Origin of the sequence: Trebonia kvetii (assembly GCF_007827045.1) — a bacterium.
Classification (GTDB): Bacteria; Actinomycetota; Actinomycetes; order Streptosporangiales; family Streptosporangiaceae; genus Trebonia; species Trebonia kvetii.
Genome location: NZ_RPFW01000005.1, coordinates 75253 through 132251, shown reverse-complemented (window position 1 = coordinate 132251; position 56999 = coordinate 75253). Strand labels below are relative to the sequence as shown.

The 56999-nt window shown below is 69.3% G+C and carries 54 protein-coding genes and 2 pseudogenes (1 of these 56 running past the window's edge); 24 read left to right on the top strand and 32 right to left on the bottom strand.

Features of this window, described 5'->3' with window-relative positions; all coding sequences use genetic code 11:
* Positions 1–71: 71 nt before the first annotated feature.
* Positions 72–824 carry an SDR family NAD(P)-dependent oxidoreductase gene (locus tag EAS64_RS25610; RefSeq protein ID WP_222849603.1) on the bottom strand — a complete coding sequence of 251 codons (753 nt, stop codon included), beginning with the start codon at positions 822–824 and terminating at the stop codon, positions 72–74.
* A gap of 107 nt (positions 825–931) precedes the next feature.
* Positions 932–1675, bottom strand: a complete 744-nt coding sequence (locus EAS64_RS25605) for an IclR family transcriptional regulator (protein ID WP_222849602.1) — start codon at positions 1673–1675, stop codon at positions 932–934.
* Between the two features lie 192 nt (positions 1676–1867).
* Between EAS64_RS25605 and EAS64_RS25600 the strand changes: the two genes are divergently transcribed.
* The 3 genes from EAS64_RS25600 to EAS64_RS25590 all read left to right on the top strand — a co-directional run bounded on the left by EAS64_RS25600 (position 1868) and on the right by EAS64_RS25590 (position 5402).
* A complete protein-coding gene (locus EAS64_RS25600) occupies positions 1868–2512 on the top strand; it encodes a TetR/AcrR family transcriptional regulator (protein WP_246115893.1) in 645 nt (214 codons plus the stop codon).
* Positions 2509–3498 carry a LacI family DNA-binding transcriptional regulator gene (locus EAS64_RS25595; protein ID WP_145856989.1) on the top strand — a complete coding sequence of 330 codons (990 nt, stop codon included), beginning with the start codon at positions 2509–2511 and terminating at the stop codon, positions 3496–3498. Before EAS64_RS25600 ends, EAS64_RS25595 begins: the two co-directional genes overlap by 4 nt.
* A gap of 206 nt (positions 3499–3704) precedes the next feature.
* The gene (locus EAS64_RS25590; RefSeq protein ID WP_145856988.1) at positions 3705–5402 is read left to right on the top strand and encodes a 3-ketosteroid-delta-1-dehydrogenase; all 1698 of its coding nucleotides are present in this window, start codon (positions 3705–3707) and stop codon (positions 5400–5402) included.
* 75 nt (positions 5403–5477) lie between these two features.
* Here the strand turns inward: EAS64_RS25590 and EAS64_RS25585 are convergent, their stop codons facing one another.
* Positions 5478–6680: an NADH:flavin oxidoreductase gene (locus EAS64_RS25585; protein ID WP_145856986.1), complete on the bottom strand. Its 1203-nt coding sequence runs from the start codon at positions 6678–6680 to the stop codon at positions 5478–5480.
* Between the two features lie 255 nt (positions 6681–6935).
* Between EAS64_RS25585 and EAS64_RS25580 the strand changes: the two genes are divergently transcribed.
* Positions 6936–7742: an IclR family transcriptional regulator gene (locus EAS64_RS25580; RefSeq protein WP_145856984.1), complete on the top strand. Its 807-nt coding sequence runs from the start codon at positions 6936–6938 to the stop codon at positions 7740–7742.
* Between the two features lie 109 nt (positions 7743–7851).
* Here EAS64_RS25580 and EAS64_RS25575 read toward each other — a convergent pair whose 3' ends face one another.
* Positions 7852–8223, bottom strand: a complete 372-nt coding sequence (locus EAS64_RS25575; protein WP_145856981.1) for a nuclear transport factor 2 family protein — start codon at positions 8221–8223, stop codon at positions 7852–7854.
* 14 nt (positions 8224–8237) lie between these two features.
* Positions 8238–9767 (bottom strand): FAD-binding protein, encoded by a 1530-nt coding sequence (locus EAS64_RS25570; protein WP_145856979.1) that lies wholly within the window; start codon positions 9765–9767, stop codon positions 8238–8240.
* Positions 9768–9950: 183 nt separating this feature from the next.
* On the opposite strand from EAS64_RS25570, the gene EAS64_RS25565 reads away from it, so the two are divergent.
* Positions 9951–10886: an aldo/keto reductase gene (locus tag EAS64_RS25565; RefSeq protein ID WP_145856978.1), complete on the top strand. Its 936-nt coding sequence runs from the start codon at positions 9951–9953 to the stop codon at positions 10884–10886.
* Between the two features lie 60 nt (positions 10887–10946).
* Here EAS64_RS25565 and EAS64_RS25560 read toward each other — a convergent pair whose 3' ends face one another.
* The 5 genes from EAS64_RS25560 to EAS64_RS25540 all read right to left on the bottom strand — a co-directional run bounded on the left by EAS64_RS25560 (position 10947) and on the right by EAS64_RS25540 (position 15986).
* Positions 10947–11993: a ferredoxin--NADP reductase gene (locus tag EAS64_RS25560; RefSeq protein WP_145856976.1), complete on the bottom strand. Its 1047-nt coding sequence runs from the start codon at positions 11991–11993 to the stop codon at positions 10947–10949.
* Positions 11993–12220 carry a hypothetical protein gene (locus tag EAS64_RS25555; protein ID WP_145856973.1) on the bottom strand — a complete coding sequence of 76 codons (228 nt, stop codon included), beginning with the start codon at positions 12218–12220 and terminating at the stop codon, positions 11993–11995. The genes EAS64_RS25560 and EAS64_RS25555 overlap by 1 nt, the downstream gene beginning before the upstream one ends.
* Before the next feature lie 91 nt (positions 12221–12311).
* Complete coding sequence (locus EAS64_RS25550; protein ID WP_145856971.1) at positions 12312–13475, bottom strand: 3-ketosteroid-9-alpha-monooxygenase, oxygenase component; 1164 nt, start codon at positions 13473–13475, stop codon at positions 12312–12314.
* Between the two features lie 120 nt (positions 13476–13595).
* Positions 13596–15095, bottom strand: coding sequence for an MFS transporter (locus tag EAS64_RS25545; protein ID WP_145856968.1), 1500 nt, complete (start codon positions 15093–15095; stop codon positions 13596–13598).
* A gap of 309 nt (positions 15096–15404) precedes the next feature.
* Complete coding sequence (locus tag EAS64_RS25540; protein ID WP_145856966.1) at positions 15405–15986, bottom strand: flavin reductase family protein; 582 nt, start codon at positions 15984–15986, stop codon at positions 15405–15407.
* Positions 15987–16165: 179 nt separating this feature from the next.
* On the opposite strand from EAS64_RS25540, the gene EAS64_RS25535 reads away from it, so the two are divergent.
* The 8 genes from EAS64_RS25535 to EAS64_RS25500 all read left to right on the top strand — a co-directional run bounded on the left by EAS64_RS25535 (position 16166) and on the right by EAS64_RS25500 (position 23487).
* Entirely contained in the window at positions 16166–17035 is an 870-nt protein-coding gene (locus EAS64_RS25535; protein WP_145856964.1) for an alpha/beta fold hydrolase, read from the top strand.
* Entirely contained in the window at positions 17035–17853 is an 819-nt protein-coding gene (locus EAS64_RS25530) for a 2-keto-4-pentenoate hydratase (RefSeq protein WP_145856963.1), read from the top strand. Before EAS64_RS25535 ends, EAS64_RS25530 begins: the two co-directional genes overlap by 1 nt.
* 27 nt (positions 17854–17880) lie before the next feature.
* Entirely contained in the window at positions 17881–18780 is a 900-nt protein-coding gene (locus EAS64_RS25525; RefSeq protein WP_145856960.1) for an acetaldehyde dehydrogenase (acetylating), read from the top strand.
* Between the two features lie 21 nt (positions 18781–18801).
* The gene (gene dmpG / locus EAS64_RS25520) at positions 18802–19827 is read left to right on the top strand and encodes a 4-hydroxy-2-oxovalerate aldolase (RefSeq protein ID WP_145856958.1); all 1026 of its coding nucleotides are present in this window, start codon (positions 18802–18804) and stop codon (positions 19825–19827) included.
* A gap of 262 nt (positions 19828–20089) precedes the next feature.
* Positions 20090–21274 carry an acyl-CoA dehydrogenase family protein gene (locus EAS64_RS25515; RefSeq protein WP_145856956.1) on the top strand — a complete coding sequence of 395 codons (1185 nt, stop codon included), beginning with the start codon at positions 20090–20092 and terminating at the stop codon, positions 21272–21274.
* A 30-nt stretch (positions 21275–21304) separates the two neighbouring features.
* Complete coding sequence (locus EAS64_RS25510; protein WP_145856955.1) at positions 21305–22192, top strand: VOC family protein; 888 nt, start codon at positions 21305–21307, stop codon at positions 22190–22192.
* Positions 22193–22234: 42 nt separating this feature from the next.
* Positions 22235–22981: an SDR family NAD(P)-dependent oxidoreductase gene (locus EAS64_RS25505; RefSeq protein WP_145856953.1), complete on the top strand. Its 747-nt coding sequence runs from the start codon at positions 22235–22237 to the stop codon at positions 22979–22981.
* A gap of 44 nt (positions 22982–23025) precedes the next feature.
* Positions 23026–23487, top strand: coding sequence for a nuclear transport factor 2 family protein (locus tag EAS64_RS25500; protein WP_145856951.1), 462 nt, complete (start codon positions 23026–23028; stop codon positions 23485–23487).
* A gap of 53 nt (positions 23488–23540) precedes the next feature.
* On the opposite strand, the gene EAS64_RS25495 is transcribed toward EAS64_RS25500, so the two are convergent.
* Together EAS64_RS25495 and EAS64_RS25490 are read right to left on the bottom strand one after the other, a co-directional pair.
* Entirely contained in the window at positions 23541–24530 is a 990-nt protein-coding gene (locus tag EAS64_RS25495) for an alpha/beta hydrolase (protein ID WP_145856949.1), read from the bottom strand.
* 13 nt (positions 24531–24543) lie between these two features.
* On the bottom strand, positions 24544–26004 hold the full coding sequence (locus EAS64_RS25490; RefSeq protein WP_145856947.1) for an MFS transporter: 1461 nt from the start codon (positions 26002–26004) through the stop codon (positions 24544–24546).
* A gap of 192 nt (positions 26005–26196) precedes the next feature.
* Here EAS64_RS25490 and EAS64_RS25485 point away from each other — a divergent pair, with 192 nt between their 5' ends.
* Both EAS64_RS25485 and EAS64_RS25480 read left to right on the top strand, forming a co-directional pair.
* A complete protein-coding gene (locus EAS64_RS25485) occupies positions 26197–27243 on the top strand; it encodes a hypothetical protein (protein ID WP_145856945.1) in 1047 nt (348 codons plus the stop codon).
* A 104-nt stretch (positions 27244–27347) separates the two neighbouring features.
* A complete protein-coding gene (locus EAS64_RS25480; protein ID WP_145856943.1) occupies positions 27348–28838 on the top strand; it encodes an FAD-dependent oxidoreductase in 1491 nt (496 codons plus the stop codon).
* 77 nt (positions 28839–28915) lie between these two features.
* Here EAS64_RS25480 and EAS64_RS25475 read toward each other — a convergent pair whose 3' ends face one another.
* Positions 28916–29281 carry a 2,4'-dihydroxyacetophenone dioxygenase family protein gene (locus tag EAS64_RS25475; protein ID WP_145856941.1) on the bottom strand — a complete coding sequence of 122 codons (366 nt, stop codon included), beginning with the start codon at positions 29279–29281 and terminating at the stop codon, positions 28916–28918.
* A gap of 89 nt (positions 29282–29370) precedes the next feature.
* On the opposite strand from EAS64_RS25475, the gene EAS64_RS25470 reads away from it, so the two are divergent.
* Both EAS64_RS25470 and EAS64_RS47590 read left to right on the top strand, forming a co-directional pair.
* Positions 29371–29769, top strand: coding sequence for a helix-turn-helix domain-containing protein (locus tag EAS64_RS25470; RefSeq protein ID WP_145856939.1), 399 nt, complete (start codon positions 29371–29373; stop codon positions 29767–29769).
* 3 nt (positions 29770–29772) lie between these two features.
* Positions 29773–29841, top strand: a pseudogene (locus EAS64_RS47590) (AraC family transcriptional regulator); the annotation flags it as partial.
* A gap of 87 nt (positions 29842–29928) precedes the next feature.
* Here EAS64_RS47590 and EAS64_RS43820 read toward each other — a convergent pair.
* From EAS64_RS43820 to EAS64_RS45025, 3 genes are read right to left on the bottom strand one after another with little or no spacing between them, the layout of a single operon-like run.
* Positions 29929–30072, bottom strand: coding sequence for a hypothetical protein (locus EAS64_RS43820; protein ID WP_187366171.1), 144 nt, complete (start codon positions 30070–30072; stop codon positions 29929–29931).
* 24 nt (positions 30073–30096) lie between these two features.
* A complete protein-coding gene (locus tag EAS64_RS25465) occupies positions 30097–30927 on the bottom strand; it encodes a mycofactocin-coupled SDR family oxidoreductase (RefSeq protein WP_145856937.1) in 831 nt (276 codons plus the stop codon).
* A 31-nt stretch (positions 30928–30958) separates the two neighbouring features.
* The gene (locus EAS64_RS45025) at positions 30959–31492 is read right to left on the bottom strand and encodes a hypothetical protein (protein WP_222849600.1); all 534 of its coding nucleotides are present in this window, start codon (positions 31490–31492) and stop codon (positions 30959–30961) included.
* A 400-nt stretch (positions 31493–31892) separates the two neighbouring features.
* On the opposite strand from EAS64_RS45025, the gene EAS64_RS25455 reads away from it, so the two are divergent.
* The 5 genes from EAS64_RS25455 (at position 31893) to EAS64_RS25435 (ending at position 37774) form a co-directional block, all read left to right on the top strand.
* Positions 31893–33497, top strand: coding sequence for a flavin-containing monooxygenase (locus tag EAS64_RS25455; protein ID WP_145856935.1), 1605 nt, complete (start codon positions 31893–31895; stop codon positions 33495–33497).
* A gap of 14 nt (positions 33498–33511) precedes the next feature.
* Positions 33512–34348 carry a mycofactocin-coupled SDR family oxidoreductase gene (locus tag EAS64_RS25450; RefSeq protein WP_145856933.1) on the top strand — a complete coding sequence of 279 codons (837 nt, stop codon included), beginning with the start codon at positions 33512–33514 and terminating at the stop codon, positions 34346–34348.
* Positions 34349–34403: 55 nt separating this feature from the next.
* Positions 34404–35171 (top strand): hypothetical protein, encoded by a 768-nt coding sequence (locus tag EAS64_RS25445; RefSeq protein ID WP_145856931.1) that lies wholly within the window; start codon positions 34404–34406, stop codon positions 35169–35171.
* A gap of 2 nt (positions 35172–35173) precedes the next feature.
* Complete coding sequence (locus EAS64_RS25440; RefSeq protein WP_145856929.1) at positions 35174–35968, top strand: SDR family NAD(P)-dependent oxidoreductase; 795 nt, start codon at positions 35174–35176, stop codon at positions 35966–35968.
* Between the two features lie 111 nt (positions 35969–36079).
* Positions 36080–37774: an FAD-dependent oxidoreductase gene (locus tag EAS64_RS25435; protein ID WP_145856927.1), complete on the top strand. Its 1695-nt coding sequence runs from the start codon at positions 36080–36082 to the stop codon at positions 37772–37774.
* Between the two features lie 147 nt (positions 37775–37921).
* Here EAS64_RS25435 and EAS64_RS25430 read toward each other — a convergent pair whose 3' ends face one another.
* On the bottom strand, positions 37922–40036 hold the full coding sequence (locus EAS64_RS25430) for a glycoside hydrolase family 3 C-terminal domain-containing protein (RefSeq protein ID WP_246115862.1): 2115 nt from the start codon (positions 40034–40036) through the stop codon (positions 37922–37924).
* Positions 40037–40272: 236 nt separating this feature from the next.
* Here EAS64_RS25430 and EAS64_RS25425 point away from each other — a divergent pair, with 236 nt between their 5' ends.
* On the top strand, positions 40273–40869 hold the full coding sequence (locus EAS64_RS25425; RefSeq protein WP_222849599.1) for a TetR/AcrR family transcriptional regulator: 597 nt from the start codon (positions 40273–40275) through the stop codon (positions 40867–40869).
* Between the two features lie 28 nt (positions 40870–40897).
* Here EAS64_RS25425 and EAS64_RS25420 read toward each other — a convergent pair whose 3' ends face one another.
* From EAS64_RS25420 to EAS64_RS43815, 3 genes are all read right to left on the bottom strand, one after another.
* The gene (locus tag EAS64_RS25420; RefSeq protein WP_145856925.1) at positions 40898–42400 is read right to left on the bottom strand and encodes an MFS transporter; all 1503 of its coding nucleotides are present in this window, start codon (positions 42398–42400) and stop codon (positions 40898–40900) included.
* Positions 42401–42594: 194 nt separating this feature from the next.
* Positions 42595–43380, bottom strand: a complete 786-nt coding sequence (locus EAS64_RS25415; RefSeq protein ID WP_187366170.1) for an alpha/beta hydrolase — start codon at positions 43378–43380, stop codon at positions 42595–42597.
* Positions 43377–43514: a hypothetical protein gene (locus EAS64_RS43815; RefSeq protein ID WP_187366169.1), complete on the bottom strand. Its 138-nt coding sequence runs from the start codon at positions 43512–43514 to the stop codon at positions 43377–43379. The genes EAS64_RS25415 and EAS64_RS43815 overlap by 4 nt, the downstream gene beginning before the upstream one ends.
* A 135-nt stretch (positions 43515–43649) precedes the next feature.
* Here EAS64_RS43815 and EAS64_RS25410 point away from each other — a divergent pair, with 135 nt between their 5' ends.
* Entirely contained in the window at positions 43650–46436 is a 2787-nt protein-coding gene (locus EAS64_RS25410; protein ID WP_145856921.1) for an alpha-L-rhamnosidase, read from the top strand.
* Positions 46437–46566: 130 nt separating this feature from the next.
* Here EAS64_RS25410 and EAS64_RS25405 read toward each other — a convergent pair whose 3' ends face one another.
* The 12 genes and pseudogenes from EAS64_RS25405 to EAS64_RS25355 all read right to left on the bottom strand — a co-directional run.
* Complete coding sequence (locus tag EAS64_RS25405) at positions 46567–46779, bottom strand: hypothetical protein (RefSeq protein WP_222849598.1); 213 nt, start codon at positions 46777–46779, stop codon at positions 46567–46569.
* A gap of 17 nt (positions 46780–46796) precedes the next feature.
* Complete coding sequence (locus tag EAS64_RS25400) at positions 46797–47945, bottom strand: amidohydrolase family protein (protein WP_145856920.1); 1149 nt, start codon at positions 47943–47945, stop codon at positions 46797–46799.
* A gap of 2 nt (positions 47946–47947) precedes the next feature.
* On the bottom strand, positions 47948–48853 hold the full coding sequence (locus EAS64_RS25395) for an SDR family NAD(P)-dependent oxidoreductase (protein ID WP_145856918.1): 906 nt from the start codon (positions 48851–48853) through the stop codon (positions 47948–47950).
* On the bottom strand, positions 48850–49845 hold the full coding sequence (locus EAS64_RS25390; RefSeq protein WP_145856916.1) for an amidohydrolase family protein: 996 nt from the start codon (positions 49843–49845) through the stop codon (positions 48850–48852). The genes EAS64_RS25395 and EAS64_RS25390 overlap by 4 nt, the downstream gene beginning before the upstream one ends.
* The gene (locus EAS64_RS25385; RefSeq protein ID WP_145856914.1) at positions 49838–50728 is read right to left on the bottom strand and encodes an SDR family NAD(P)-dependent oxidoreductase; all 891 of its coding nucleotides are present in this window, start codon (positions 50726–50728) and stop codon (positions 49838–49840) included. The genes EAS64_RS25390 and EAS64_RS25385 overlap by 8 nt, the downstream gene beginning before the upstream one ends.
* A 51-nt stretch (positions 50729–50779) precedes the next feature.
* Positions 50780–51640: a class I adenylate-forming enzyme family protein gene (locus EAS64_RS47985; protein ID WP_222849597.1), complete on the bottom strand. Its 861-nt coding sequence runs from the start codon at positions 51638–51640 to the stop codon at positions 50780–50782.
* A pseudogene (locus tag EAS64_RS47980) lies at positions 51637–51861 on the bottom strand (AMP-binding protein); the annotation flags it as partial. The gene EAS64_RS47985 and the pseudogene EAS64_RS47980, both read right to left, overlap by 4 nt.
* Positions 51862–52061: 200 nt before the next feature.
* The gene (locus tag EAS64_RS25375; protein WP_145856913.1) at positions 52062–52547 is read right to left on the bottom strand and encodes a Zn-ribbon domain-containing OB-fold protein; all 486 of its coding nucleotides are present in this window, start codon (positions 52545–52547) and stop codon (positions 52062–52064) included.
* The gene (locus EAS64_RS25370) at positions 52544–53737 is read right to left on the bottom strand and encodes a thiolase family protein (RefSeq protein ID WP_145856911.1); all 1194 of its coding nucleotides are present in this window, start codon (positions 53735–53737) and stop codon (positions 52544–52546) included. Before EAS64_RS25370 ends, EAS64_RS25375 begins: the two co-directional genes overlap by 4 nt.
* Before the next feature lie 12 nt (positions 53738–53749).
* Entirely contained in the window at positions 53750–56134 is a 2385-nt protein-coding gene (locus tag EAS64_RS25365; protein WP_222849595.1) for a CaiB/BaiF CoA transferase family protein, read from the bottom strand.
* Positions 56135–56378: 244 nt separating this feature from the next.
* Positions 56379–56588, bottom strand: a complete 210-nt coding sequence (locus EAS64_RS25360; protein WP_145856909.1) for a hypothetical protein — start codon at positions 56586–56588, stop codon at positions 56379–56381.
* Between the two features lie 321 nt (positions 56589–56909).
* Positions 56910–56999, bottom strand: the final stretch of a protein-coding gene (locus EAS64_RS25355) for an NAD-dependent epimerase/dehydratase family protein (RefSeq protein WP_145856907.1). 1368 nt of this gene lie beyond the right edge of the window; only the last 90 of its 1458 coding nucleotides appear in the window; its start codon lies beyond the right edge, outside the window; its stop codon occupies positions 56910–56912.

Sequence of the window (56999 nt, the reverse complement as noted above, 5' to 3'; positions counted from 1 at the left end):
TGGGAACTTCCGTCGGCGCGCCGCTACGTCGGACGCCTGGGGGCCGACGCGACGGAGTGAGCCGGGATCCGTCACGTTGTGACGCTGCCGCCGTTGAGGTTGATCGTCTGCCCGGTCATCCATGATGCTTCGGCGGAAGCGAGGTAGACGACCGCTGCCCCGACGTCCTCGGGGGTGCCGAGCCTGCGCACCGCGATCCGGGACGCGACCTCGGCAGTGCCCGGGCCCGTGGCGCTGCTTTGCAATCCGAGCGCGAGCGTGTTGGCCGTGACGCCGAACGGCCCGAGTTCCTGGGAAAGGTGGCGGATGAACCCTTCCACGCCACTCTTGGCCGACCCGTACAGTGTGAGGCCGGCGTCCGAGCCCACCCTGGCCGAACCGGACGAGATCTGGATGATCCGTCCCCACTGGGCCGCGACCATGTTCTCCACGGTGGCCGCCACCAGGTTCATCGCTCCGAAGAGGTTGACTTCCGTCAGCCCTCGCCACTTTGTCGGATCGAGGCTGCGGAATTGCCCGTACGGCATCGGCGAAATGATTCCCGCGTTGTGCACCAGAATGTCAACCGGCTTGCCGAACTCCGCACGGATCCGACCGACCGCGCCCTGGACGGCATCCAGGTCGGTGACGTCGAAGGGAAACGCGGCGGCCACCCCGCCACGCGCCACGATCTCCCTGCTTGTTTCCTCGGCCCGCCCCTTCAGCAGGTCGTTGACCGCCACGGCGGCCCCCTGGCCGGCCAGCGCCCGGGCGATCCCGGCGCCTGCGTTCTGCCCGCCGCCCGTGACAAGCGCGACCTGTCCGGTGAGATCAAACATCAGCATGCCCCTCCCATTGGTATGCCTGCGGTCCGCACAGTGCTGGAGTCATGTCAGGCATGGCAGCTCCTCGTCCAGGGCAAGCCGAGCCCGGCCGCCCGGTGGCTAACGGCTCAGGCAGTGGTGGCCAAGGCGCGCTGCCCGCGCCGTCGAGGTACACCGGCGGCTGCCTGCCAGATGTTCATCGCGGCGGCATGCACCGCGGCCATTGCCTTGTCGGTCTGGACGGCGGGAGCGGGCCCGCACAGGGTCAGTGCCGCGTTGATCCCCGCGCCGGAAGGGCCGACCGGGGCCGCCACCGCGATTGTTCCCGGGACGCAGCCCTCGTTATCGATGGCGACGCCGCCGCGGTCACGCACCCGGTACAGTTCACGGCGCAGCGCCGTGGGACCGCAAATCGCTCGCGAGGTCGGAGGCTGCAGGACCGCCAGCTCCGGCCACAAAGCCTCGTCAAGCCGGGCGATCAGCGCCCGGCCGGCCGCGCAGTGCACGGCCGGCTGCCTGCCGCCCAGGTGCCAGCCTGCGGCGCGCTCGGGCCAGCCGCCGACCCGCTCGATGTGCAGGATGTCGGTGGACTGCAACACACTCAGGTAGGCGGTGAGCCCGGTCGACCGGTAGAGGGCATGCATGACGGGCAGCGCGGCCCCGTGCACTTGATCGCGATGGACGACCCGGACGCCGAGCTCAAACATGCGGATGCCCAGCGAGTAATTGAACCCGTGCCGCTCGACCCACCCGAGGTCGACGAGGCGCTGAAGAATGCGGTGGGCCGACGACCGGGGCACGCGCGTCTGCCGCGAGATCTGGGCGAGCGTGCAGTGATGTTGGCCGTCGAGGACCTGCAGGAGCGAGGCCACTCGGTCAATCATGGCGGTGGGCGTGTCCTGTGCTGGCGACATCACCATAGCGCACCTCCGACGTCAGCGTCAGTTGCACATTGTGCCAGGTTGGCACAAACTGACATCCGTGAGTATAACGACGGCCCACTATCGTGTAAATGAACTCTTTCTCGCTGGCACGCACGGCGGTGCCTTGGGAACCGGGAAGTGATGATGGCGGACCTGGCGGACACCGATACGGCGACCAAGCCGACCCGTCCCTCGCTAGTCCAGCGGCGCGCGCATGAGTTGCGGCTGGAGATCGCCCACAAGGCAGCCGAGATCTTCGTGGCCGACGGCGACACGTCCGCCACGGTCGAGCGCATCGCCGGCTCCGTCGGCATCTCAACGAGAACGTTCTACCGGCACTTTCCCGCTAAGGAAGACGTGGTCCGTCCCCTGTTCCGTGAGAGCGCGGACCTAATCATCGCCGAGCTCCAGGACAGGGCGCAGGGAGGTGGCGACCTGATCGAGGATCTCGTCCAGGCATGGTCCCCGCAACTGCACGACGGCGCGTTGACCGACTTCGAACTGCGCCTTATGCGGCTGATCGCGGACAACGCGGAGTACCGCCTGCGCTGGCTTGAGGTGGACGACGAGCTCGCCGGCCGCGTGCAGAAGTTCCTGTCCGAGCGGATTGTGACCGGCGATCACCCGGCGCTCCAGACGCTCCCGGCCGTCCTCGTCGTCCAGGCAACCAGGCACGTCTTCGACGGCTGGATCAGGGCCGGCGCCGAGGGCGACGTCAGGGAACTCCTGCGTCGCGCCTTGCGCGCGGTACTCGCCGGGTTCGAGGCGAGAGCCTCAGAGCCGTGACAGCGACAGAGCGGCCGAGGATCACGGCGGCGGATATCGCGCGCGCGGCGGGCGTGTCGCGAGCCACGGTCGGGTTCGTTCTGAACAACACACCTGGCCAGACCATCTCCGAGGCCACCAGGGAGCGCGTTCTCCAGGAAGCGGCCAGGCGCGGGTACCGGCCGAACAGCGCGGCACAGGCGCTGGCCAGCGGGCGCAGCCGCATTGTCCTGTTTGTCCTGCCAGACTGGCCGGCCGACTACGCCATGCATCTGTACCTGGGCGAGGCGGCGCACGTCCTCGGCATGGCCGGCTACTCACTGATCACCTATACGCGTTACCCGTCGGACCAGGCACGACCGCTCTGGGAGACGCTGGACCCCGAGGTCGTCGTCGGCATGTTCCCGTTCAGCGACGAGGAGATGGCGGCCTTGCGCGCGAGCGGCATCGCCAAGGTATATCCCGGTCCCGGGCAGCCGCCGCCCGACGAGCAGCCCCTGGTGACGGCCGGAACGAGGATGCAGGTCCAGTACCTGGCGGGGCTCGGCCACCGCAAGCTCGCATTCGCCTCGCCCTCAGACCCACGGCTCACGGTGATCGCGGGACCGCGTCTGCGGGCGGCGCAGCGAACGGCATCTAGTCTCGGCATCGCTTGCCTTGACGCACGCGAGCTTGACTCCCGGGACGAGTCCGCGCGGAAGGCGGCGCTGGCGTGGCATGCCGCGGGGGTTACCGGCGTCATCGCCTACAACGATGAGACTGCCGCCGTCTTCGCCGGCGGGGCACTGCGCGCGGGGCTGTCGGTCCCGGGGGATCTGGCTGTCGTCGGTCATGACGACAGCCCGATCTCGGCAGCGTTCGTCCCTGGGCTGTCGAGCGTGCGCGTCGACTACGCGGGGATGGGCAGGTACGTCGCCTGGCAGGCCGTGCACCTGGCCGACGGCCGGCCATTGCCTGGCATGAGCCCCGGCGTGACCGCTACCGTGGTCGCCCGCGAGTCAGCCTGAGGCCCGGCTGAGCCCGGGGAAGCAGCCGCGCCCGGGAAGAGTAATAGGTGCCCGCTGGGCGGGAACCGCTGGATTCGGCCGCGGATGGCCGGAAATCCATTGTTCGCGCGACCTAAACGTCCTAATGAGCTGGACTAGCGCGCGCTAGTATTGCACTGGAGGCTGCTGGGCTCAGCAGCTGGTTACAGCGGGAGGGACAAGTAATCATGGCGAAGATCGCCGCGCCGCCGGCCGTGCGGGCAGAGAACACGACCGTCGACCTGCTGATCATCGGTTCAGGGACAGGCATGGCAGCCGCGCTCGCCGCGAACGAGTTCGGACTGCGGACCCTTGTGGTCGAGAAGACGCAGTACGTGGGCGGCTCGACGGCCCGGTCGGGCGGAGCTTTCTGGATTCCGGCCAACCCGGCACTGCTGGAAGCAGGCTCGGGCGACACACTGGAGCGAGGAGCGGAGTACCTGAAGGCACTGGTAGGCGAGTCCTCCCCCGCCGAGCGGTGGCAAAGTTTCGTGGAGAACGGCCCCGCCGCGGTGGCCATGATGCAGCGCACCACCCCCATGAAGTTCCAGTGGGACCGCGGCTACTCCGACTACCACGCGGAGAACCCGGGCGGTTCCGCGGCAGGGCGCAGCTGCGAGGCTCGCCCGTTCAACGCCTCGATCCTCGGTGAGAGCAGGACGGTCCTGCGTCCCGCGGCGCTGGCCGGGCCGGTCCCGATGCCGATCACCGGTGCCGACTACAAGTGGATGAACCTGATGGCCCGAGTTCCGGCGAAGGCCGTCCCGAGGGTCCTTTTCCGTGTGGCTCAGGGTATCGGCGGGCTGGCGCTGGGCCGGGAGTACCTGGCGGGAGGCCAGGCCCTGGCGGCGGGCCTGTTCGCGGGAGTCCTGAAGGCAGGCATCCCGGTGTGGACGAGCACCTCGCTGGTCAGGCTGGTCACCGACGGTAAGCGAGTCACCGGGGCGGTGCTCGAGCGGGACGGCCGCGAGGTGACCGTGACCGCCACCCGCGGGGTGGTGCTCTCGGCTGGCGGGTTCGACCACGACATGGCCATGCGGCACAAGTTCCAGTCCGAGTCCCTCGAGGACTGGAGCCTGGGCAGCGAGGGCAACACGGGCGACGCGATCAAGCTCGCCCAGGACGTGGGCGCGGACACCGCCCTGATGGACCAGGCATGGTGGTTCCCTTCGGTCGCGCCGCTCTCCCCCGGCGGCGCCGTGCAGGTTCTCCTCGCCGAGCGGTCCCTGCCCGGCTCCTTCATGATCAACGCGTCGGGACGCCGGTTCACCAACGAGTCCTCGGACTACATGAGCTTCGGCCAGCGGGTGCTTGAGCTCGAACGGTCGGGCGACCCGGTGCGGAAGATGTGGCTGGTCTTCGATCAGCGCTACCGCAACAGCTACGTCTTCGCGGGCGCCGTCTTCCCCCGGATGGCATTCCCGAAGGCCTGGTATGACGCCGGGGTCGCGCACCGGGCGGGCAGCCCGCAGGAGCTGGCCCGCGCGATCGGCGCGGACGAGTCCGCCTTCGCCGAGACGTTCCGCAGGTTCAACCTGCTCGCGTCGTCCGGCATCGACGACGACTTCCACCGTGGGAGGGGTGCTTATGACCGCTATTACGGCGATCCGACGGTCACTCCGAACCCGAACCTGCGGCCGCTGAGCGGGACACTCTACGCGGTGCAGGTGGTGCTAAGCGACCTGGGCACCTGCGGCGGCATCCGGGCGGACGGCTCGGGCCGTGCGCTGCGCGCGGACGGGTCGGTGATCGGCGGCCTCTACGCGACCGGCAACGCGGCGGCCAACGCCTTCGGCACTTTCTATCCCGGCGCCGGAGCGACGATCGGGCAGGGGATCGTGTACGGCTACATCGTCGCACGGCACGCCGCCGGCCAGGCCGGGTAGCCGCGGCATAGCGGTTTACCGATCACCGCCGCTTTCTCCAGGCGTCGCGGCCAGAGCCGCTGGCTTGCCCGGACGCTATGAGGTGTGTTCCGGCACGAGCACGCAGCGGGTGCCGTTCGCGAAGATCGTGGTCATGCACTTGTTGCAGTGGATGCACAGGGAACTGGTCCCCGGCTCCTTCTGCATCCGGTTGATCAAGTCGGGCTCGCGCAGCAGGGCGCGCCCCATGGCGACGAACTGGAACCCCTGCGCCATCGCCTCGTCGATCACCGCGCGGCTGGTTACCCCACCGAGCAGGACCATGGGCAGGCTGACCGCCGCGCGGATCTGCCGTGCGTCACGCAAGAAGTAGCCGTCCGAGTACGGGTAGGTTTTCAGGAACCGACCGCCGAACAGCCTTGTTCCGGTCTTGACGGGCTCGGGCACGTACTTGGCGAAGTCCTCGATCGGAGCGTCGCCCTTGAACAGGTACATGGGGTTAAGCAGCGAACTGCCCTCGGTCATCTCCAGCGCGTCGACACTCCCCGCCCGCTCCAGCCACTGGGCGACCGCGATGGCCTCGTCAAGCCAGAATCCGCCGGGAACCCCGTCGTCCATGTTCAGCTTGGCGAGGATGGCGATGCGGTCGCCGACCGCGTCGCGCACCGCCTGGGTGACGGCGAGCGCGAGCCGGGCGCGGTTCTCCAGGCTGCCGCCGTACTCGTCCTTACGCTTGTTCAGCCTGGGGCTGAGGAAGGAACTAGCCAGGTAGTTGTGCCCCAGATGGACCTCCACGGCGTCGAAGCCCGCGTCCGCCGCCATGACCGCAGCCTGACCGTGCTGCCGGATGATCCGCTTGAGGTCTTCACGGGTGGCCGGGGTAGTGGCGCGCAGGTTCTGCGGGTTGAAGAACCGGCTCGGCGACAGCGCCGGCCCCCCAGTCTGCTTCGGGTTACCGACCGGGCCGGAGTGCCCGATCTGGGCGGAAACGGCGGCGCCAGCAGCGTGCACGGCATCCGTCAGCCGACGGAGACCGGGCATCGCCTCGGGACGCCAGTAGATCTGGCGCCCGTCGGTCCTGCCCTCTTTGGAGACGGAGCAGTACGCGACCGTGGTCATGCCCACCCCGCCCGCAGCGTGGGCGACGTGGAAGTTGATGAGCGCGTCGGTGACCAGGCCGTCCCTGGCCATGTTCTCATAGGTGGCCGATTTGATCGTTCGGTTGCGCAGGGTGACGGGCCCGAGCGTGGCCGGCGCGAACGGATCCGGCATGTCCCCCTGGACGAGCGGCTGTGGCATCGATGCGCCTCCTCGATAGATCACCGGCTCAGTAGGTCGCCGACAGGCCGAGGTCCCTCTGCCTGAGCCCGCGACCTGCACGGACGGAGGCAGCATACGAGTCCTGCCCGTTCGAGGACACGGCGCTTCCCGGCCACTGGACGCAAAAAAAAGTTGTACCAAGCGCTTGCTTTGTCCCCGATACTGGGTGACCCTTGTCACAGGAACACGGGTCCGGGTGGCGTCCCCGCCCGCGCATCCGCGAGGAGGACATCGATGACATCGACGGACACGTCGGCGCCTGCGTCAATGATTGACCGGGTGGCTCAGATCCTCGACGCCTTCAACGGCCCGGCGAGCCTTACGGTCGCGCAGGTAGTCGTGCAGACCGGAGTGCCCCGGTCGTCGGCGCACCGCATCCTCGAGCACCTGGTGCGGATCCGATGGCTGTACCACGATGAGGACGGGAGCTACCGGCTCGGACTCGGCGTACTTGAACTGGGCGGCCTCGCCGCGCACCAGAACCAGCTGCGCCGCGTGGCGCTTCCCTACCTGCACGAACTGGCCGACATGACCGGGATGGTGGTGCATCTCGCCGTGCTTGACGGCCCCGAGGTCGTCTACCTCGACAAGATCGGCGGCTCGTTCGGCATCCGGCTCCCCTCTCGCATCGGCGGGCGGCAGCCGGCGCACTGCACTGCTGTCGGCAAGACGCTGCTGGCCTTTGCCGGCGAGCAGGCAAGGCGGGACTCGCTGGCCATCGCGCCCCGCGGCCGCACCAGCCGGAGCATTACGACCGACCATCGCCTTCGCCAGGAATTGTCCTGGGTCAAGGACCGGGGGATCGCCTTCGACCGCGAGGAGGCGCTCACGGGAATCGGCTGCGTAGCCTCGCCCGTGGGACCGCCGCCGAATCCGGCCGCGGCGATATCCATCTGCGGCCCTGTGACTCAGGTCCAGTTTGAGCGACTGATCAGCCCGGTCAGGATGGCTGCGAGCCAGATCTGGAGCTCACTGGCCAGCGCAGGAGGCGGCAGGCCCACCTCAGCCAGGGAGGCCTATCAGGCCGAAGCGGCACGCTGAGACCGCCCTGCGCCGTCCAGGCAGAGAACATATCGCGCGCCGGCCAGGGTCACCCGCTTCCGTTCGGAACAAAGCCAAAATAGTCCCGAACGGAAGCGCGATAACACCACTAGGTCACGCGCACATCGGATTCGCTCCAGAAGGCCCGCATGCTGGTGATCAGCCCACGCGAGTCGAATGTCATCAGGTCAATCGGCTCGACATCGACGGTCTGGTCAGGCAGCTTGGTACGGACCAGGAAATGGAAGACGGCGGCGCCGCCTGCGATGCGAAGCGTCAGCAGTTTCGTCTCGCGTGCCGCCGCCTCCAGCGGCGAGTAGAACTGGGCGATGGCGGCCCGGCCCCGGTGCGGCTCGCTGCCCGCCGGGTCCTCGACCGTCGCGTCCGGCGCGTAACAGGCCGCGATCTCGCTGGCGGATCCGCCAGCGACGGCGGCCAGGTAGCGGAGGACGGCGGCGCGGATCTGGTCAGGTGACGGCATTGAAGTCAGTCTCCTCACCGGTTGAGCACGTGGAGCGCGGCGAGGTGGCTGAACAGCATCGAGGCCCCGATAGGGTTGCCGCCGGCCGGGTAGGCCGTGCCGCTGACCGCGGCCATCGTGTTGCCCGACGCGTACAGCCCGGGGATCGGCGCCCCGCTCGCGGCGAGTACCCGGGCGTGCGGGTCGGTGCGCAGGCCGCCCTTGGTGCCAAGGTCGGAAATCCCGAAAGCTGCCGCGTGGAACGGCCCCCGCTCGATCGGGACCAGGGGCGGCTCGCCGCCAGAGAACGCCCGGTCGTAGGCCTCGTCGCCGCGACCGAAGTCAGGGTCGACGCCCTTGGCGCAGATCTCGTTGAACCGGCCGACCGTCGCCGTCAGGTTCGCGGCGGGAACGCCGATCTTCGCCGCAAGCTCTTCCAGCGTGTCTGCCGTGTGCCACAGGCTCGCCGCGACGTACCTTTCCGGCTCGACCATCGAGACGTTGCTCGCCTTGACCGGCGGCACCTCGCCCTCCCTGTCGTCGTAGATCATCCAGTACGGCAGGGTGAGCGTTTCCTTCTCCAGCCTGGCGATGACCGCGCGTCCGATGCGGTCATAGGGAGCGGACTCGTTGACGAACCTGCGGCCGTCCTGATCCACGAAAATGCCGCCGGTGAACCATAGCGCGAACGCCGCGCGACCATCGGGGTGGATCAGGCCGGGAGACCACCACGCCTGGTCCATCAGGTCGGTGTCGGCGCCGACCGCGAGCGCGGCCTCGAGCGCCCGGCCCTGGTTGGCGGGCACGCCCATGGTGTCGCGGGCGGCGCCTGGCACGCCGTAGCGCCCGCGCAGCTCGTCGCTGGCCTCGAAACCGCCGGCCGCGAGCAGCACCCCGCGGCGGGCGCGGATGGCGACGCGCGCGCCCTCTCGCTCGACGATCGCTCCCGTCACCTGCCCGTCCGTGACGACGAGCTCGGTGAGCTGCGCGTTCAGGTACATGGCGGCGTGCGGGTACTGGGCAAGGGCGAGCAGCAGCCTGCCGATCAGCGCCTGCCCCCCGATCAGGGTGTCCGGCGGCGGCGTGCCGAGCCGGTCGGTATCAAGCGGACCGCGCAGTGAGGCGCGCAGGCCGCCGAGCGCGGCGGCGGCCAGCGGCGAAGGGGTCATGTGCCGCTGCCCGTCGAGCCGGGCCTTAGGGGCCTTGCCGAAGTAGTCGGGCCAGGGCAGCGGGGTGAACTCGAAGTTGGGGTCCTTTTCGAGGTACTCGATGAGCTGAGGGCCCCGGCGCAGGTAGGTATCCTGCAACTCGCGCGGCGTCCGGTCGCCGACCACCCCGCGGTAGTAATCGATCGCCTCCTCGACGCTGTCTTCCACGCCGGCCCGGCGCAGCACGGGATTGGCCGGGTACCAGATGCCGCCGCCCGAGTACGCGGTCGTGCCGCCGAACTTGCCTGTCGCTTCGACCACGGCCACGCGCAGTCCTTCGCGCGCGGCGGTGTAGGCGCCGACGAGCCCGGCACCCGAGCCCGCGACCAGCACGTCAACCTCGTCGTTCCAGTTCACCGGTCCTCCTGTTCGTGTCCTGAGGCCACTGTGTCAGCGCCGGGCGGCACCTGCCATGCGCCTTCCCGCCAGGCGGGAGGCTCGCTCGTCGCCACTTGCCAATCGGTTGGGTCAGGGGTGGTTCGATTGGGCAAGCGCTAGATTGGTAGCATTTTCGCGCGGGTATCGGCTAAGGAGGTAACGGTGGAGACACGCCAGCTTGGCGGTGACGGCCCTGTACTGTCGGTGATCGGCCTTGGTTGCAACAACTTCGGCATGAAGCTCGACCTGGACGCGAGCGCTGCCGTGATCCGCGCGGCGCTCGACGCCGGGATCACCCACCTGGACACCGCCGAAATGTACGGTCAGGGCGCGTCCGAGGAGTTCATCGGTGCTTCGCTCGGCGGGCGCCGGGACGAGGTCGTTATCGCGACCAAGTTCCTGCCGAGGCCCAAGGACGAGCCGTACCAGCCGGGCGCGCTGCGGCGGCGCATACTCGACGCGTGCGAGGGCAGCCTGCGCCGCCTGCGCACCGACCGGATCGACCTGTACTACCAGCACTACCCCGATGTGGAGGCGCCGGTCGACGAGGCGCTCGAGACCCTCGACGACCTGGTGCGGCAGGGCAAGGTGCTGCACATCGCGTCATCCAACGTGACCGCCAAGCAGATCGAGATCGCCGCGGGCGTCGCGGGCGCCGCCTCGCTTACCAGGTTCTGCGGCACCCAAATCGAGTGGAACCTGCTCAACCGCGAGGTTGAGCGCGAGGTCGTGCCCGCGGCCAGGGCGAGCAAGGTCGGGATCGTGCCTTACTTCCCGCTTGCCTCGGGCATGCTCACCGGCAAGTACCGGCGCGGCCGGGAGTTCCCCAGCGGCTCGCGCTTCGACAGGCTCTCGTTCTTCGCCGGGAAGGTCGTCACCGACGACAACTTCGCTCGCGTGGAGGGACTCACCGCATTCGCCGAGCAGCGAGGCCACACTGTGCTCGAACTGGCCATCGCCTGGCTGAACGCCCAGGACGGCGTCGCGTCGGTCATCGCGGGAGCGACCACCCCCGAGCAGGTGCGCGCCAACGCCGCCGCCTCGGCGTGGACGCTGACCGCGGCCGACCTCGCGGGCCTGTCCGGCCTCGCGCTGTAGATCATGACCGGCTGGCGTCGCCCGTAAGGTCCCCGGGAAGCAGCAGCCATCGCGGACTGGTCAGTTGTACGTAACCTCGACGTGGTCGGAGACGGGCAGCGACTGGCACGCCAGGATGTAGCCGTCCGCGAGGTCCTCCTCCTCGAGGACCTCGTTCCGCAGCATCTTGACCTCGCCGGCGAGCAGGCGGCAGGCGCAGGCGCTGCACGCGCCCTCGCGGCAGGAGAACGGCGCGTCGAGTCCGTTGGCGCGCAGCAGGTCGAGCAGGAGCGTCTGGGCCGGCCAGTCGAGGGTCCTGCGCTCGCCGTCAAGCTCGACGTCGACCGTCGCGCCCGCGCCCGCGTCAGCGCCTTCCCCCGCCTGTGCGGCGGGCTCCGGCAGGGCGAACGGGTCAGACTCGAGCGAGCGGAACTTCTCCGTCAGTACCCGTTCACCCGCCATCCCTGCCCGGGCGAGCGCTGCGGCGACGGCGTCCATGAACGGACCGGGTCCGCAGATCAGCGCCGCGTCCGCCGAGGCGAACGGTGCGCAGAGCCTGGCGAGCTGATCGACCGTGGGCAGGCCCTGCACGCTCTCGAGCAGGTGGATCACGAGCAGCCTGCCGGGGTGACCCGCGCTAAGCTTGCGAAGCTCGTCGGCGAAGATCACCGAGCGCTCGTCCCTGTTGGCGTAGATGAGCACGGCCCTCGTGCCCTGGCGCGCCATCCGGGCGCGCAGGATGGACATGATCGGCGTGATCCCGCTGCCGCCGGCTAGCAGCAGGAGATCCTCGTGCTCCTCCCGGGGCACGAAGGCGCCCGCGGGCAGCAGCACCTCGACCTCGCTGCCCGGCGTGAGCGAATCGCAGATCCAGTTCGACGCGAGCCCGTCCCTGACCCGCTTCACGGTGATGGTGGGCGGCCCGTCACCGGGCGCGCTTGACAGTGAGTAGCAGCGGGCCGCCCAGCCCCCGCCAGGCACCGGGACGCGCAGGGTGAGGAACTGCCCGGGAAGGTGGAGGAACCGGTCGGCAAGGTGGACGGGCACGTCGAAGGCGACGGACACGCTGTCGTGCGTCTCGCGGACGACACTGGCGACGCGCAGCCGGTGTACGGGCGACGATGGCATCAGTCCTGCACTCCAAGCACGCCGGCGCGGACCGCGTCCTCGATCGAGTCGCGCAGTTGCAGGCAGGTGGGGATGATGGCCGTGGCGGGCCGCCCGCTGACGGCGACTCGTTCCGCGAACTCCGGGCAGACCCGCGAGTCATCAGGCCACTGTACCGACGTGTGGGCGAGGCTGTACTTCTCCACGAGCACGGCCGTGCCGCACCGGCGGCAGGACAGCGGTTGCAACGGCGACGCTCCTTCCTGGGGCTTCCTTGTGCCGCGACATGGCATCGGGGTGACCGCGGGGGCACCGCGGTCACCCCGATCGGGCGGCAGGTCATCCGAGGGGGCTGACAGCCACGCCGTTCTGCCGCGCGAGGTTTTCCGCGACTTCCTTCTGCCAGAATTCGATGGCCCGCTCGGTGTCGAGCTCGAACTCGAAACGGTTGGTCATCTCCGGAGTTACGTCCTCGACGTCCACGTAGAACTGCTCGTACCAGCGGCGGAGCTGGTAGACGGGGCCGTCTTCCTCGCACAGCAGCGGGTTGTCGATCCTGGTCTTGTTCTTCCAGATCTCGACGTCCTGAAGGAATCCGACCTCGACCCCCTTCGCGGTCGCCGCGGCGATCTCGTTCGCCTCCTCATCGGGCCGGCCGGGGACCTTCTTCACGATGCAGCCCCACTGGAGCACGAAGCTGGTGGGCGTCACCGGGTAGTGGCAGTTGATCAGGACGGTCTCGGTGTCGATCAGGCCGTTCGACCCGTGCAGCCAGTCGATCATGTAGGACGGGCCGAAGTAGGAGGCGTCGGACTTGCCGACCCGCTCTTCCTCGCCCTCCGCCTTGGTGTAGTTCGAGCCGAACGAGATGTCGTCGCGTGCCTTCGAGTTCATGTACTGCGTGGCGATGTGCCCCTCGAAGACATTCTTGAAGTACACAGGGAATGCGTAGTGCACGTAGAAGAAGTGGGCCATGTCGACCACGTTGTCGACGATTTCCCGGCAGTTCGCGCCCTCGATCAGCACCGAGTTCCACGTCCAGTCCGACCACTCGTCGGAGAACGCCGCGTCGATCCTGGGGATCGTCACTTCCGGCGGCGGGGGATTGCCCTGCGGGTCGTGATAGACGAAGAGCTGCCTGTTCTCCTCAAGGACGGTCCACGCCCTCGTCCTGGCGCGCGGCGGCACCCGGCGGGCATAAGGGATGCTGGCGCAGCGGCCCGAGCCCGACCACCGCCAGTCGTGGAACGGGCAGGCGACCTCGTCGCCCTTCACCGTTCCCTGCGTGAGGTCGCCGCCCATGTGCGGACAGTAGCCGTTCAGCACGTTGAGCCGGCCGGCGCTGTCGGCGAACACCACCAGCTTGGTACCGAAGGCATGCACAGCGTGCGGTTTCCCGTCGCGGAAGCTGTCGGCGAGTCCCAGGCAGTGCCAGCCCCGCGCGTACCGGGCGGGCGGCGCGCCGGCGTCGATGACGCGTACGTCGTCATCTTCTGACGTCATCTTCTCCTCCACATCTGAAGCTGATCGGGCACGAGCCGCCGCCGGTCAGGCGGCCAGGCGAGACTGTCCCCGGCTTTCATACTGGAAAGCGCACCGCCGCCGGGAAAGCCTCGTTCCCACTCACTGGGCAGTTCCCGCGCCTTCGGCCGCCGTCGCCACCGCCGTGGCGGCGACCAGGGACTCCTCCACCACGGGCTCCGACCGGGTGCGGAACACCGTCACAAGCAGCAGCGAGCCGAATAGGGCCAGCCCTGTCATCAGGAACCAGCCGTCCTGGTATCCGGTGCCGGAGTAGATCGGAGTGCCCGCGAACACCGCGCGGACATTGGCCGCCAAGATCACGAACAGCGCGACCGGCATGCAAGCCGAGAGGCCGGTCTGGCAGATCTGCACGACGCTGGATGTGGATGCCTGCTCGTGGGCTGGGGTGTTAGCGATCACCATGTTGGGTGTGGACGCGTACCCGAGCCCGGAACCGAGCCCGACCACGCACGCCAGGATGATCAGCTCGGGGGCCGTAGAGTGCCAGAAGGCGAGGAACAGCGCGCCGACTGCCTGGATCAGCAGGCCTGTCGCCATCGTGATCCTGGGTGAGATCCGGCGCATGAGGAACCCGGTGAGGATTCCGCCCACCACCAGCGCGGCCGCGTTCGGCGCGCCGATCTCCGCGAAGCGGAACGGCGAGAAGCCGAGCCCGTAGTCGCCGCCCGCGAGCCGCGGGATCTCGGCCAGCAGCGGCAGCATGGTGGAGCTGAGGACCGTGACTCCGTAGGTGATACCGGACCCGACCGCAGCCCCGAGTATCGGTCGGCGGGAGATCAGGGAGATGTCGATGAGCGGCTCGCTCATGCGCCGCGCGGAGAGCCACCAAGCGGCGAGCAGCGCTAGCCCGGCCCCGATGAATCCCAGGGTTGAGCCGGACGACCAGCCCCACTGCTGGCCGAAACTCACCCCGACGAGCACCCCGGCCGCCCCTCCGCCGAGCAGCAGGAAGCCGAGCAGGTCGAGACGCGACTTCTTGCGCAACGGCGTTTCAGGCGTCGTCAGGTAGATGGCCGGGGCCATGACGGTGAGCCACAAGACATCGAACCAGAAGATCGAGCGCCAGCCCCACGTGTCGATCAGCCAGCCGTTCAGGAACGGAACAGGCACCGAGGCGACCCCTAGGCCCGCGGTGGCGATGCTCACCGCGAACGGCACCGTCCGGGGCGGGTAGACGTCGCGGATGAGCGAATAGCTGAGGAACATGCACGGGATCAGCGCGCCCTGCAGCGCCCGCCCGGCGATCAGGAGGCCGAAGGTCGGCGCGATCGCAGCGAGGATGGAGCCGATCCAGCCGACGGCGATCGTGGCCAGCAGGACCCGCCGCTTCCCGTACAGGTCGGCCAGCTTGCCGAGCAGCGGGCTTGACACCGCGCCGACGAGCAGTGAGCTAGTCAGCAGCCAGCCGCTCTGCGTGGTGTGGAAAGTGGTCATGATCTGTGGCAGCGCCGTGGCTACCTTTGCATAACTGAGGGAGACAATCTCCATCACCATGGTGATGAAGAACAGAGAGAGCGCGAGGCGGGCATCCCACCCGCGCGCTCTAGGAGCGGCAGTGCTGCCCTGGATGGTGCTCATCGTCGGACGCCTCCTAGGGGTGCGGCGGCCGCTTTTCCGGGGGCGGCCGCAGTCGTTGATGCACCGGACGGTAGACCGCGCATCCCTGGAGCGGCTTGGCTCAATCCCACCTAGTGAGAAGACTTCTCAAAACCTCCCGCCTACTGGGAGGTTTTGAAGGACTTGACGGCGCCACGCATGCGGGGCCAAGCGACGTGAGCGCGGGCAGGGAGCCGTGGGCGTCGTGACAGCCGGTGTGCCAGGCGCTAGCTGTGCCCTCGTGCAGTTCTACCCGGGCGCAAGGGGCGGCCGCGACTTCGATGGCCTTGCCTATCCCCAGTCGTCGGCCCAGCCCCACAGGCCGAATGGGAGCAGTGCCTGCGGGATGTCGTGTTCAAGTCCGAACTTCCCACGGTAGAACACCAGGGGGCGCCCGCCCGGTGCCGGTTCCAGTTCGCGGACAAGGCCGATCACCACGTCGTGATCGCCCGCGGCGTGGACATCCTGGACCTCCGCGTGGACCCGCAGGATCACGCCGGGCAGCGCGGGAGTGGACCAGCGGGACAGCGTCCAGTCCAGGCCATCGAACTTGCTGCCCGTCTTCGACCCGAATCGGGCACAGAGGGCGACCTGGTCCTCGCCGAGCACGTTCACGGTGAACCGGCCGGACCTTCTGATGCGCGGCCAGCTCCTGCTGCCCCGGTCGACGCAGAACAGGATCATCGGCGGGTCAAGTGACACCGACGAGAAGGCCTGGCAGGCGAAGCCCGCCGGCTCACCGTCGTCAAGGCCGGTGATGATCGTGACGCCGCTCGCGAACAGGCCGAGCGCGCGCCGCATCGCCTGAGGGGTCGGCGAGGCGATTGTGCCAGGCCGCTCAGAAGAGACAGGGCCCGCAGGCTCACCGGCCATGGGACTCACCGCTACCATTCCCCAAATGCTAGGAACAGGCCGCATTGGCCACGAGGGCGCTTCCCGCTGAGCGAGACAGGCTTCCTTGTCTCCCGCTGAGCGGGAAAGGCCAGTTCCAAGGTCCGTTATCAAACGCTAGCTTGGCCAGCGGCCATCATCGCGACGAACGGGACGGACGTATGCTCATAGAGCTGACCCATGACTCGACGGCACGGGAACTCACGACCGACCAGGGCGTTCTGCGCTACCATGAGGCCGGCGAGGGGCCTCCGCTGCTGCTCCTGCACGGCTCTGGTCCCGGGGTGACTGGCTGGCGGAACTTCCGCGGCAACCTGCCGGTCCTCGCGGAGCACTTCCGCTGCCTGATCCTCGAGTTCCCCGGATTCGGGGTCAGCCACCCGGCCGACGAGCACCCAATGGCCGCGGCGGTCAAGGCGGTCCCCCGCTTCCTCGACGGGCTCGGCCTGCAGCAGGTCGACATCATCGGCAACTCGATGGGCGGCTTCGCGGCGACCTCGGTGGCGATCGCCCACCCGGACCGGGTGCGGCGCCTGGTCACCATCGGCGGTATGGGCACGAACATCTTCAGCCCGTCGCCCGGTGAGGGCATCAAGCTGCTGAGCCAGTTCACTGACGAACCCAGCCGGGAGCGGCTGGTCCGCTGGCTGCACTCGATGGTGTACAACCCGGCACTGGTCACCGAGGAGATGATCGAGGAGCGCTGGGCGCTGGCCACGGACCCGGCGACGCTGGAGAGCGCCCGCCGGATGTACGGATCGGCGGCCATCGCGGCGATGGCCAGCGCTGCGCGGAACTCCGACGCGCCGCCCGGCTGGGCGATGTTGCACAAGGTCAAGGCGAGGACGCTGATCACCTGGGGCCGCGATGACCGGGTCAGCCCGGTGGACATGATGCTGCTGCCGATGCGCACGATCCCCGACGTGGAGGTGCACATCTTCCCTGACTGCGGCCACTGGGTGATGATCGAGCAGAAGGCCGCCTGGGAAAACGCTGTCCTGGCGTTCCTGACCAGGAAAGACCACGCTTAATGCTGGACGCAGAGCAGCGCTCGGCCGCCGCGGAACTGCTGTGGGCGGCGGAGCGGGACATGGCGCCGGTTGACCCGCTGACCGAGTCGTTCCCCGGCATCGACGTGGTGGACGCCTACGAGATCCAGCTGATCAACATCCGGCGCAAGGCCGCCGCGGGCGCCCGGGTGCGCGGGCACAAGGTCGGCCTGTCCTCCCCGGTGATGCAGCAGATGATGGGCGTCGACGAGCCGGACTACGGGCACCTGCTCGACGCGATGATCCTCGACCAGGACGCGCCGATCGCGGCGGGGGGGTACTGCTACCCGCGGATCGAGGTCGAGATCGGCTACGTGCTCGGGGCTCCCCTGCCGGGCGCGGGCTGCACCGAGGCGGATGTGCTGGCCGCGACCGAGTACATCGTGCCGAGCCTGGAGCTGATCGACAGCCGCATCAGGGACTGGCGGATCAAGCTGGCGGACACGATCGCCGACAACGCGTCCTCGGCCGGCGTCATCCTCGGCGAGGCATGGAAGACCCCGGCCGAGCTGGCGGCCGACGGCGTCGACCTGGCGGACATCGAGGCGGTGCTCTACCGCGGCGGCCCGGCTGACCCGCGCGGCACTGAGGTCGCCCGTGGCAACACGAGCGCGGTGCTCGGCAACCCGACCTGGTGCGTGGCCTGGCTGGCACGGAAGGTGGCCGGCTTCGGGGTGAAGCTCGAGGCCGGGCACCTTATTATCCCGGGGTCGTGCACCAGAGCGATCGACGCGACACCAGGCACCAGCTTCCGCGCCGAGTTCGCCGGGCTCGGCTCCGTGACCGCCGAGTTCAACTAGCCGGCTTCGAGCAACAGGGAAGACACCGTGACCAAGGCCACCGCCGCGATCGTCGGGTCGGGCAACATCGGCACCGACCTCATGTACAAGCTGCTCCGCTCGGACGTGATCGAGCCGCGCTGGATGATCGGCATCGACCCGGACAGCCCCGGGCTGAAGCGGGCAGCGGACCACGGCCTGACCGCCACCGCCGAGGGCGTGGACTGGCTGCTCGCCAACGAGCGCCCCGACCTGGTCTTCGAGGCCACCTCCGCCTACGTGCACCGGGAGAACGCGCCGAAGTACGCCGAGCGCGGCATCCAGGCCGTCGACCTCACGCCCGCCGCGCTCGGCCCGGCGGTGGTCCCCGCGGTCAACCTCGGCGAGCACACGAGCGCGCCCAACGTCAGCCTGATCACCTGCGGCGGCCAGGCGACCATCCCGATGGTCTACGCGGTATCCCGCATCGTCCCGGTGGAGTACGCGGAGATCGTCGCCAGCGTCGCGTCCCCGTCCGCGGGCCCCGGCACCAGGGCCAACATCGACGAGTTCACCAAGACCACCGCGCGGGGCGTGGAGACGATCGGCGGCGCGCAGCGCGGCAAGGCCATCATCATCCTGAACCCGGCCGAGCCGCCGATGCTGATGCAGGACACGATCTTCTGCGCGATCCCGGCCGACGCCGACAGGGACGCCATCGCCGCCTCCATCAAGGAGATCGCGGCCGACGTCGCCGCCTACGTGCCCGGCTACCGGCTGCGCACCGAGCCGCAGTTCGACGACCCCACGCCGATGAGCGGCGGTCGCGCCCGCGTCGCGGTGTTCGTCGAAGTGGAGGGCGCCGGGGACTTCCTGCCGCCGTACTCGGGCAACCTCGACATCATGACCGCCGCCGCCACCAGGGTCGGGGAAGGGTTCGCCACGCGGATCCTCGCCGCGCGCGCCTAAGCCGGACAGGAGACCCCATTCATGTCATACAGCGCAGACCTCGATGTCCGCGTCACCGACTCCTCACTGCGCGACGGCTCGCACGCCATCAGGCACCAGTTCACCATCGAGAACGTGCGGACCATCGTGGCCGCGCTCGACGGAGCCGGCGTGCCGGTCATCGAGGTGACGCACGGCGACGGCCTTGGCGGCTCCTCGTTCAACTACGGCTTCAGCGCCGTGCCCGACCAGGACCTGATCTCCACCGCCGTGGCGACCGCCAGGCAGGCCAAGATCGCGTTCCTGATGCTGCCGGGCCTTGGCATCACCGACGACATCCGCCAGGCGGCCGGCAACGGCGCCTCGGTCTGCCGGATCGCCACCCATTGCACCGAGGCCGACATCTCCATCCAGCACTTCAAGGTGGCCCGCAGCATCGGCCTCGAAACGGTCGGCTTCCTGATGATGGCACACAGCCAGCCCCCCGAGGTGCTCGCCAGGCAGGCGCGGATCATGGCCGACGCCGGCGCCCAGTGCGTCTACGTGGTGGACTCGGCAGGCTCGCTGATCATGGACGGGGTCAGCGAGCGGATCGCCGCGCTGGTCGCCGAGCTCGGCGACGACGCGCAGGTCGGCTTCCACGGCCACGAGAACCTCGGGCTCGGCGTGGCCAACTCGGTGCTCGCCGCCCGGGCGGGCGCCAAGCAGATCGACGGTTCCACCCGCCGCTTCGGCGCCGGGGCGGGCAACACGCCGGTCGAGGCGTTCGCCGCGGTCACCGAGCGGCTCGGCATCAAGACCGGCATCGACACCGTGAAGATCATCGACGCCGCCGAGGAAACCGTCGCGCCGGTCCTCGCGAGCAACCCGCCCGAACTGAACCGGCTCTCGCTCACCATGGGCTACGCCGGCGTGTACTCAAGCTTCCTCAAGCACGCGGAGATCCAGGCGAACAAGTACGGCGTGTCCGGCGCCGAGATCCTCATCGAGGCCGGCCGCCGCAAGCTCGTCGGCGGCCAGGAAGACCAGCTCATCGAGATCGCCGTCGGTCTCGCTGAGCGCAAGTAGCAAGCTCACCAAAAATCCAGAGCAACTCAATCACCCGCTACGGGTGCGCGCCGTGCCCTCGCCGCCACGCCCCAGGAAGGGGCCGAGCAAGAGGGCGCAGGCACGCACCCGTTCGGAATAGCAGCTGTTCATCCGCGATGCACGAGCTTCCCAGTCAGCGGGAAGCAGTCTCGCGGCCTCTCTGCCCGCGGCCTAGCGTCAAGACACTCCCACGTCGTGGGGCGGGCCCGCATCCCGCACTAGTAGCCCGGAGGTAGCGCGCATGGCGCACGAAGTTGTCCAGAAGGTAGCCGAGATCGCGCCGCAGCTCGCGGCGACCGCGGAGGAGACCGAGCGGCTTGGCAGGCTCACCGACGAGAGCGTCAAGCTCATGCGCGAGGCCGGGGTCATGCGGCTGCTGCAGCCAACAGATTTCGGCGGCTACGCGGCCCACCCGCGCGACTTCGCGGAAGCGGTGATGGCGGTTGCGGCCCACTGCGGGTCGACCGGGTGGGTATGCGGCGTGGGCGGGGTCCATCCCTGGGAAATGGCGCTGATGGACCGGAAGCTGCAGGAAGAAGTGTGGGGCGCCAATCCGGACACGTGGATCGCCTCACCCTACGCACCGCAGGGCGTCGCGACGCCGACCGATGGCGGGTACATCCTGCGCGGCCGGTGGAACTTCTCCTCGGGGACCGACCATTGTGACTGGATCTTCCTCGGCGCACTCGTCGGGGACGCGGACGGGAAGCCAGCCCAGCCGATGAAGGGGCTGCACGTCGTGCTGCCCCGCAAGGACTACACGATCGTGGATGAGTCCTGGGACGTCATCGGGCTGTGCGGCACCGGCAGCAAGGACATCATCGTCGACGGCGCGTTCATCCCGGAGTACCGGACCATCGACTCGATGGAGGTGGCGGAGGGCGAGATCGCCGCCGAGCGGGCCGGGCGGGCCGACACCGTCTACCGGCTGCCGTTCTGGGCGATGTTCCCGCTCGGCATCACCTCGGCCGTCATCGGCATCGCCGAGGGCGCACTGGCGGCGCACCTCGCCTACCAGCGTCCCCGGGTGTCCGCGATGGGCACCGCGATCAAGGACGACCCGTACGTTCTGTCGGCGATCGGCGAGGCCGCCGCGGAGATCCAGTCGTCGCGCATCCAGCTGATCGACGGAATCAGCCGGCTGTACGACCTGGCAGACTCCGGAAAGGAGATCACCTTCGCCGACCGCGCCATGCAGCGGCGCAACCAGGTCCGCTGCGCATGGCGGGCGGTGGCGGCGGTCGACGAGATCTTCGCCCGTTCCGGCGGCAACGCGGTGCGCAGGCAGAACGTGATGCAGCGGTTCTGGCGGGACGCGCACGTGGGACTGCAGCACGCCATCCATGCGCCAGGCGGCATCTATCACGCCACGGCGCTGACCGCCATGGGCATCGAGCCCGAGGGCATGCTGCGCGCCCTGATCTGACCGTCACCGCGATCTGAGAAAGGAACGACAATGACACTCATCAGCTCACTCGGCTACGTACGAGTCCGCGCTGCGGACATGGATGCGTGGCGGAAGTTCGCGTTCGAGACGATCGGCTTCGCCCAGGGCAGCGGCCCGGAACCGGGGGCCCTGTACCTGCGGATGGACGAGCGGCCCGGACGCATCATCCTGCTGCCAGGCGACGAGGACCGTGTCGACGCGGTCGGCTGGGAGGTCCGCGATCACCTCGCCCTGCGCCGGGTGCAGTCGGAACTCGACGGCGCGGGCGTGGCCGCGAAGCCGCTTTCGGCGGAGGAAGCCGAACTGCGCCGAGTCGAGGCGGGGATCGCCTTCGAGGCGCCCGGCGGCACGCCCACCGAGATCTTCTACGGACCGGCACTCGATCACACCCCGGTCGCGACGCCGTACAACAACCGGTTCGTCACCGGCAAGCTTGGCCTCGGGCACGTGGTCATCCCAGTCGGCGACCTCGACGGCGCTTACCAGTTCTACGGGGAGACGCTCGGCTTCCTGCCGCGCGGCGCGTTCCGGCTGCCGGCGCCGCCGGAGTACGGTCCGGTCCGCATGCGGTTCATGAGCCCCAACGCCCGCCACCACTCGCTCGCGTTCCTGCCGCTCCCCGACCCCAAGCCGCCGCTCCTTGTGCACATCATGGTCGAGTGCGAAACCCTGGACGAGGTCGGCCGGGCGCTCGACCGGGTGTACGCGGGGAATTACCACCTGTCCTCAACCCTCGGCCGGCATACCAACGACAAGATGGTCTCCTTCTACGTCCGCACCCCGGGCGGGTGGGACCTTGAGGTGGGCACCGACGGCATGGTGGTCGACGAGACCTACTACACCGCCGAGGAGATCACCGCGGACAGCTACTGGGGCCACAAGTGGGACTTCACCTGATCGACAGCCGCGGGCGTGATAGTGGGGAAAGGGCAGGAAGGCATGGGACAACTTGACGGCAAGGTCGCCCTGATCAGCGGCGGTGCGCGCGGAATGGGTGCCGAGCACGTAAGGCAGTTCATCGCCCAAGGTGCGCGGGTAGTATTCGGCGACGTCCGTGACGATGAGGGCAAGGCGCTGGCGGCTGAGGTTGGCTCGGACGGGCACTACTTGCATCACGATGTAACCAGTGAGGACGAGTGGGCCGCAGCGGTATCCGAAACCGTCTCTCGTTACGGCAGCCTCGATATTCTTGTTAACAATGCGGGTATCGTGCGGTTCGGCAAGATCATCGAGCAGGCGCCCGAGGAATTCAGGAAAATCCTGGACATCAACTTGTTCGGCTGCTGGCTCGGTATCCGGGCGGTGGCGGCGGTGATGTCCGACGGCGGCTCGATTGTCAACATCTCCTCCGTGGAGGGCTACGCTGGCGCGGCTGGCCTGTCGGCCTATTCCGCAAGCAAGTTTGCCCTCCGCGGCTTGACCAAGGTGGCCGCACGTGAACTCGGTCCGCGCAATATCCGGGTCAACTCGGTACATCCGGGCGGGATCGCGACTCCGATGAACACCGACATGGTGCCCGACCTGGACCCGGATCAGCCGTTCGTGCCGTGGCTGCCCATCCCCCGCTGGGGCCGGGCAGCCGAGGTAACGCGCGTTGTCATCTTCCTCGCTTCAGACGCTGCCAGTTACTGCACAGGCAGCGAAGTGCTCGTCGATGGCGGTCTGCTTACCGGCCCGGGTTACTGAACTACGGGCTGACCCCTGGTAACGCTACCGACAGGAGGAGCGAAATGACTACAGCGGAGCTGGGTGATCGCGCTGCCATCGTCGATGTCGTCAGCCGCTACACCTACAGCCTGGACGAGCGGGACTGGACACTGCTCGACCAGGTCTTCAGCGCCGACGCGGTCGGCCGCTACGGCGGGCCCGGCGGCCCGCCGTTGGAGGGGCGGGATGCGATAGTTGCGTTCATCCGCTCGTTCCTTGACGGATGCGGACCGACGCAGCACCTGCTGGGGAACCACATGGTTGAAGTTGCCGGGGAGGAGGCGACTGCCCGCTGCAAGGCCAGGGTGTATCACCACGGGGCCGGCGAACGAGCGGCCCTGACGCCCTACGAGTGCTTCGGCGTATACCGGGACCGGCTGCGCCGCACCGCAGAGGGGTGGCGGATCACCGAGCGAGTCTTCGACGTGCAGCTCGCCGTGGGCGACATCGCGATCCTGCAACCCGCCCCGGCCGCCACTGTGTGACCGAGGCTGCCGGCTGATGCCGCGTTGCCGTCACTCGTGACTCTTGTCTGCTGTCACTCGTGACTCTTGTCTGCTGTCTGCCAGGGCAACGGGTGCGCGACCTTGGCGCGCAGCACGCCCGCGATCTCCGCCAGCGCCTGACGGCCCCGGGCCAGGTGGTACATCTGCATGAGGAACCCGTGCCCGACGCCGGGGTAACGGGTCACGGTGGCCTGCACTCCGGCCTCCCACAGGCGACGCGCGTACCGTTCCGACCAGTCCCTGATCGGGTCGAGTTCCCCCACGGCGATGATCGCCGATGGCAGTCCGCTCAGGTCATCGGCGTAGGCCGGCACCTCGTCAGCGGTTGCCGGGCCTGGCTGACCGGCGCGCGCCAGGTCGTGCAGGTAGAAGACGTCGTCGCGGCTCAGCCCCGGGGCGTGGGCGAACTGGGACATGGACTCTGCCGCCATGTCCCGGTCAAGCCCGCCGTACATGAGCACCTGGCACAGCAGCCGCGGACCGCCGTGGTCACGGGCACGCAGGGCGACGAGCGCGGCGAGGGTGCCGCCGGCGCTGTCCCCGGCTACGGAGATGCGGTCGGGTGCGATGCCGAGGTCGGCGGCGTACTTGGCGGTCCATTCGGTCGCGGCGTAGGCGTCGTCGGCCTGCGCGGGCGGCGGGTATTCCGGGGCCAGATGGTAGTCGACGGCGACGACGCGGTGGCCGGTGTAAGCCGCGATGTTCCTGGCGAACGGCTCGAAGGAGTGGTTGCTCCCCATGACCATGCCGCCGCCGTGGAAGTACACGATCCCCGGCAGGACCGCGCCGGGGACCGGGCTGTAGACCCGCACTGGCAGGTCGCCGTGGTCGCAGGAGATCACGTGATCCGTCACCGACTCCATCGCGGGCATGCCCTGCGGGTGGGGAAGTGACTCCAGACCGGCCCGGACTGCGTCCAGGCCGGTTTCACGCATCGTCTTGGCGTTCCGTTGCCGGCTGCGGAGTTCCGCGAGCGCGGCCGCGTCGGGGTCGAGTGCGGGAACGTGCCGCTGTCGGGTCATCGGCCGGCCTGCCTCACACTTCCTGAGGTACGGCCACTATGTCCTCCACCGGCTCGCCGCCCAGGGCGGCCTGCCTTCCGTGGCGCATGGCCAGGGTCAGCAGGAGCCCGGCCACGCTGGTGCCGATCATCACGAGGAACGAAATGCGGAAGCCGTCGCTGTTGACGATGAACGCCGCCGCGGCGCCGCTGCCCACCGGAACCGTGTGGGCCGCGGTGATCGTTCCGATGATCGCCGTGGAAACGGCGTTCATGGTGCCGAGCGCCGTGTAGAGCATCGACGTGCCGACGCCCTGACTGTCTGCGGGAACAGCCTCGATGACAAGGTTATTCGCGGCCGCGTAGAGGAAGCCGAGGCCCACGCCTTGCAGTGCGGCGATGACGATGAATACCGCCGCACCGCTTGCCGATGTCGCCGCGATCAGGGACGGGACCAGCCCGCCGACGCCAGCGATGAGCAGCACAAGGCGGGGCGAGTACCGGCGGCTCATCCAGCCCGCCAGGAGGCCGGTGAGGGCACCCACCAAGCCGAACGGCAGGCCCGCGTAGATTCCGTACTGCCACGCCGACCAGCCGAGTCCCTGGTCGAGTACCCCGGGGATGCGAGGAATGCGCACGATTTCCGCGAGGGCGTTTGGTCCCACCTGGATGGCGAAGATCGTCACTGACGCCGCCAGCAGCGTGTACCACACCTTTGGCTTGCCGAGCAGCCGCAGGCTCATCAAGGGCTCGGCGGTGCGTCGTTCGACGGCCGCGAAGGCGATAAGGAGGACCGCGGCAACCGGGAAGGCGAACGGGATCGCCCAGTTGTAGACCACGCCGTACACGAGCACGGCGATGCCGACGCCGAGCAGCAGCCCGCCAGCGTAGTCGACCTTCCGCTTGATGCGCACCGGGCTTTCCGGAACTACGAAGAGCACGAGGAGGCCGGCCGCAACGTCGTAGATCAGCTCGAACCAGAACGCGCTGCGAAAGCCGTAGCTGTCGATGAGCCAGCCGCCGAGAAGCGGCCCCGCGAGCACCGCGATCCCGGTGCCCGCGCCGATCCAGCCGACCCCCAGGGGCACGAGACGGCGCGGGAGCAGGTCACGGACCAGCCCGTATCCGGCTACGTAGGCGACGACGAACGAGGACTGAAGCACCCGTCCGACGAGGAACAGCCAGTAGACGGGGGCCACCGCGCACAGCACCGAGCCGATGGCGAACAGGACGCTCACCACGAGGAGCATCTTCTTCTTGCCGTAGATGTCGCCGAGCTTACCGGTGATCGGCAGGAAGACCAGCGAAGCGACGAACACCACGGTCATGACCAGCAAGACCTGAGTGGTGTGGAAAGCGACGGCAATGTTCGGGAACGCACCGCCGATCAGCGTGAACTCGAAGTTCGCGTTACCGATCACCAAGGCGATCACACCGACAACCAGCATGTAGTACCTGGTCGGCCTCTCGGCCCGGGCCCGGACAGCTTCGTCCACTTAGTACCCCTCCTCCGTGACAGCAGGCCGAACACCTGCCCGATCAAGCACTTGCTTGTCTATCAAGCAAGCACTTGCTCAGTGTGTGATACGGGGTTAGCGTCGTCAATATCTCGGCGGCCGCAAATCGCGTGCCTTTTGCGCGGCCGACCGGGCCCGCCGGATCCATGTAGCAAGCGAAGGAAGTCGCCAATGACCACCGCCCAACGCCACCCGCTGACGCCTGTCGCCCCTCCGGAAGTAATCCCCGGCTTCTACACCCGGGACGAGGTGTCCGCTCTGTTCGGCACGGTCCGCCGCCACGCGCCCTGGCGGCTCGTGCTGGCGCATCACTTCACCAGCACCGAGGAGTACCTGGCAATCTCCGGCGGGCGCGACCGCAACTCAGGTGCCACGCTCGCGGACTTTACCGCGCCGGTATTCCGCGGCTACCTCGCCAAGGAAGGCATCGTCCTATTCGATGAACTGCACGACATCTACTTGAGCCGCAAGCTCCTCGACCCGGTACTGCGACTGCACGGCGCCAGATACGGCTTCGCCAGCCACATGCTCTTCAACATCTGCGGCCCGGCCCACAGCTTTGACGCCGGGCATTTCGACGGCGGCAACTGGCGCGGCATCTCCTCGGTCGGCTGCCCAGTCTGGCTCATGGGCGTGATGGCCAAGTCGGGCCTCTTCGACCCGTGGCTAGTCAAGACCGGCCAGGTCATCACTTACTTCTACGACTCCGATATCGACGGTGGCTTCACCTACTGGCCCGACGGCCCCGAAATGGCACCGCGCAGGCTGGCCCCGCCATTCCGGAACACCGCCGTGCTCAGCGACAACTCACGCATGTACCACCGACGCGAGGCCAGCGGACCGCGCGACCGCCGGGACCTGCCGGCGCTGGAGATGACCTCGCTGCTGCACGCCGACGGCGACGCCTGGTCCATCAGGAACGGGGAGACGGAGATTGCCCGCTTCGCCGGTAAGGACTCGCGGACCCTGTTCCACTACACGGCCCTTGTCTTCGATGACGCCTCCGACGTGAACCGCTACCTCGACCATACCGACGACCTCACGTACGAGAAGGTCTTCGACCTCCTGATCGCGGACCTGAAGGGACGCGGGAGCAAGTTCACCGAGCCATCCGACCCGATGACCAACCGCGCCTTCATCTCGCTGCTGACTGAAACGTACGCCATGGCACCGCGTCAGTACCCTGCCGAGGCGCCACTCGACGTGCACGCCGCGTAGGCACCGGCGACCAGCCATCCGTGGGCCGCACGGCGGGCCTCCCACGCTCCCAGTCACCGGGAAATCGCGTAATGGGACGGCCGCCGGCGGCGATCATGAGGACCATGAACGACGCCGCAGGGACATTCCCGTCAACCGTTGCCCGTGATTCTGTCGACCCGGTGCCGCTGACGACTGTCGGGGGATTCGACTATGAAACGGATGTCATCATCGTCGGGTTCGGCTGCGCTGGCGCGGCGGCCGCGCTGGAAGCGGCCGCCGCAGGCGCCGATGTACTCGTGCTCGAACGCCTTTCCGGACCCGGCGGGTCTTCCGCCCAGTCCGGCGGCGAAATCTACCTAGGCGGCGGTACACAGGTACAGAAGGCCTGCGGGTTCGAGGACAGCGCGGACGACATGTACGCCTACCTCCGAGCGGCGCTCGGTCCGCACGCGGACGAGGAGAAACTGCGGCTCTACTGCGACGAGAGCATCGAGCATTTCGAGTGGCTGCGCCGTCAGGGGATTTCCTTCCAGGAAACACTGTATGACGCACCGGGGTGGATGGCACCGACAACGGACGGCCTCATGTGGCTCGGCGAGAACGCATGGCCGTACGGCACCCTCGCCCGCCCCGCGCCCCGCGGGCACCGCCCGCCGGCCGAGAACTACGGGGGCTGGCTGCTCATGGAAAAGCTGGCGGCAGCCGTCGATGCGGGCGGCGCACGAACTCACACCGACACCCGCGCCGCCGCCCTGATCGCCGACGAGTCGGGGCAGGTGGCTGGTGTCACGGCACGGCACTTCGGCCAGGACCTGCGCTACCGCGCACGCAAGGGCGTCATCTTGACGACCGGAGGCTTTGTCGACAACGAGGAAATGCTCGCGGCCCACGCCCCGGTCCTGCTCGGACACGGCAAGGTCAGCGACGGCGGGGACGACGGCAGCGGCATCCGGATGGCCTGCGCGCTGGGCGCCGCCACGAGGCGGATGGGAATGGTGGAGGCGGCTCTCATCGCGCCGCCGTCCCTGGCCTACCACGGCATACTCGTTAACGCGCTGGGGCAGCGGTTCATCAATGAGGACGTGTATCCCGGCACATACAGCCACGCCGCGTTGCTGCACCAACCCGCGCCCTGGTGGGTGATCATCGACCAAGAGGGTTTCGAGGCGGCCGCCGCGACGGAAGCGCCAGGGTTGCAGCCGCAGCACGTGGCGGAGACAGCGGCAGAACTCGGGTCGGAGCTTGGCATGCCCGCCGGCGCACTCGAGACCACGATCGCGACCTACAACCAGGATGCGGCTCGAGCCGAGGACCGGTATTTCCACAAGAACGCGCGATGGCTCCGCGAACTCAACGGCCCCCTCGCCGCCGTCGACCCACGGGTCCTCGGCGTCGCGGCAGGCACCAAGACCGGGATCGCGGGGTTCACCCTTGGCGGCCTGCATACTACCGTGGACGGGGCGGTCATCCACGTATCCGGCCGGCCGATCCCGCGGCTCTACGCCGCGGGGCGGGCAGCGGCCGGCATCCACGGCGAAGGCTACGTCAGCGGGACGTCGCTCGGGGACGGCACGTTCTTCGGCCGCCGTGCGGGACGAGCCGCGGCCCGCTAAGCTTCGTTTCCGGCGCAGTGGGTGATGAAGGCGACGACTTCGCTATTGAACCGGGGCGCCTTCGGCCTGCTCGGCTATTACAGATAGAGCCTTTCGTTGACCTTGAGGCCGTGCTGCCGGCAGTGGCTCTCGTAGTGGTTGATGAACCAGAAGACATCGACAACCTCAATGACACGGTCCTCCTCGTCGAGGAACTCCAGCGGCCCGTTGAGCCAGAAGAACGTCTTCATGCCGTTCTCAGAGTAGAGCGTGTGCGTCCGTCCGGGGCTCTCCCGGACGAAGTCGCCAGCACGCCCCACCCAGTCGTAGTCCAGGTAGCGCCAGCTGCCCTCAAGGACGTAGCCGGAGACCGAGCCGCGGTGGCGGTGCCGGCCGAGCCTGCCGCCGGGCCTGAACCCACAGCAGTTCAAGCTGCTCGTACTGAAGGTGCCCCGGACGCTCATCGAGGCACGCTGCCCCTTTCCCCGGGACGCGACGGCGGCGGCGGTACGCGGGGACCACGGCGCGGGGGCACTCCTGTCGACGTTTTTCAGTGCTTTTCAGTGCCCTGACGCCCCAGCTGCCCGACCTGTCACCGGATGTGCTGCCACAGCTCGGAGGCATCGTGCTTGACCTGCTGGCCGCCGCGCTGTCGCAGCGACTTGGCACCGGCGTGCAGCCCGACGTGCCGCAGGCCGTCCAACTGGCCCGGGCGCGCCGTTACATCCTGGACCACATCGTCGACCCCGACCTGACGCCCGCGGCAGTGGCTCGCGCTCTGGGGGTATCGGTCCGCTATCTCTACCTGCTATTCCAATCAGAGAACAGCTCGCCGTTCCGCTGGATCCTTGAGCAGCGCCTCCACAGGGCCGCCCATCTGCTCGCCGATCCGCGCCAGGCCGGGCACAGCGTCGCCAGCATCGCGTTCAGCACCGGCTTCAAGGACGCCTAGGATTTCATCCGGGCTTTCAAGAACCGTTACGGCATGTCCCCTCGCGAGTACCGCAAGAGCAGCCCGCCGTAACCTCTGCCGGATGCACGCCCGGCCGTACGCGCCGCCCGTCCCGCTCTGCGCAACCCTACCCGGCGCGCCCACTGACGGCCCCGTCGCTCAGGCTTCGGCTGGGACGGTCACCGGAACTTCCACGTCGACCCAACCCCTCGCGGGCTGGTCGTCCGCGGCCGGAACGGAATCCCGCACCTGGACGAGTTCGACCTGGACGAAAAGCCGGTGCCCGCTGTCCTGGCCTGCCATCGACGGGTACTCCTGGCCGAAGGCTCAGGTGCGGGCCGCGGACATGCCGAGGCTGACCTCGAGGACGGCGCCGCTGGTACGGCCAGGGTCGGTCACCAGGTACATGACCGCCCGGGTCACGTCCTCCGGCTCGATCCACGGTTCTCCCATCGGGTTGGTCGCGGCCATCCGCGGTCGCACGTCATCCGCGGTCGGGTGCTCGATGTCCGGCGCGAACAAGGCGAATGTCCGGTCGTTGACCACCATCGGGGTGTTCACCGTGGTCGGGCAGACGACGTTGGCGGTAATGCCCTGCCTTGCCGTCTCGGCGGCCACGGTCTTGATTAGGCCGATCAGGCCCCACTTGGAGGCACCGTAGTGGCCGAGGTTGGGCATCCCGGACCGCCCCGCCCCTGAGGAGATCGCGACGATGCGGCCGTACCGCTGGCCGGCCATGTGCGGCAGCGCGGCCCTGATGCAGTGGAAGGCACCGGTGAGGTTGACCGCCAGGGTGTCCGACCATACCGCGTCGGGGATGTCGGCCACCTGATAGAAGCTGGTGATGCCGGCGTTGGCGATCAGGATGTCGAGCCGGCCATGCTGCCTGACGACGCGCTCAGTTAGGTCGCTGACGGCGGCGCCGTCACGGACGTCGGTGACCGACGCGGTCGCTCTGCCGCCCGCCTTCTCAATCATGGCCACCGTCTCGTCGAGATCCTCCCTGGTGGCCATCGGGTATGGCACCGAGGGGATCTGGGCCGCGATGTCGCAGACCACCACGGCCGCGCCCGCAGCGGCGAGCGCGAGCGCGTGCGAGCGGCCCTGCCCGCGTGCCCCGCCGGTCACCAGCGCGACCTTGCCCTCAAGTTCGCTCACGGCATGCCGTCCTTTCCTTCGTTTCCCTCGGTCACAGTCCGTATATGCGGCGCGCGGTGCCCGCGAACAGCGCCCCCCGCTCGGCAGGCGACTCGGCGACGACGATCTGGTTCGTGCCGTACAGCTCGTCAAAGCTGCCGAACAGCTTGTCGACGGGGAAGTTGCTCGCGCACATGGCGCGATCCGCGCCTGACGCGCTGCTGCACCCTCGATCCAGGGCCGCTGCACGTAATGCGCGAGCGGAACGTCCGGTGACCGGTCGTAAGTCCGACGCGGGCAGCGGCTTGGCCGCCTTGACGGTCAGCGGTCGGCCGTCCAGGGTCAGCTCGCCCGGTCCGGGCTTTGTGCAGATCAGCTCGATGGTGCCGTCATCATCGGAGTACCGCTTCCCGGTCAGTATTCCCTCCCCCCGCGGGCCGCCGACCTCGGCCCGCGCTGGCGGTGCGCCCTCGACCATCGGTGCGCCACCGCACCGCAGGTCCGCGTCCGCCGCAGGTGCCCGCACGACGATCAGCTGAGCATCCGACACCGTGCTGCTCAGCTTCAGCCCGGGTCGCAGTTTCATCTCGGTTCCTCCTCATCTCGGTTTCGGCGATTCCCAGGTTCCGCTGGCGGCCGGCCCATTGCTGGCCGCTAACCGAGCCGCCGGTTGCGATCAGCCATGTCCGAACTGCCCGTCGACGACCAGTGACGGCGCGATGAACGCGAACTCGCTGCCCGACGCGTGCGGCGCGCGGCTGACCGCCGTTGAAACAAGCGCTTGGTCGACAGCCGCTAGGGTAAGTGACCCAGATCACGCCAGTCAAGATCGCCCGATCCCGGCATGGCACAAACGTGTCGGGGCGCCACTTCCCGGTGACACGAGAAGAGCGGGACACTAGACCAAGCGCTTGTTTGGTGCTTACGATTTATTCCGGCCACAGCTCAGCACCGGTCCTGGAAGATCTAGCTTTTGGAGAACTTTGATGAGCACGACCGAACGCGTGGACGCGGTCATCGTCGGGGCCGGCGTCGCCGGCATGTATGCGATCTACAAGCTGAGGTCGACCGGCCTGAGCGTCCGCTGCTTCGAGGCGGGGGCCGGCGTCGGCGGAACCTGGTACTGGAACCGGTACCCGGGCTGCCGGTGCGATGTCGAGAGCGTCGATTACTCCTTCTCCTTCGACCCCGACCTTGAGCAGGAATGGGACTGGAGCGAGCGGTACGCGACGCAGCCCGAGATCGTGCGGTACCTGAACCACGTCGCGGACCGCCACGACCTGCGAAGCTCGATCACGTTCGGCACGCGGGTCACGTCGGCGGAATTCGACGCGAACGCGGCCCGGTGGCTGATCCGCACGGACTCGGGCGAGGAGGTGTCGGCCCGGTTCTGCGTGCTCGCCACCGGGTCGCTGTCCGCCGCAACGGTGCCCGCTATCCCGGGCCTGGCCGAGTTCACCGGTCGCTGGCACCACACCGCCCGGTGGCCCCGCGACGGGATCGACTTCACCGGACGCCGGGTGGGAGTCATCGGAACCGGATCCTCCGGCATCCAGTCCAGCCCGGAGATCGCGCGCGCGGCCGCCCACCTGTACGTGTTTCAGCGCAGCGCCAACTTCTCGGTTCCGGCGAGCAACGCCCCGCTCACCGCGCAGACCCGGGCCGAGGTCAAGGCGACCTACGCCGAGCGGCGGCGCCGGTGCCGTGAGAACGGCGGCGGATCGCTGCACGAGCCCTACCCGCGCAACACCCTGGCGGTCTCCAAGGAGGAGCGGTGGGCCGCCTACGAGCGGCTGTGGAACAGGGGCGGGGTGCTGTTCAGCAAGACCTTCCCCGACCAGCTCACCGACCGGGCAGCCAACGACGAGGCGGTCAAGTTCTTCACCGAGAAGGTCAGGGCGACGGTCAGAGACCCGGAGGTCGCACGGATGCTCATTCCAACCGACCATCCGATCGGGGCGAAGCGGATCTGCACTGACTCCGACTACTATGCCACCTTTAACCGGGACAACGTGACCCTGGTGGACATCCGGTCGGCCCCCATCGAGCGGATCACGCCCACGGGCATCCGGACCGCAGACGCCGAGTACCGGCTGGACGACATCGTGTTCGCCACCGGCTTCGACGCGATGACCGGGGCGCTGGCAAGGATCGACATCCGGGGCCGCGACGGCCGGGCGCTGCGCGACGCCTGGTCCGCCGGTCCCCGCACGTACCTGGGCCTGTCCGTGGCAGGGTTCCCGAACATGTTCATCGTCACCGGGCCCGGCAGCCCGTCGGTGCTCGTCAACATGATCCTCGCCGCCGAGCAGCACGTCGACTGGATCGCCGACGCCATCGGCCATCTCCGGAAGGCCGGCATGCCCACGATCGAGGCGACGGCCGACGCGCAGGAAAGCTGGGTCGAGCACTGCAACGAGGTCGCGGACAGGACCCTGCTGCCGCTGGCGAACTCCTGGTGGGTCGGCGCCAACATCCCCGGCAAGCCGCGCGTCTTCATGCCGTTCGCCGGCGGATTCGGCGCCTATCGCCAGATCTGCGCGGACGTGGCCGCCGACGGCTACCGGGGCTTCCGCCTGGCGGCGGCGTGAGCGCGGGAGGCACGGTGGGGGCACACGGCACGGGCACGCTGACCGGCAAGGTCGCGCTGATCACCGGAGCGGCCCGCGGGCAGGGCCGCAGTCACGCGGTGCGGCTGGCGTCCGCGGGCGCGGACGTCATCGCGGTGGACATCTGCCGGCAGATCGAGACCGTCGGTTACCCGATGTCGACCCCCGAGGACCTGCGGGAGACGGTGGCCGCGGTCGAGGCCCTGGGCCGCAGGATCATCGCCACCGAGGCCGACGTGCGCGACGCAGACGCACTCCGCGCGGCGGTGACCGACGGGGCGACGGCGCTCGGCGGCCTCGACATCGTGCTCGCGAACGCGGGCATCGCGCCGGGAGGGGGAGCCCGCGATCAGCCCGAAGAGTCGTTCCGCGACATCGTTGAGGTCAACCTGTTCGGCGTGTGGAACACCGTGCACGCGGCGGCGCCGCTGCTCATCGAGCAGGGCCGCGGCGGCGCCATCGTGCTGACCAGCTCCACGCAGGGACTGACCGGGCGGGGGGGCTCGGGCGACGCCGGGCTTGAGGGATACTGCGCGAGCAAGCACGGGGTGGTTGGCCTGATGCGCGCCTTCGCGCACTGGCTGGCGCCCTACCGCATCCGGGTGAACACGGTCCACCCGACAGGGGTCAACACCCCCATGATCATGAACCGGGGCCTGGAGCGGCACATGGCGGAGAACCCCGCGCTCGCCGCCGCCATGTCCAATCTGATGCCGGTGCCAGTGATCGAGTCGATCGATGTCAGCAACGCCATTGCCTGGCTGGTCTCCGACCAGGCCCGCTATGTCACGGGCGTCACCCTGCCCGTCGACGCGGGCTTCGTGATCAAGTGATGCCAGATAGCAGGGCAGCGCACCGTCCGGAAGTCAGACGAAAGCAGGTCCGTTCATGTTCTCCAATCATGCGTTCTTCTCGTTCATACGCCTAACCGACTCCAAGCATTATCGCGACTACAACGAATGGCACCAGCTCGACCACCGGCCAGAGAACCTGCTGCTGCCGGGGGTGGCCTGGGGTGACCGCTGGGCGCTGACCGCCGACTGCGCCGAGCTGGCCGTCACGCCGGCCGCCGAATACTCGGCGCTTGACTTCATCGCCATGTACTGGTTCAACGATCCCGTCGAGCAGAGCGTCGCGGAGTGGCATGAACTCGGGGAGCGATCGTTCCAGTGGGGGCGCCGACCTGAGCTGAACTACGTCGAGCGGCCGTTTGTCGGGTTCTTCTCCCCGGTGAAGGGATACGTGACTCCACGGGTGCTGGTGTCGGCGGACGCGCTCCCGTTCCGGCCGAACCGGGGTGTCCGGGTGACGCTCAGCCGGGTGCGGGATACCCACAGCCTCGACGCCGAGCAGGCGTACCGCTGGCACGACACCGTCGCGATGCCCGCGCTCCTTGACATTTCCGGCGTGGCGGGCGGCTGGACATTCTCGTTCCTGCACAAGCAGCGGCACGCCACCGTGCCGGGCGAACTGCCCGACTTCGAGCCTGGCTCGCTGCGCCTGCGGCTGCTGTACCTGGACGAGGACCCAGTGCAGGTCGAGCAGGAGATCCGCCGTCAGGAGACGGAGTGGGCGGACGCCGGCGTCCCCGGCCCGGCCGAGGAAGTACTGCTGTCAACCCCGCTCCGCACGATCATCCCCTGGCAGGACTGGTAGAGATGACAGCAACGGATCTCTCGCAATACGGCCCCTGGGCGGTCGTCACCGGCGGCTCTGAGGGCGTCGGCGCGGCGTTCTCCCGGCAGCTCGCCGAGGCCGGCTTCAATCTCGTGCTAGCCGCGCGCAAGCCCGGCCCGCTGGAAGAGACCGCGGCCGCGTGCCGCGGCTACGGGACCGAGGTACGGACGGTCGAGGCCGACCTGACCGACCCCGACGGCCTCGCGCGGATTGTCGACGCGGCGGACGGCCTCGAGGTCGGGCTCCTGGTCCAGAACGCGGGGGCCAACACCCACAGCCGGCCGTTCCTCGACGGCGACCTGGCCGCCTTCCGCCGGGTGATCGACCTGAACATCACCGCCACCCTCGGCCTGGTGCACCACTTCGGCCAGCCGATGCGGGAACGCGGCCGGGGCGGCATCCTGCTCACCGGATCGATCTCCTCGCACTATGGCGCACAGCGGCTGTCGGTGTACAACGCCTGCAAGGCGTTCGTCCGGATCTTCAGCGAGGCCCTGTGGGTGGAGCTGCGCGAGCACGGGGTGCAGGTGCTCGCGCTGGAACTCGGCGTGACCAGGACGCCGGCGATGGCACGGATCGGCCTCAATTTCGACACGCCAGGCTTCGTCGTCGGGGAGCCTGAGGACGTGGCCCGCGAGGGCCTCGCTCACCTGCCGGACGGCCCGGTTCACGTGGTCAGCGGCAACGCGGCGCAGGTCGCCCAGGCCGATCAGCCGGACCGCGCGGCGGTGGTGCTCGGTGCGTACGAGCGGACCCGCCAGCTGCTGAGCCGGTAACCGCGGCCAGCGACTGGCGGGTCGACTGCCCGCTGAGCGGGAAACTGTGCTACCCGGCACCGCACCCGGCGGTTACGGTCACCGGTAGCCAGCTAACCAGGGAGGTGGACCATGGCCGGGCAAGCCGGGAGCGAAACGGTCGACATCGTCGTGGCGGGAGCCGGCGCGGCCGGATGCGCTGCGGCGATCGCGGCGCATGACGAGGGTGCCAGCGTCCTGCTGCTTGAGAAAATGCCGACAGAAGAGGCCGGGGGGAATACGAGAGTGTCCGGCGGCGCGTGGTTCGATAACCGCGACGCCGAGCGGGCCGCCGTCTACCTCCGTAGCCTGTGCGGCGACCGGCCGCTCCCGGAGACTGTCGTGCGCACCTGGGCACGGGAGACCCGCCACGTCTCCTCGTGGATCGAGAGCCTCGGCGCCGTCGTCGCGCCGAACGGCGACTACAAGCCGGAGTACCCCGAGCTCGACGGCAGTGACTGCTACGGAGGTTACCGGTGTGTCGACGGTGAGCTAGGCGCGGGACGGCTCTACGACGTTCTCTCCAAGGCGGTGGGCAAGCGCGATATCGACGTGCGGTACGACACCCCTGCCCGCAGGCTGGTGCGGTCTCCGGAGACCGGGGCGGTGACCGGGATCGTAGCGGGACATGACGCTGAACAGCAGATCACCGCGCGTGGCGGCGTCATCCTGGCCACCGGCGGCTTCGAGGCCGACCCCGAGATGGTCCGCACGTACCTCGGGCTCGCGGACCCGCCGCTTTGGGGCAGCCTGGCCGCGACCGGCGACGGCCACCGGATGGCAATGCGGGCCGGCGCGGACCTCTGGCACATGGACAATATGATGGCTGTGAACGGCGTGGCCCCTCCAGGTTCCCGGCACGGCTTCTTCGCCATGTTCATCTACGCGAGCGGTTTCCTCTGGGTGGCACCGGACGGCACCCGGTTCGTCAACGAGACCCCGCAGACCGGGCACGGCCAGGCGCGCCTGCACGGCTCCTACGAGCTGTTCCCGCGACTGCCGATGCACGTCATCTTCGATGAGCGGACCCGGCTGGCCGGACCCATCAGCCCGGACGCGGACGTGATGGCCGTGGGGTGGCAGGTACTCATGAACGGGTACCGGTGGAGTGCCGACAACACTGCGGAGATCGCCTCCGGCTGGATCCACCGGGCAGATACCCCGGCCGCGCTTGCTGCCGCGCTCGGGGTCCCCGCGGACCAGCTCACGGCGACCATCGACCGGTACAACGCTGCGTGCGCGGCCGGCCGGGACGACGCGTTCGGCCGCCCGGCGAAGACTCTCGTCCCGGTCGACCAGCCGCCGTTCTACGCGTACACGGCCAAGCCGATGCTGGCGTGGACCAATGGCGGGCCGCGCCGCGACGAGCACGCGCGCGTGCTCGATCCCGACGGAGCGGCGATTGCCGGGCTATACGCCGCGGGCACGGTGAGCTCGACCTACAGCTGGTGCAAGGACGGCGGGTTCCACATCGCCGACGCGATCGCGTTTGGCCGTATCGCCGGCCGCCACGCGGCGAACCGTCGTTCCGAGTTATCACCGCATTCTCAGAGGCCACCGCGCTCGGAGCCGAAGGCGTCAGAGGAAGGCGCCACCGAGTCATCGACGTCGGCTCCCGCAACATGCGGGCGCAGCCGCCGCACGGTGCGTGCACTGGCGGCCGGCACAAGGAGCCGACCCCTCCAGTGTCTCCGAGGTCGCCGCCGCCTACCGGCACGGGCCCGCCGACCCTCGGGCCCGGACCACAGCCGAGATCCACGCCCTGTTCGCCGGATCGAATCTCCGTGACGACCCGCCCGGCCACGCAGACGTACGCCAATGGGCCGGATTGCCCGCCACCAGCCGCCCCGTCGGCCTGTACATGCCTGCGGGAACGGCCATCAAGCCCTAGAAGCCAGGTACCTGTCCCGGCTCCAACCAAAACACGGTTCTCTATCAGGTACAGCTGGCTGGTTGCGCGCTCAGCTCGATCAGCCGATCCAGGTCCGCGTCAGGTACGGGGACCGGCAGGAACGAGAGGAACTGGCGCATCATCATTGACTCCACCATCTTTAGCATGTCCTGGTTCTCCTGAGCGGCCCGTGCCTGCTCTTCAGACATGCCGTCGGCGAGAACGGCGTTCAGGGCTGGCCCCACCGCTGGGTGCGCGAACCACTCCCCCACGGTCGAATCCAGGGTGAGCGGCCGGGGGCGCTGGTCCCCGGTCACGTCCAGCTCCGCCTCCGCCGTGACCTCATGGGCGGACCGCCCCACCTGGACCCGGTAGGTGCCCGCCGTCACCGCCCAGCGGGCGGCGTTTATGTCATAGAAAGCGAACGCCCGGCGGTCGAGCTCAAGGGTGACAACCGCGCTCTCGCCCGCCTCCAGGGACACCTTGGCGAAACCGCGCAGCTCGCGGGCTGGCGCGCGGACCGGCAGCGGCGGGGCGGCGACGTAAACCTGCACGACGTCCTTGCCGGAGCGGTCGCCCGTGTTGGTTACCCGCACGCTTACCCGGGCGGAGTCCGGGCCGGTGGCGGTCACCATCAGGTCGCTGTGTTCGAAGGTGGTGTAGCTCAGGCCATGGCCGAAGGGGTAACGGACTGCCACGTCGGCGGTCTCGTAGTACCGGTAGCCCACCATGACGCCCTCGCCGTAGCGAACGTGGCCAGCCTCTCCGGGGAAGTTGAGGTAGCTGGGCGTGTCGTTGAGCCTGACAGGGATTGTCTCGCTCAGACGTCCGGACGGGTTGACCCGGCCGGTAAGCACGTCCGCTATCGCACCGCCGGCGGCCTGGCCCGGCAGCCACGCCTCAAGGATCGCGTCGACCTTGTCATGCCAGCCCTCGACGCTGACCACTCCCCCGTTGAAGAGGACGACCACCGTCCGCCGGGCGGCTTGGGCCACTGCGGTGATCAGCGCCGTCTGGTCTGCCGGAAGCGAGATGTGCTCGCGGTCGAAGCCCTCGGACTCGTCGCGCTCTGGCAGTCCCGCGAAGATCACCGCCACCTCGGCGGCGGCGCCGACGGCGGCGGCCGCGGTTGGGTCGACGCCATCGTGATCGGTAATCCGGGCGCCGGGCAATTGCGCGCGCAACTCCTCGACGGGACTGTCCACCCGGGTGGCGTTGACGTGGGAGCTGCCACCGCCCTGGTAGCGCGGCGTGGTGGCGTACTGACCGATGACGGCGATCGCGGCGGAGGCCGAAAGCGGAAGGGCGCCCGCTTCGTTCTTGAGCAGCACCAGGCAGTCGGCGGCGATCTCGCGGGCCAGGCGGTGCTGGTCGTTGACGTCCACGGGCAAAAGGTCACCGGCGATCGCCGTGGCGGCCGCCGCGTCGCGGAGCCGTCGTAGCGAACGATCGACGACTGCCCCGGCCAGACGCCCGTCGTGCACCGCCGCGACAACTTGCCCGCCCGTCTTGCCGGTTCCTCCTGGCATGTCCAGGTCAAGTCCGGCGGCGAGTGCCGCCACCGGGTCCGTTACCGCTCCCCAATCAGAGACGACCAGGCCGGCGAACCCCCACTCCTCGCGCAGCACGGTCGTCAGCAGCCACCGGTGCTCGGTCGCGGGGATGCCATTCACCTTGTTGTACGCGGCCATCACCGCCGCAGGCCGGGCCTGGGTGACCACGCGCTCGAAGGCCGACAGGTAGATCTCGCGCAGCGTGCGCTCGTCGACATCGGCGCTGACCCGCATCCGGTCGGTTTCCTGGTTGTTGGCGGCGAAGTGCTTAACGCAAGCGCCGGTACCGGTGCTCTGCACGCCCTCGGCGAACGCGGTGCCGAGTACCCCGCTGAGCAGGGGATCCTCGGAGAAGTACTCGAAATTGCGGCCGCACAGCGGCGAGCGCTTGATGTTAATTCCCGGTCCAAGCAGCACGTTCACGCCGAGGGCACGCGCCTCGCGGCCCACCGCCTGCCCGGCTCGCCTCGCCAGTTCGGAGTCCCATGCGCTGCCGAGTGCCGCCGCCGACGGAAAGCAGGTGGCGGGCACGCTGTGGTGAACGCCCAGGTGGTCACCCTGGTCTTGCTGGAAGCGCACACCGTGCGGACCGTCTGACAAGACCATGGAAGGCATCCCAGCCTGCGGCGACGATTTGGTTGACCACATGTCCTCGCCGGAGAGAAGCGCAGCCTTTTCGGCCAGGGACAGTTCAGCGGTCACTGACAAGCACCTCCGTTGACGCGGCCCACGGTTCCGGTGGCGAGTCCCGTCTTCCAGTCAGACGCAACATGAGCACCTCCACATTAAAATTGAACATCATTCGGTTTTCAAATTGGCCGGGTCGCGGGTAACGTCTCAGCGTGACCACAGCACGCAAGCCTCGGGGGCCTTACCGCAAGGGCGTGGAGCGCCGCACCCAGATCCTGCGGACCGCGCTCGAGGTGTTCGCCGAGCACGGCGAGCGGGGTTCCTCGCTTAAGGAGATCGCCGACCGGCTCGGCATGTCACAGGCCGGGCTGCTGCACTACTTCCGCTCCCGCGAGGAACTGTTCGTCGCCGTGCTCGCCGAGCGCGACGCGATCGACGCCGAGCAGACCCGCGATTCGGTAACAAGCCCTGGCGAGGCGGTGGCCCGCACCGCCGAGCACAACATGAAGACTCCCGGCCTCGTCGACCTGTTCATCACGTTGTCGGCGGCATCGATCGACCCGGCTCATCCCGCCCACGAGTTCTTCACCGGCCGCTACGCTGACCTGGAAGCCACGGTGGCCGACGGGATGCGCCGCGGGCAGGCCGACGGGCGCATTCGCCGCGACGTGGAGCCGGCGGAGCTGGCCCGGCTGCTGCTGGCCGTCTCCGACGGCCTTCAGGTCCAGTGGCGCCTTAACCCCGGAATCGACATGGCGCGGGCGATCGCCTCCTTCAACCGGCTGTGCGCGCCGCCCGGCGCCGCCTGAGGCGGGGCCGGGCGGCGCGCCCGGCGGCTCAGCGGCTGATGTCACCGATCGCCTTAAGCCTAGGGATCAGCAGGACCGCGAGCAGGCCCGCGGCCGCAACGCAGGCGCCGAAGTAGTAGGCGTCCTTGTAACCGTGGTCAAGGTAAAGCAGGGTGCCCTGGAGTACCTTGCCGTGCTGGGCGAGGATCACGTAGCACAAGGTGGTGACCAGGGTGGTGATCATGCCCATGGCCATGGCCTGGATCCCGTTTCCGAGCGCCTGCTCTTCCGGCGTCACGGCCTCGATCACGAGGACCGGGATCGCCGCGACGACCATGCCGAGTCCCATGGCGTAGGGGAGGCTGGCCAGGATCAGCTCGGTCGCGCTGTAGTGGAACGCCGCCTCCAGCAGGAACCCCGCGACCAGCAGCAGCGCGCCCGCGCCGATGGGCAGACGACTGTCGACCTTCCGCACGGCCAGCCCGGTCCCGAAGCCGACAAGCAGGATCAGGATGCTCGACGGCACGCCGACCACGGCGAAGTGGGTAGCGGTCCAGCCGAGGCCGTCGGACAGGTGCACCGGGATCGTGCGCCCGCCGCCGACTGGGTAGGGCACCACAACCTTCGGGTAAAGCACGAGCAACTGGGTGATGACCGAGGCGCCGTACACCGCCCCGCCCGCGAGCGCGGTGGCGAGGACGACTGTCCACACCGGCCGCCTGGCGAGCATGGACACCCGCACCATCGGGTGCGGCACGATCCGCTGCGAGTAGAGGAAGGCGACGACCGCGGCCGCGCCGACGATGATGAAGCACAGCGTGCCCGCCGAGGTCCAGCCCCAGTCGCTGCCCTTGTCCACGCCGAACGTGAGCGCGGTGAGCCCGCCCCCGAGCAGCAGGCCGCCCACCCAGTCCATCCGGGCGGTCGGGTCGCGGAACGGGGTGCGCGGCACCGCTACGAGCAGCAGGACAAGCGAGACGGCGGTCGACGCCGCGATGCCCCACAGCACGCCGTGGAAGCTGTAGCCGTCGATGAGCCAGCCGGTAAGGAAGGGTCCGCCGATCGCCACCAGCGCGATACCGCTGCCCACGATCCCGCTCGCGCTCGCCGCCTGCTTCGGCGGCAGCACCTCGCGCATCGTGGCGTACGCCAGCGCCGCGATCGGCCCGTAGAACCCCGCGATAGTGCGGCCCGCCAGCAGTACGCCGTAGCTGGGCGCGAGCGCCGCGATGACGTCGCCGACCAGGCCGAGCGCGGTGATCACGATCATGACCTGCCGCTTGCCGTACAGGTCCGCCGCCTTCACCGCGAACGGCGTGATGAGCGTCGCGAGCAGCGCCGTGGACAGCACGAACCACGCGATCTGGGCGGTGTGAAAGTGCAGTGCAACCGACGCCTGTGCCGTGCCCGTCATCATCCCGATGAGGGACAGCAACTGGGCGGGCCACAGCAGGGACACGACGATGAGCGCGAAACGCGCGCCGGGCAGCGCGCGTGCTTCGCCGCCGCCGCCAACTTGCGGCGCGGCCGTAGGGGATGCGGAGGATGTCACGGCGTTGGCCTCTCGTGGACGAAGGGACTGAACTTGAAACCTTTCAATCACCGTCCGGGCGGGTTCGCTAGGTTTCCCACAGGTAACCAGGAGGTGACGTGGCTAACAACCCAGAAACCTAACTCTATTTGGTTTTAAAAACCAGACCCAGATCCGCACCATCCCAGCCCCGCTCAAATCGTGATAATCGGCGGCTACGCGAGGGCGGCGCCGTCCACGACGCGCCCCGTCGCGACGCGGACGATGAACGCGGCGGCGCGCTCGGCCGCCTCGACGCCTTCGGGCAGCAGGCCGGTGTGCACCGACCAGCTATGCGGCATGCCCGGCCAGATCTCCAGCACGGTCTCCACCCCGGCCCGCCCGGCCTTGACCGCGAACTCGATCGAGTCGTCAAGTAGCAACTCTGCACTCGAAGCCATGACCAGCAGCGGCGGCAGCCCGGCCAGGTCGGCGAGCAACGGCGAGATCCCGGGGTCGCCAGCGCCGCCCGGTGCGTAATCTCGCTGCATAATCGGGCCTGCGCCAGCGGTCAAGACCTGGTCGGACGCTGCGTTTGACGTCCAACTGCCTGCCCGATAGCGCTCTGTCCGCAGGTCGTAGACACCGGAGAACAGCACACCCGCGAGCGGAGAGGCGTCACCCGCGGCGCGTCGGCGTAGCAGGAGGGCGGCGGCCAGGTTCGCGCCCGCCGACTCGCCCCCGACCACCACCCGGGGCGCGAGTTCACGGGCCACGTCGTATGCCCGCTCGCAGTCTTCCAGCCCGGCAGGATACGGGTGCTCCGGCGCCAGCCTGTACCACGGGCTGAGCACGCGCGCACCGGTGCGCGATGCGAGAAGGCCGGCCAGCGTACGCAGCTGCCCAGGATCGCCGGTCCGGAAGCCGCCGCCGTGGATGAGCAGGATCACCAGGTCCTGACGGGCTTCCGCCGGAGCGAAAAGCAGCGAGCCGGGCAGGCCGGAGGCCGGCTCCTCCGTCACGGCGGCACGGGAGGCATCATCGCCGCATGCTCCTCGGCCCGCGCCCGCTCCTGCTCGATGGAGAGCGGCCCCTGCCCGTCCCCAGCGGCCGAGGCGAGGTAGCCCGACAACCATGCGAGCGCCTTACTTGGCATTGCCGACTCCCTATCGTGGTCACAGCGGACGCGGGCGCCCGCGGCATGAAAACTGAATATCGTTCGGCTTTCATGTTATGGTCAGATTGAACCGTTGCAACAGGCGCGAGAGGCCGACAGTGGGGAGACGGGACCGTGGCTGAGGAGACATCTGTCGAACCGGTGCGCTTCGAGCACCACCGCACTCCGCTGGGCATCGGCGAGGATAAGCCGCGTCTCTCCTGGCGCGTTCGCACCGGGATTCCCGGCTGGGAGCAGGCCGGCTACGAGGTCGAGGCATCCGGCGCGGTCAGCGGCCGCGTCCTGGTCGGCTCGGCGGAGTCGGTCCTCGTGCCTTGGCCGTTCGTCCCGCTGCGGTCGCGGGAGCGCGTCACCGTCCGAGTCAGGGTGACCGGGACCGATGGCAGCCAGTCGCAGTGGAGCCCCCCAGCGACCGCGGAAGCCGGCCTGCTGCATCCGGACGACTGGTCCGCCCGCTTCATCAGCGCCGACTGGGACGAGGACGCACAGCGGGATCAGCCGGCCGTCGAACTGCACCGGGAATTCGTCGTGCGGCCGGGCGCGGAGTCCGCACGGTTGTACGCGAGCGCGCTCGGCCTCTACGAGGCGGCACTGAACAGCAACGTCGTAGGCGACATCGTTATGGCGCCCGGCTGGACGGCCTACGCCAGCCGGCTGAGGTACCAGACCTACGACGTCACCGGGCTGATCCGCGAGGGCTCCAACACCCTCACCGCGGTGGTCGGCGATGGCTGGTACCGGGGTCGGATCGGCTACGACGGCAAGACCCGCGCGGTATACGGCGACCGCCTGGCCTGGCTGGCGCAACTGGAGGTCAGGTACGCCGACGGCACGGTCCAGGCCGTCGCGACCGACGCCGGCGGGCAGTGGGGCTCGGCCACCGGGCCGATCAGAAGCAGCAGCATCTACGACGGCGAGACCTACGACGCCCGCGTGAACCCTGAGGACTGGCGTGCCGTCCGCGTTGAACCCAGAGACCTCGCGACACTGGTCGCGCCGACCAGCCCGCCCGTTCGCCGGATCGAGGAAGTGGCCCCGGTCGCGATCAGCACCTCGCCTTCCGGCAAAACCGTCGTCGACTTCGGCCAGAACCTGGTCGGCCGGGTCCGCTTCACCGTCCAGGGCGAGGCCGGCCGCGAGATCACGCTGCGGCACGCCGAGGTGCTCCAGGACGGCGAGCTGGCGACCGGCCCCCTGCGCACCGCGCGGGCCACCGACCGGTACATCATGCGCGGCGGCGAGCCCGAGACCTACGAGCCGAGGTTCACCTTCCACGGGTTCCGCTACGCGGAGGTCAGCGGATGGCCGGGTGACCTGCGGCCGGGTCACCTCCGCGCGATCGTCGTCCACTCCGACCTGGAGCGGACCGGCTACTTCGGCTGCTCCGACGAACTGGTCAACCGGCTGTACGAGAACGTGGTGTGGGGAATGCGGGGCAACTTCCTCGACGTGCCGACCGACTGCCCGCAGCGCGACGAGCGCCTTGGCTGGACCGGCGACCTCCAGGTGTTCTCGCCGACGGCGGCGTTCCTGTACGACAGCGCCGGGTTCCTCGGCTCCTGGCTGCGTGACCTGGCCGCCGATCAGGCGCCTGACGGCACCGTTCCGTTCGTGGTCCCCAAGTGCACGCCAACCGCGGCAACCCCCGCGGCCGCCTGGGGCGACGCGGGCACGATCGTCCCCTGGGTGGTGTACCAGCGCTACGGCGACGCCGGGGTGCTCGCCGCGCAGTTCGACAGCATGCGCGCCTGGGTCGATCGCGTCGACGCACTGGCCGGACCGGGCCGGCTGTGGGACACCGGGTTTCAGTTCGGCGACTGGCTCGATCCAACCGCGCCGCGCGACCGCCCGGACCGGGCCGCTACGCCGGGCGAGATCGTCGCCACCGCCTACTTCGCTCGCTCGGCCGACATCGTGGCGCGGGCGGCTCACATCCTCGGCCGCGGTGACGACGCCGCGCGCTACGCCGAGCTGGCGGCTCAGGTCCGCGCCGCCTTCCTGTCTGAGTACGTGACCGGGTCCGGCCGCCTCATGGCCGACGCGCCGACCGCCTATGCCCTGGCCCTCCAGTTCGCGCTGCTGCCCAGCGAGGCGCTGCGCGAGCATGCCGGCCGCCGGCTTGCTGACCTGGTCAAGGGGCGCGGCTACACCATCCCCACCGGGTTCGTCGGGACGCCGCTGCTCTGCGATGCCCTCAGCGCGACCGGCCACCTGGAGGAGGCGTACCGGCTGCTGCTCCAGCGCGAGTGCCCCTCCTGGCTCTACCAGGTGACGCACGGCGCGACCACGATCTGGGAACGGTGGGACAGCCTCCTCCCCGACGGTGCGGTCAACCCGAGCGGCATGACCTCTTTCAACCACTACGCGTTCGGCGCGGTCGCCGACTGGCTGCACCGCACCGTCGCCGGACTCGAACCGGCCGCGCCAGGGTACCGGCGCATCCGCTTCGCGCCCCGGCCGGGCGGCGGGCTCACTCATGCGCAGGCCGGCCTGCTCACCCCCTACGGACTCACCGCGATCTCCTGGCAACTCGACGGGGCTGACCTGCGGGTGACGGCCACGGTGCCGCCGAACGCCGCGGCGGAGGTCGACCTGCCCGGCCAGCCACTCGCGCAGGTCGGCGCGGGGCAGCACGAGTGGCACGTCACGCTGCCTTCGACGCTCAGCTCAAGGGAACCGGTCACGCTGGCTTCCACGATCGGCGACCTGATGGACAACCCCGAGGCGTTCCGCCTATTCAAGGAGGCCCTGGTCCGCTACGTGCCCGAAGCGGCCGCCTACCTGGACCAGCCAGACGGCGCGGCCGCCGGACTGACGGTGCGCGACGCACTCGCCCTGGTCCCCGGTGCCGATCAGCTCCTTTCCGAGCTGGACCGGTCTTTCGCCGAACTCGGAAGCTAGCCCCTGCCGAGTCACTGCGGCGGGAGAGAGCTACCACCATCCGTTCTGAATAATCAAGAACATCATCCCGAACGAGATGCTGGTTCTCCTGCCGCCTCCACTTCACGCCCGGGCGGCCATACACGGGCGTTCACGTGGCGATGTTCGCCCGGCTGCTCGCGAGGGCACGCAGCCGGCGTTCCAGAAGGTCGACCGCGTCCGGGTCCGGGTCGGCTCTCCCGCGCAGCGCGGCGAGCGCGGCCTCCGTCTCGGCCACGTCCTCGGCCAGCCGATCGAGCGCGAGTTCGCGGGTGAGCAAGTCCTGCTCGGTCCAGTCGTCTGCTTCGATGTCCTTTTCCCGCACGGTATCCAGCCCGTCCGCTACGCGTGGAAGTTGAACAGATCGCGGGCGTTCAGCTCGACGATCTGGCGCACCTCGTCGTCGGGCACGTCGGCGAACACTTCCTCTGCGTACTTGCGGCTGTGCGGCCAGTACGAGTCCGAGTGCGGGTAGTCGCATTCCCAGGTGATGTTGCCGATCCCGATGTCGTGCCGCCACTTGAGGCCGGCCACGTCGTCGATGAAGCAGCCGTAGAAGTGCTTGCGGAACAGATCCGATGGCCGCACGTCCTTGACGACATTCTGGTACCAGCGGTGCCGTTCCCAGGCCCGGTCGATGCGTTCGAGCAGGTACGGGATCCACCCCACGCCGCCCTCGGACAGCGCCACCTTCAGCTTGGGGTGGCGGTGGAACACCGGGGAAAACAGCAGGTGGGTGGTGGCCGACATCGAGTTGGTCGCGTAGAGGGAAATCGTCACGATGTACGGCGCTTCCGGCGCGGTGGCGGGCGGCTGCCCGGAGGAACCGAAGTGCATGCACAGCGGCATGTCTGTCTCTTCCGCGGCGGAGAACACCTTCTCCCAGTGGTCGGTGTAGACCGACGGCAGGCCGAGCGGCACGGTGTTCTCGGGGAAGGTGATGCCCTTGGCGCCCTTGCCCGCGCAGCGGTGGATCTCGGCCACGCACTGGTCCACGTCCCACAGCGGCAGGATGATCAGCGGGATGAACCGGCCGGGCGCCGTGGCGCACCACTCGTCGATGACGAAGTCGTTGTAGGCGCGCACGCAGCGCAGGGCCAGGTCGAAGTCGGTGCTCTGGACGGTAAACAGGGCGCCGGCGAAGCGCGGGAACGACGGGAAATTCGCCGCCGCGTGCACCCCGTCCAGGTCCATATCGGTCAGCCTCGCCTTGGGGTCGTAGCAGCCGGGGATCATGTCGGCGTAACGGACCGGGTCGACGCCGAAGTCTTCCGGCCGCTTGCCGACGACCGCGTTGAGCCCGATCTGCGGGAACCGCTTGCCCGCGTAGTGCCAGACCTGGATGGGCGGCCTGCCCGTCCGCGACGGCTCATCCACGATCCTCGGCCCTGCCTCCAGGTACTTCTGGGGCAGGCGGTCGGCCCAGACTCTCGGGTGCTCGATCAGGTGGTCGTCGACCGAGATGAGCTTCATCGATGGTTGTAGCGGCATGGTCAGCCTCCTAGCTGTTGGTCGGCCGGGTTGAGGTAGGGGGTGCGGAGGCGACCGGGGCCGATGTCGCCCGGCTGCCAGCCGGGGACGAGCGCCCGCCCGTCGAGCGTGCGGACGGGGCGGCCGAGCTCGGCGAGCAGCGACAGGTTGTACGCGATGCGCCCGGTCAAGACCCTGGGGTCACCGGTGCACAAGGCCAGCGCCGCCTCGGCGATGGTCTCCTCCGGCTCGGAGTTGTCCGTCCGCACGCCCGGCACGAGCAGCGCGTTGTCCGTCGCGACCTGGCGCTCCGGCGCGATCGTGTTCACGGCGATGTTGTCGTCGTAGAGCTCCATCGCCGCGCCGGTGGTGATCCGGTCGAGGAAAGCCTTGGTGCCCCCGTACAGCGTGGCGCCGTTCGTCGGGTTGGGCCGGAAGGGCGGCCCCTTCCGCGGGCCGGCCTGAGAGGAGGAGACGGTGAGGATCCAGCCCGCGCCGCGCTCGCGCATGTCGGGGACGGCCGCTGCGGCCAGGTCCCAGGCGGCCCACACGTTGACCTCGACCGCTTCGAGGAACGCCTCCCGCGTCATAAGCGGGAACGTCAGGTCGAAGTGCCGCGGCGCCGCCGCGTTATTCACGACGATGTCGGCGGGTGCGCCGAATTCGGCCCTGGCCTGGCTGAGGATCTCGCGCCGGTCGGCCTTGATGTCGCCGAGGTCGAAGGGCACGGCCATGGCCAGGCCGCCGTCGGCGCGGATCAGCGCGACCGTCTCCTCGAGCGATCCGGCCAGTTCCCCGCTGCCCGGCCGGAGCGTCCGTGACACTGCCGCCACGGCGATCCCGTCGGCAGCCAGCCGCCGCGCGATGGCCCGGCCGATGCCCCTGGCCGCGCCGGTGACCACCGCGACGTGCGGCGCGCCTGGAGTCACGAGCCCAGCCCGGTGAGCCGGCGGAAGTTGCGCCCGGCCAGGTCGGCGCGCTCGTCATCGGTGAGCGGGAGCGTCTTGAGCACTTCGATCTCCTTATCCAGCCGGTCGTGGCTGGTCTCGGGCCTGACGCCTGGACGGGCCCGGAGCCACAGGTACTCGCTGATCACCCAGTTGCTGCCGAACAGGACCCGGTCGGTGCCGATGGTCCGCAGGTGGGCGACCATGTCCGGCGCGCTCACGTGGCCGTCGGCGACCTCGATCAGCCGCAGCGAGACGTCGGTGTGCACCCCCGGGTACGCCCTCGCCAGCTCAAGGACCTCCGCGTCCGCGCCCTGGCCGAAGCTCCGGTCGTGGCCCAGGTGGGCGAAGATCAGCTTGAGCCGGGGGAAATCCGCAAGGGCCTTCGCGTAGTCCCTCGGATGACCCGTCATAAAGCCCGCGGCCTGAGTCAGGATCGGGATGCCGGCCGCTGCGCAGTAGTCGTAGACGGGCCACATCCGGGGGTCATCGCCCTCGGTGCCGTGGTTCATCGGCACGTGCTTGACGCCGAGCGCGCCCCGCTTGATTCCGCTGTCGACCTCGGCGAGCAGCGTCCCAGCATCCATGAGTACCGGGTCGACGCCGACGAAGCAGCTCAGCCGCGGGCTGGCCGCCGCCTGGCCGAGCGCCCAGGTGTTGTTGTCCTGGATCCGGCGGACGATCCGCGCGCGGAGCTCTTCGGCCTCGCGTGCCCGGGCAGCGGGCTCGTCGGGCAGGAGGTGCTGTCCTTGTCGCCAGTAGATCCCGGACCAGGTGAACATCAGGATGTTCATGTGCGCGATGGCGGTCGCGGCCATGACCCGCTCCGCCTCGTCCGGCGTGCCGAAGAAGCCCGGCCGGTCGGGAAGGCCCGCCACCGCGTTGAACCGCAGCAGGTTGGTGTACAGGTCGCAGCTGTGGTCTTCGGTCCGCAGGATGTGGTTGTGGCAGTCGATGATCTCCAGGTCACTCATGGCGGCCGCCCGCGCCGGCCCGGGTCTCGATTCCGGTAAGGGCCGCGGGGGTGACCGTGCCGACGGCGGGACGCTGTGAGGTGTGCATCATGCCGCCGTCGGAGATCACCGCGTGTCCTGTCATGTACGACGACAGGTCCGAGGCCAGGAAAAGCGCGACGCCCGCGGTCTCCCCCGCGCCGCCAAGGCGCTTCAGCGGCGTGGCCGCCGCGGCCTGCCGCAGGAACTCCGCCTGCTCGGGTCGCCGTGACGTGGGCGTCTCGCGGCCGGCGCGGTCGATGAGGTGCGTGCCGGGCACGACGCAGTTGACCCGGATGTCGTAGGGGGCGAGCTCAAGGGCCGCCGACTTCGTCAAGTGGATCACCCCGGCGTTCGCGGCGCCGTAGTGCGCGATCGACGGCGCCGCGGTGACCCCGCTCGTCGAGCCGAAGTTGACGATCCGGCCGGCCATCCCGTCGGAGATCATCGCGACCGCTTCGGCCTGCATGCACAGCATGGTGGCGGTGAGGTTCCGTTCGACCGGCCCGTTCCACTCCTCGAGGGTGAAGTCGAGGAAGGACTTCGGCGTCGCGACGCCAAGGCCGCCGACGGCGTTCACCGCCACCGTGATGGGGCCGAGCTGACGACGGGTCTCCTCGATCATCGCGTGCACGTCGGCGGGCTGCCGCACGTCAGCGTGCAGCCCGATCGCGCGGCGGCCGAGTTCCTCGATCTCCTTGACGGTCCGCGCGGTGAACTCGTCGGCGATGTCCGCCACGGCGACGTGCGCGCCCGCCTTCGCCAGCGCGACGGCCGTCGCCTTGGGAATGCCGCCGGCGCCGCCGGTGACCAGGGCGACGGCATCGGTCAGCCCGAACAGCTCCGCTGCGTGATCCGCTGACATGTTGCTACCTTTCTCTCTGGCTGTCTTGGGTCCTTCCCGGCCCGGCGCGGCTCAGCCGGCAAGCTCGCGGGCGAGCTCGCGGCGCAGCAGCTTGCCGGTCGCGGTGTAGGGGAGCTCGCCGCGGAAAACCACCTCGTCCGGCGTCCGGGAGGAACGCAGGCGGGCACGGGCGAACGCGCGCACGTCCTCGGGGTCGGGGGCGGAACCGGGAACGGGGACGATCACCGCGACGATGCGCTCACCCCATTCCTCGTCGGGCACACCAAGCACGGCGGCCTGGCCGACCGCAGGGTGATCGGCCAGCACGTCCTCGATCTCGGCCGGGGCGATGTTCTCACCGCCGCGGATGATCGTGTCGTCCGCGCGGCCATGGACGAACAGGTAGCCGTCGTGGTCCAGATGGCCCAGGTCACGGGTCGGGAACCAGCCGCCGGGGTCGAGTACCGACCCGGTGCCCCGGTACTCCCCTGACACCTGGGGGCCGCGCACCCAGATCTCCCCCGCCTTGCCGGGCGAGAGCGGCTCGCCGTCTGGTCCCCTGACCTCACATTCCATCCCAGGGACCATCCGGCCGGCCGAGCCGAGCCGCGCAACCGCGACCGTGTCCCCGGCGAGCGCGGCGCGATGGTCCTCGGGTCCTAGCACGGCGATCATCGAACTCGTCTCGGTGAGTCCGTAGGCGTTGACGAAACCAGTCTCGGGGAAGGCTTCAATGGCGGCGCGGAGCACGGCTGGCGGAACGCGGGCGCCGCCGTAGGCGATGGAGCGAAGCGACGGCACGTCGGCCCGGCGGCCGTCCAGCTCGGCCACGATCCTGGCCAGCATCGTGGGCTCAACCATCGCGTGGGTCACCTCGTCGGCGCGGACGAGGTCGAGCCAGCCGCGGGCGGTGAAGTCGGGCAGGTAGGTCATGCGACGACCCGCGTACAGGTTGACAGCACCGAGCCGACGCCCGCGATGTGGTAAGGCGGCACGCTGACCAGCACCGCGTCGGCCTCGGCGGCGGAACCGAAGTCCACGGTGCCGAGCACGTAGCTCAGCAGGTGCCCGTGCCTGAGCACCGCCCCCTTCGGCTTGGCCGTGGTGCCGCTGGTGAACAGCAGCACCGCCGGGCTGTCGTCGGCCACCTCTGGCGGCGCGGCCGGCGAACAGCACCGCCGGGAGCACCGGGCCGTTCAGCCCGACGTGCACCACAGCACGGGCACCCGAGGCGGACAGCAGCGCCGCCCCGCCCGCGGCGGCCCGGTCCAGGGCGGCGAACGTGACTCCGCCCGGACGGTGACCGAGGGCGACCCGCTCGCCGAGCGCGCCGCTCGCCATGTCGAGGATGAGCTCAATTCCCACGGTCAGCGCTCCTGTCCGCTTCCGCGTACGGCTCGGCCGGCCGCTCGGGAAACTCGGCCTCCTCCGGCTCGACGTACGGCAGCGTTATGCCGCCGCCGACGTCGTGGAACATCACCTGGACCCGCAACCCCGCCCGCACTTGGTCGACCGTGGTGCCGACCAGGTTGGTGAGCAGCTGGAATCCCTCGTCGAAGGTCACGATCACCACGGCATAGGGGACGGTGAACGCGGGCGTCTGCGGCCGCCAGACCACTGTGTGGCTGTAAACCTCGCCCCGGCCGGCACTGACCTGCCATTCGAGGCCGCCGTCGCCGCAGGCTCGGCAGGCCAAGGCCGGGTCGAACTCCGCGTGTCCGCAGGCCTGGCACCGCTGGTAGCGCAGTTGCCGCCGAGCGCAGCCCTCCCAGAAAGGACGGGACACCGGCGTCGGCTCGGGGAGCGGGATGCCGGGCTTCTGTAGTTTGAGTAGGGTCACGGGCGCTCACCGCCAAGCAGGATGACGTCGTTGAACAGCGCGCCGGCCCCGCCGTTGCTGCACAGGGCGACTCTCGCGTCCGGGACTTGCCGCGTGCGGCACCGCTTCTGGAGCTGGTGGACGCCGCGGGCGACCCGCTGGGAGAGTTGCACGACGCCGCCGCCGTGGCTGAAGGACATCAGGCCGCCGTCGGTGGTGACGGGGAACTCACCACCAGGGCCGATCCGTCCGTCCAGGACGAAGTCGCCGCCCTCTCCATCCCCGCAGAAGCCGAATGCCTCGAACTGGCGGATGATCTCGAACGAGAAGGGGTCGTACAGCTCGCACACGTCCACGTCTTGGGGAGCCAGGCCGGCCATGGCAAAGGCCCGGCGGGCGGCGCGGCGGCCGACGTAGCCGTTGGGGATGCCGCCCGCACGCTCATCACCGCCCCGGCCCGCGAGGTCCCAGCTCGGCGCGTGCCGGTAAGCGGGGCCGAGCGTGTCGAGGCCGCCGCCGAGGATGTACACCGGGGTGACTGGCAGGTCCGCAGCCCGCTCGGCGGTGGTGATCAGCAGGGCGCAGCCGCCTTCCGAGGTCATGGCGCAGTCGAGCAGGTGGAACGGTTCGGCGATCATCCGGGACGCGAGGATGTCGGCGGGGGTGAACGGCCCGCGGCCGTAGTAAACCGCGTCGGGGTTAACGTGACCGTTGTTGCGGATCGTCGCCGCCACCTCGGCAAGCTGCTCCGGCGTCGTGCCGTAGCGGTCCATGTGGCGCCGGGCGATCAGCGCGAACTCCGCCGCGGTGTAGAGGCCGAACGGCTCGACGAACTCATTCGACGGCCGGGTCCACGGCGCGGTGGCTTCCCGCTGCGTGTATATCCCCGCGCCCCCGTCCGCGACCAGCACCGTGCGCGCGAGCCCGGCGGCGAGCAGGGCGGCTCCCTGCAGGACGCCGGCGATGCCACCAGCGCTACCCCCGGCGGCGTTGGAACTCCACACGGGGCCGATGCCGAGCGCGTAGGTCAGTTCGGGCGCGTGCTTGCTGAGTACCGCGTCCACCGCCGTGGCCGGCACGCCCGCCTCGGCCAGCACCCCCTGGGCGGCCGCCAGGGTGATCGAGAAGGCCGTATGACCGTCAAGGACGCGAGCCTGCGGGGTGTTGTACGCGGCGGCGATCGCCACGTTGCGAAACGGATGCTCGGTCAACGGCTGCCGCTCCTAAAGGTTGTCTGGGCGTTGGCCCACGATGCCGGCCCCGCGGAGTTCGGCGATCCGGGCGGGCGACAGGCCAGCGACCGCGCCGAGCACCTCGTCGTTATGCTGGCCGAGCATCGGCGCGGGCCGCGAGAACCAGGGCTCGCGGCGACTCGCCATCCGCAGCGGCAGCCCCGGCAGCTGCTGGCTACCGAGCAACGGGTGCTCGATCCTCTCGGCGAACCCGCGCTCGGCGAACTGCGGGTTGTCGAGCGCCTCGGCCGCCGGCACCACGCGGGCGGCCGGGATGCCCGCGGAGAGCAGCGATTCCGCGAGCTGCGCCGGGTCGCGCCCGGCGCAGTAGGCCGCGATCCGCGCGTCGATCTCGTCGTGCGCCCGGCGGCGCCCGGCCGCGCTGGCCAGTTCCGGCTCGCTGGCCCACGCCGGGTCCCCGATTACCGCGCGCAGCGCGGCCCACTGCTCGTCGGTGGCGATCGCGAGCGCGACCCATTCATCTGCGCCGGGATCGCCGCACTGGTAGATGTTCTGCGGCGCGGACACCGGGCCGTGGTTCCCGGCCCGCATGATCTCCGCACCGTAGGCCTCGTATTCGATGACGACCTCCGCCGCGACGTTGAGGGCCGTCTCCACCATCGGCACTTCGACGAACGCCCCCCGGCCCTGCGCGTCGGCCCGTTCGAGCGCGGCCAGGGTAGCAACGACCGCGTGCAGTCCCGCTACCGGGTCGCAGGGCCCCTTGAGCACCATCGGCGCCGCGTCGGGATAGCCAGTCATCCAGGACAGCCCCGTCGCCTGTTCCATGGTCTGCGCGAACCCGGTGCGGTCCCGCCATGGCCCGTCGAGGCCGAACGCGGGCATCCGCACCAGCGTCACGCGCGGGTTGGCCGCGCTTACCACGTCCCAGGTAATGCCGAAGTTGTCGAGTACCCGCGGCGAGTAGTTCTCGACCAAGACGTCCGCGCGGGCGACCAGCGCGAGCAGTGTCTCGCGGCCCTCAGGCCTGGTGAGGTCGAGCGTGATGCCCCGCTTGCCCGCGTTGGCACCCTGGAACACCGCGCCCCACTCCCACCACCCGTCTACGGTCGGCGGCCTAGTGGAGGTGAAGCGCATGCCGTCCGGGCGCTGGGTTGACTCAACCTTGATCACATCGGCGCCGAAGGCCGCGAAGACCTGCGTGCCGGACGGGCCGGCCCAGAATCCCGTCAGGTCCACCACCCGCAGTCCGCCCAGCGGCTGCCCGTCCGGTCGCGCCCTGGTGCCCCCGCGCGGCGCCCAGCCGATGCGTCCGTCGTGCTCGCCGAGCCGCGGTGCCGGCCGCGGTGCCGGACCCGCGTCCCCGTCCACGAGGTAGGGCCGGCGCGGCTGCCGGAACCCGCCGGAAGCATTGCGCAGGAAAACGCCGCGCGCGACGAAGTGCTCGTTCTCCGCCACCGTGGACGGTGTCCCGAGCGGCGAGACGGGAATGCGCATGGCGCTGGCGATCTCCTCGATCGCGGCGGTTGGCAGGGTCGTGGTCCACGCTTCGATGACCTTCTGGAACTCCTCGTACCTGGCCTGGCGGAGTTTCGGGTCGATGATCCCCGGGTCGTCGAGCAGGTCGGCGCGGTCGATCATGACCAGGAAGTCCTGGAACATCTGGCCGGTGATGGTGCAGAACCCGACCCAGCCGTCCGCGCTGCGCTCGACCGAAGGGATCTCCACTATCCGGGTGCCCGTCCGCGTTCCCGACAGGCTGGCGGCGAGCGGGCTGTACAGCGACATCGCGATGGACATGCACTCCAGCACGGAGACGTCCGCGTGCTCGCCGCCCTGGCCGCGGCGCCGGGCGGCGGTGCGGAGGGCCATCGCGGTGACGGCGGCGTAGGTCCCGGCGATCCACTCCCCCAGCCTGCCTCCGGCGTGCACCGGTGGACGGCCGGGGAGCCCGCGGACAGCCGTTGAACCAGCCAGAGCCTGCAGGGTGAACTCGGTCCAGGGCCGGTCCCGCCACGGACCCGACCGGCCAAACGGCGAGACGGAGACGACGTCGAGTCCCGGGTACGCGGCCCGGACCGCGTCGAGCTCGTCGTCACCGAGGCGGCTCTCCACCAGCAGGTCCGCGCCGGCCAGCAGCCGGCGGATGCCTGGGTCGGCGGCGCTTCCGGTCACCGACCGCTTCCCGGCGTTGAGGAACTGGAACAACGCGCTGTCACCGCCGCGGAGGTCAGCTCCCGACGCTGACCAGCGGCGAAACTCGTCACCGCCCGACGTCTCCACCTTCACGACGTCCGCGCCCGCGTCCGCCAGGAGCTTCGTGGCATACGGCCCGGTGATTCCCGCGGTGATGTCGACTACCCGGCAGTCCCGTAGCAGTGGCATCGGCTTCTTCGCCTTCCTGGCTGTCGTCACTGCTGACCACGATAAGCCCCAACCGAGCGCTTGCTCAATACTCGAAGGCTCCGCGCGAAGGGGCGCCGGCGCCGACGGGCCGCCACGGGCGTAACGGGCGTTACCGGCCGCCGCGTCATCAAGCAAGCGCTTGACTGACCCGATTGCGGGACGAGGGAACTCGAGGGACTCGCCGCGTTCTGTATGCCTACGCAGGTGGCCGAACCGCAGTACCACTTCTGGGGAGGCGGCGGCGGGGATCGTCTCAGGCCGGTCTCGCCCGGCCCGCCAGCTCGCGGGCGAGTTCGCGGTGCAGCAACTTGCCGGTTGCCGTATATGGAAGGTTGCCGCGCAAGACCACCATGTACACGCCGCGCGGGTGTACTTGGATGGGCGCGTGGTCGCGCGCGGCGGCAAGGTACGGATACGGGTCCCGCAGGAACTCCGGCGTGGTCGGATCGATGTCGGCGGTCATGGCCAAACGGTATAATCAAGCGCTTGATTGATCAAGGCGGGACGCCGGTTCCGCGGCGCCCAGATGCAGATAGCCCGCGACGCTCTCCTGCAACGGGCACGGCTGGCTCTCCGGCGGGATCGCCCTCCGTCCGCGAAGCGGGCCGACAGCCAGCTTTTCAGCCCGTTCTTCGCGATCTTCGGGCCGGACGACTGCGGAATCTCTTCCACCGTGACCAGGTACTCGGGGAAGTACTCCTTGCCGACGCCGCGCCCGGCCAGGAACGACCTGAGGTCATCCAGGGACACGGCCCGGTCGGCGCACACCTGCTCCGTGATGCGGTCATTCAGGCGTGGGTGCGGCCCCGGACGGGTAGGCCTCTTCGACCTGAGCCAAGAAGCGGTTAGCCTTCGCCTGCTCAGAGTAGTGCGC

Bases quoted from the DNA above. Each gene is read 5' to 3' on its own strand.
- EAS64_RS45025 (WP_222849600.1), bottom strand. From the start codon at position 31,492: ATGAAACTGCGACCCGGGCTGAAGCTGAGCAGCACGGTGTCGGATGCT.
- EAS64_RS25505 (WP_145856953.1), top strand. From the start codon at position 22,235: ATGGGACAACTTGACGGCAAGGTCGCCCTGATCAGCGGCGGTGCGCGC.
- dmpG (WP_145856958.1), top strand. From the start codon at position 18,802: ATGTCATACAGCGCAGACCTCGATGTCCGCGTCACCGACTCCTCACTG.
- EAS64_RS25580 (WP_145856984.1), top strand. From the start codon at position 6,936: ATGACATCGACGGACACGTCGGCGCCTGCGTCAATGATTGACCGGGTG.
- EAS64_RS25590 (WP_145856988.1), top strand. From the start codon at position 3,705: ATGGCGAAGATCGCCGCGCCGCCGGCCGTGCGGGCAGAGAACACGACC.
- EAS64_RS25585 (WP_145856986.1), bottom strand. From the start codon at position 6,680: ATGCCACAGCCGCTCGTCCAGGGGGACATGCCGGATCCGTTCGCGCCG.
- EAS64_RS43820 (WP_187366171.1), bottom strand. From the start codon at position 30,072: ATGGCAGGCCAGGACAGCGGGCACCGGCTTTTCGTCCAGGTCGAACTC.
- EAS64_RS25540 (WP_145856966.1), bottom strand. From the start codon at position 15,986: ATGGCCGGTGAGCCTGCGGGCCCTGTCTCTTCTGAGCGGCCTGGCACA.
- EAS64_RS25510 (WP_145856955.1), top strand. From the start codon at position 21,305: ATGACACTCATCAGCTCACTCGGCTACGTACGAGTCCGCGCTGCGGAC.
- EAS64_RS25515 (WP_145856956.1), top strand. From the start codon at position 20,090: ATGGCGCACGAAGTTGTCCAGAAGGTAGCCGAGATCGCGCCGCAGCTC.
- EAS64_RS25440 (WP_145856929.1), top strand. From the start codon at position 35,174: ATGACAGCAACGGATCTCTCGCAATACGGCCCCTGGGCGGTCGTCACC.
- EAS64_RS47985 (WP_222849597.1), bottom strand. From the start codon at position 51,640: ATGACCTACCTGCCCGACTTCACCGCCCGCGGCTGGCTCGACCTCGTC.
- EAS64_RS25575 (WP_145856981.1), bottom strand. From the start codon at position 8,223: ATGCCGTCACCTGACCAGATCCGCGCCGCCGTCCTCCGCTACCTGGCC.
- EAS64_RS25385 (WP_145856914.1), bottom strand. From the start codon at position 50,728: ATGTCAGCGGATCACGCAGCGGAGCTGTTCGGGCTGACCGATGCCGTC.
- EAS64_RS25530 (WP_145856963.1), top strand. From the start codon at position 17,035: ATGCTGGACGCAGAGCAGCGCTCGGCCGCCGCGGAACTGCTGTGGGCG.
- EAS64_RS25360 (WP_145856909.1), bottom strand. From the start codon at position 56,588: ATGACCGCCGACATCGATCCGACCACGCCGGAGTTCCTGCGGGACCCG.
- EAS64_RS25545 (WP_145856968.1), bottom strand. From the start codon at position 15,095: ATGAGCACCATCCAGGGCAGCACTGCCGCTCCTAGAGCGCGCGGGTGG.
- EAS64_RS25550 (WP_145856971.1), bottom strand. From the start codon at position 13,475: ATGACGTCAGAAGATGACGACGTACGCGTCATCGACGCCGGCGCGCCG.
- EAS64_RS25475 (WP_145856941.1), bottom strand. From the start codon at position 29,281: ATGAGCGTCCGGGGCACCTTCAGTACGAGCAGCTTGAACTGCTGTGGG.
- EAS64_RS25495 (WP_145856949.1), bottom strand. From the start codon at position 24,530: ATGACCCGACAGCGGCACGTTCCCGCACTCGACCCCGACGCGGCCGCG.
- EAS64_RS25610 (WP_222849603.1), bottom strand. From the start codon at position 824: ATGCTGATGTTTGATCTCACCGGACAGGTCGCGCTTGTCACGGGCGGC.
- EAS64_RS25455 (WP_145856935.1), top strand. From the start codon at position 31,893: ATGAGCACGACCGAACGCGTGGACGCGGTCATCGTCGGGGCCGGCGTC.
- EAS64_RS25600 (WP_246115893.1), top strand. From the start codon at position 1,868: ATGATGGCGGACCTGGCGGACACCGATACGGCGACCAAGCCGACCCGT.
- EAS64_RS25430 (WP_246115862.1), bottom strand. From the start codon at position 40,036: ATGGTCTTGTCAGACGGTCCGCACGGTGTGCGCTTCCAGCAAGACCAG.
- EAS64_RS25535 (WP_145856964.1), top strand. From the start codon at position 16,166: ATGCTCATAGAGCTGACCCATGACTCGACGGCACGGGAACTCACGACC.
- EAS64_RS25485 (WP_145856945.1), top strand. From the start codon at position 26,197: ATGACCACCGCCCAACGCCACCCGCTGACGCCTGTCGCCCCTCCGGAA.
- EAS64_RS25560 (WP_145856976.1), bottom strand. From the start codon at position 11,993: ATGCCATCGTCGCCCGTACACCGGCTGCGCGTCGCCAGTGTCGTCCGC.
- EAS64_RS25480 (WP_145856943.1), top strand. From the start codon at position 27,348: ATGAACGACGCCGCAGGGACATTCCCGTCAACCGTTGCCCGTGATTCT.
- EAS64_RS25435 (WP_145856927.1), top strand. From the start codon at position 36,080: ATGGCCGGGCAAGCCGGGAGCGAAACGGTCGACATCGTCGTGGCGGGA.
- EAS64_RS25400 (WP_145856920.1), bottom strand. From the start codon at position 47,945: ATGCCGCTACAACCATCGATGAAGCTCATCTCGGTCGACGACCACCTG.
- EAS64_RS25445 (WP_145856931.1), top strand. From the start codon at position 34,404: ATGTTCTCCAATCATGCGTTCTTCTCGTTCATACGCCTAACCGACTCC.
- EAS64_RS25500 (WP_145856951.1), top strand. From the start codon at position 23,026: ATGACTACAGCGGAGCTGGGTGATCGCGCTGCCATCGTCGATGTCGTC.
- EAS64_RS43815 (WP_187366169.1), bottom strand. From the start codon at position 43,514: ATGCCAAGTAAGGCGCTCGCATGGTTGTCGGGCTACCTCGCCTCGGCC.
- EAS64_RS25390 (WP_145856916.1), bottom strand. From the start codon at position 49,845: ATGAGTGACCTGGAGATCATCGACTGCCACAACCACATCCTGCGGACC.